This window comes from Gordonia zhenghanii (assembly GCF_021738965.1).
In the GTDB taxonomy this organism is placed as follows: Bacteria; Actinomycetota; Actinomycetes; order Mycobacteriales; family Mycobacteriaceae; genus Gordonia; species Gordonia zhenghanii.
The window spans coordinates 224727-281764 of the sequence record NZ_JAKKOQ010000006.1; the positions used below are offsets into that span (position 1 = coordinate 224727).

Here is a 57038-nt window from a genome sequence, read left to right on the forward strand (position 1 = left end):
ACGAATGCTCAGCTCGTCGCGGAGTTCGGTGTCGAGTGCTCGAACGTCTTCGGATTCTGGGACTGGGTCGGCGGCCGGTACTCGGTCGGGTCGGCCGTCGGACTCTCGGTGATGGCGGCGATCGGTCGTGAGCGCTTCGCAGAGTTCCTCGACGGATTCCGGACGATGGACGACCATTTCGCGACCGCGCCGATTCAGTCGAACGCGCCGGTGATCCTCGGTCTGTTGAGCGTCTGGTACGCGAGCGTGCTCGACGCCGATGCACGCGCCGTCCTGCCGTATGCGAACGACCTCGCGCGTCTACCTGCGTACCTGCAGCAGCTGGCGATGGAGTCGAACGGAAAGTCCGTGCGCGGTGACGGGAGTCCCGTGGGCGTGCCGACCGGCGAGATGATCTGGGGCGAGGCAGGCACCAACGGGCAGCATGCGTTCCACCAACTCCTTCATCAGGGGACGCGACTGGTCCCTGCCGACTTCATCGGTTTCGTGGAGTCGGCCGAAGACTTCGTCTCCGCGGACGGTTCCACGAGCATGCACGAGGTTCTGACGGCCAACATGTTCGCGCAGTCTCGGGTGCTGGCGTTCGGCAAGACCAAGGCCGAAGTCATCGCGGACGGCGTGGACTCGGCCATCGCGCCGCACAAGGTGATGCCCGGCGATCGCCCGTCGACGACGATCCTCGCGCCGCGACTCGATCCGTCGACGTTGGGGCAGTTGATCGCGCTGTACGAACATCAGGTGTTCGTACAGGGCGCGGTGTGGGGCATCGACTCGTTCGACCAGTGGGGCGTCGAACTGGGCAAGGCGTCGGCCGTCGAACTGGCGCCCGCGCTCGCATCGGGCGGCGGGCCGACCGACGCGATGGACAGTTCGACCCGGGGACTCGTCGAGGCGTTCTGGAGAGACCGGACGTAGAAGTGAAAGCGAGGCCCGCCCCGAGACGTTGATCGGAGCGGGCCTCATTCATCGAGGAGGGGTCAGTCGTTGGCCTCGCGTTCGGCGAGCCGAGCCTGAGCGAGTCCGAAGATGCCCGAGTTGCCGTCGGTCCACGTGGTCTCGAGCGTGCGGTAAGAGATTCGCCAGCCGGCGTCGGTCCGCGTGAGTCGGTCCCGGTACGTGCCCGCGATGACATACGTGTTGCCGCCGTTCGGATCGACGAGATAGTGCTGCGCGTGGAAGTAGCACACGGTGGATGCACTGCCGTCGTCGTTGTGACTGACAGTGATGTTGGTGATGAGGTGCTGGCTGGCGTCCAGACCCGACAGCGCCTGGTGGCAGGCCTGGCCGACGGCATCCGGTCCCTCGTGGACGCCCGCGAGTTCGCCGTAGTTCGCGACGCCGTCGGCGGTGAAGACGTCGTGCAGTGAACGCCAGTCGCGGGCGTCGATCGCCATCGCGTATCGGATCAGGACGTCACGGATCTCTTCGTTGTCGGCCATCAGCCGGACAGTGCGTTCGAGGGGCGATGCGTGGTCAGTCACGGGTTGTCCATTCTCTTGTGATCGGTGGTCGTCTCTGTGGCCGCGGGTCGAGTCGTCGCATTATCAGGCGCTCACGAATCCTCGGTAGCCGTCGGCAGCGACCTCGTCGCACGTCTGTCGGTACACGTCGAGGCCGCCGACGTACGACATGATGACCCGTGGCTTTCCGGGAATGTTGACGCCGGTGTACCACGATTCGCCTTCGGGGTAGAGCGTGTCCTTGGCGAGGTCCGCGGCGTCGTCGGTCCACGTGCGGGCTGCCTCGGCAGTCGGTTCGACGCACGACGTTCCGCGACGCTCGATGTCGGCGATGAAGTCGCCGGTCCATTCGACGTGCTGCTCGATCGCGCACACGACGTTGGTCAGCACGTTCGGGCTGCCAGGACCGGTGAGCATGAACATGTTCGGGAACTCGTCGACGGCGATGCCCAGGTAGGTCGTCGGGCCGTCAGCCCACTTGTCTTGTAGCGAGCGGCCGCCCCGGCCGCGGATGTCCATGTTCAGCAGCGGGCCGGTGATCGCATCGAAACCCGTGGCCAGGACCACTGCGTCGAGTTCGTGATCGACTCCGCCCGTGCGGATCCCGGTGGCGGTGAACGTCTCGAGAGGCTGTTCACGCAGGCTGACGAGGTCGACGTCGTCTCGGTTGTACGTCTGGTAGTAGTTCGTGTCGAGCGTGATGCGCTTGGCGCCGAGCGGATAGGTCCGGGGCGAGAGGCGCTCGGCGAGTTCCGGGTCGGTGATCGTCTCGCGGATCTTGCCGCGGAAGAACTCGGCGATCGTCTCGTTCGCGTCCCGGTTCGCGAACAGGTCCGGGTAGCACGCGATGAGATCGATCGCGCGGTGGCGGCCCCAACGCTCCTCGTAGATCGCCTGCCGCTGTTCGGGAGTGTGGTCGAGGGCACTCTCTTCGAGAGTGTCGGTGTACTGCCCGGTGCCGCTGGCGTACGAGCGCGCCTTGTGATCGTCGATGTTGTCCTTGAACGCACGCACCTCGTCGTCGGTGAGTTGGCGGTTCCCGCAGGCCAGGCTAAAGGCCGGGGTCCGCTGGAACACCGTCAGATGGGCAGCCTGCTCGGCGACAAGAGGGATCACCTGAACGCCGGAGGAGCCGGTGCCGATGACCCCGACGCGCTTGCCGGCGAAGTCGACGCCGCCCTCCGGCCAGTCTGCGGTGTGGTAGACCTCGCCCGCGTATTCGCTGAGTCCGGGGAAGTCGGGAGTCATCGATGTCGACAGGCATCCGACTGCGGTCACGAGGTACTTCGACCGCGTGACGGCTCCCGAGTCGGTCGTGGTGACCCACTGGTCGGTCGCGTCGTCGAACCAGGCGGACACGACCCGCGTCTTGAATCGAAAACTCGGCTTGACGTCGAGTCGGTCTGCGGCGAAGTTCAGGTAGCGCAGGATCTCTGGCTGCGACGGGTACCGCTCGGTCCAGTTCCACTCCTCGATGAGTTCGGGGGAGAACGTGTACGCGTACTCCATGCTGATGACGTCGCATCGAGCTCCGGGATAGCGGTTCCAGAACCAGGTCCCGCCCACGCCGTCGCCGGCTTCGAAACCTTGGACGGTGAGCCCGAGTGTGCGGAGGCGGTGGACCATGTAGATGCCGGAGAAGCCGGCGCCGATCACGATGGCGTCGACGGACTCGGTCGAACGGGTTTCAGTCATGGGTCTTCCTTTCGGAGGAGATCGGTCGTGAGTGACGTTCCCTGAGGACATTCACGGGGTGACGGTTATCACCCTAACCATTATCATAGTTACCGGGAAGCGGTTTGGTCGATCAGTGCAGTAATAATTGATATTCATGATCATGGTCGACTATCATTTGTGATGAGACGGCACTCATAGACGGGCGTCATCGTGTGACAGGTCACCACTATGTCGGCTTCTGCCGGCATGCTCGGAAAGGAATCACGTGGACTTCGGAATCCTGATGGGAGACCAGCCGGTCTCGACCCCTCCGGAAGAGCATCTGGATCTGATGCTCCGCAAGGTCGAGGCGGCGCAACGTGCAGGTTTCAAGTACCTGACGATCGGGCAGCACTTTCTCTACCAGGACTTCCGGTGGTTCCAGCCGATTCCGTTACTGGCTCGCCTGGCGGCAGAACTGAACGACGACGTCCGGATCGGCACCACGGTGCTCGTCGGTCCGCTGCATCATCCCGTTCAACTCGCCGAAGACCTCGCAACGCTCGACGTCATCACGCGGGGCAAGCTCGTGGTCGGGATCGGCACCGGCTACCTCGAGCACGAATACGAGGTCTTCGATCGCCTCTATAAGAAGCGGTACAGCCTGCTCGAAGAGCAGATCGCTCTGATGACCCAGTTGTGGACGCAGGACCGGGTCACCTTCCACGGAAAATTCTGGCAGATCGAGGACCGTCCGACGCACCTGCATCCGATCCAGAAGCCGCGTCCGCCGATCTGGCTCGGCGCGATGAAGGAACAGGGCGTCCGTCGTGCAGCTCGCCACGGCGATGTCTGGACCATCACGCCTCAGCAGACGCTCGACCAACTCGACGATCTCGTCGACCTCTATGTCGGCGAACGTCGTGCGCTCGGCCTGCCCCTGAACAAGCTTCCGCTGCGTCGTGAGCTGCAGATCGCCGATACCTTCGACCAGGCTCTTGATGACTTCGCGAGCGTGGCCCGCGTCAAGTACGTCTCGTATGCCGGTCAGGGCATGGGTCTCCTCGACAAGGAGCGGGTCGAGAACGAGTTCCTCGAGAACGTGAAGGACCACGTGCTTCTCGGCTCGGGTGAGCAGGTGCGGCAGCAGATCACTGACATCGCCGGACGTCTGCCGATCGGCCCGCTGCTGGTACGTCCGCACTGGCCGGGCATGGACGCCGACCAGACCGAGGCGTACCTGGAGCGCGTCGGACGCGAAGTGGTCGAGCCGTTGGCCGATCTCGAAAGCGTGGACTTCAAGCCTGCCACCGTCTGACGGTCGTCAGATACTAGAACGTCTCCGGAGAGGAGTTGCGTATGTCCGACAGAGTCGCCTTCGTCACCGGAGCCGCACGAGGTCAGGGGAGGAATCATGCGATGCGTCTGGCCGCAGAGGGCTGCGACGTCATCGCGCTCGACTTGTGCGCTCCGGTCGGCGGCGCGCCGTACGCCATGGCCGAACCCGAGGACCTCGACGAGACTGTGCGTCTCGTCGAGGCGCAGGGTCGTCGCATCTACGCACGGCAGGCCGACGTCCGCGATTCCGCCGCTGTCGCGACCATCCTCGCCGACGGGGTCTCGGAATTCGGCAGGCTCGATGTCGTCGTCGCCAACGCGGGAATCGCAGGCAGCTTCCCGGTGGACGATCTCACTGACGAGATCTGGAAGGACATGATCGACATCAACCTCACCGGAGTCTGGAACACGGTGAAGGCGTCCGTTCCGCACCTTCGGGCTACCGGTGACGGTGGCAGCATCGTGCTGACCAGCTCGGTCGCCGGCCTCAAAGGACTGCCGAACAATGCGCATTACGCGGCGGCGAAGCACGGAGTACTCGGAATCATGCGCAGCCTCGCCAACGAGCTCGGGCCGGACGGAATCCGGGTGAACGCGGTGCTGCCGACCAACGTCGACACCACGATGCTCCTCAACGACGCGATCTACCGACTCTTCCTGCCCGACGCGGAGAATCCCACGCTCGACCAGGTCGAGCCGATCATGCGCGGGATGCACGTCCTCGACGTCCCGTACATCGAGGTCGACGACGTCAGTAATGCCGTTGTGTTCCTCACCGGCCCGCAGTCGCGGTACGTCACCGGCGTCGCCATGCCGATCGACGCGGGCGTCCTCGTGAAGTAGGGGGTCTCCTGCTGATCGAGCGGACTTCCCCCCGTTGATCGAGCGGGCCCCCGTTGATCGAGCGGGCCCCCCGTTGATCGAGCGGAGTCGAGATCTGTTGTGCGGTACAGGGTCTCGACTCCGCTCGACCAGCGAAGCTGTCTCACAGACTCCGCTCGACCAGCAAGCTGTCTCACAGACTCCGCTCGACCAGCGAAGCTGTCTCGCAGACTCCGCTCGACCAGCGACGCTGTCTCGACTCCGCTCGACCAGCTATCCGTTGATCGAGCGGAGTCGAGATCTGTTGAACTACTCAGGCGTCGGTCGGCTTCTTCTGCATGAGGCCCGCGCGGTGGCAGATGTGGACGAGTTCGTCGCGTTGGTTGATGCCGCGGTGCTCGAAGTAGACGATGCCCGAATCGGTGCGGCTCTTGGACTCGCGCTTGTCGAGGATGGTGCTCTCGGCGCGGATCGTGTCGCCGTGGAACACCGGGTTCGGGAAGTCGAATTTGGTGTATCCGAGATTGCCGATCGTCGTACCCATCGTGAGGTCGTACACGATCATTCCGCCGACGAGGCCTGCCGTGTACAGGCTGTTCATCAAGCGCTGGCCGTGCGGCTGCGTCGCCATGTACTCGGCGTCGAGATGGATGGGGGCCGGGTTCATCGTGATCGACGTGAACAGGATGTTGTCGTATTCGGTGACCGTCCGCGACCAGGCGTGACGATACTCTTTGCCGATCTCGAACTCTTCGTACCAGAGGCCGGGCATGGGATTCTCCTTCGAGAAGTAGGGGACGGGCGAGGCCGTCAGGGCTGGCCGCCGTCGACGGTGAGCATCGACCCGGTCGTATACGAACTGGCGTCGCTCGCCAGGTAGAGGGCGGCTCCGGTGATCTCCGTGGGATCGCCGCCTCGGCCGAGCGCGAATGTCTGGGCTCGCTGAGCGAACGCATCGGCGTCCCACGACTTGCTCACGTCGGTGAGGAAGGTGCCCGCGATGATCGCGTTGACGCGGACGTCGGGACCCAACGCGTGCGCCAATGCGACTGTCATCGCGTTCAGGCCGGCCTTCGCCGCCGCGTAGGGGAGGGTGTGCGGACGAGGGCGCTCGGACGCTCGGCTGCTGATACTGATGATCGAACCACCGCCCTGGGTCGCCATCTGTTGTCCTGCTGCGATCGACAGCGCGAACGGGCCCTTCAGGTTGACGTCGAATACCTTGTCCCACAGCGCTTCGCTGATCGTCTCGACTCCGTCGTACAACGGCGACATGCCTGCGTTGTTGATCAGGATGTCCAGTCGCCCGAACTCCTTCACAATCGCATCGACAGTCGGCTCGGCGTCGTCCCAGTTGCCGACGTGGTACGCCAGCGGCAATGCACGGCGGCCCGTCGACGCGCGTACCTCCTGCGCTGCGACCTCGCACGCGTCGAGTTTGCGGCTCGCGATCACCACGTCGGCGCCTGCCTCGGCGAGCGCCTGGACCATCGCGCGACCGAGGCCGCGGCTGCCGCCGGTGACCAGGGCGACCTTGCCGGTCAAGTCGTAGCTGGTTGCGGACATGTAGGTCTCACACTCCTGTTGCTCAGGTGGGAAGGGGCTCTGGACGTGGGTGGGCTACTGGTCACGGCACCTACTGGTCGCGGGGCCGCGGAGGCGGCGGGAACTCGGGCGCCCGTCCTGCTAGGAACGCGCCCGCGCCCTCGACCATGTCGGGGCTGCCGATGGCCTGCAGGAGCATGCCCAGGCCGTTGCGCATCGAGTCCTGCGCGTTGTTCCAGTACAGATTGCTGCTCAGCTTCGTGATCTCCAGATACCGAGGACTGAGCGCCTTGATCTCGTCGATCCACTCGCCGACGCGCGCCGTCAACTGGTCGCCGGGCACGACCTCGTTGATCAGGCCGAGATCGAGTGCCTGTTGCGCGGTGTAGCGCCGGCACAGCATCGCCATCTCCTTGGCGCGCTTCTCGCCGATCTGAATCGGCAGGATGTTCGTCGCGCCGAGCACGGGTGACGAGCCGACGCGCGGCCCGGTCTGGCCGAAGGTCGCCTTCTCGGCCGCGATCGCGAAATCACACGCGATCACCAACTCGTTTCCACCGCCTGCCGCTGCACCGTTCACGGCAGCGATCACCGGACGTGGGCAGCTGCGGATCGCGTCGCACACCTGCAGTGATGCGGTGAAGAGCTCACGCAGCAGCGCCGGATCCGGATCGTCGAGTTGATTGAGGGCACCGCCGGCGCAGAAACCCCGGCCCGCGCCGGTCAAGACGACGGCGTAGGCGTCCGACGCCGATCCGAACGCGTCGATCATGGCCCGAGCCATATCGATGTCATACGCGTTCAACCGTTCGGGTCGATCGAGCTCGACCCAGACGACGTCGTCTTCTCGAGTCACGTTCACACCGCTCATGGGCGTGCCTCCTTCGTATAGCGATCACCGTGCGCGGATCGGATGATGTCAGGCATGGGCGGACACGAACTCTGCTGCCGACGTTCCGACCGCAGTCCGTGCGGCGATGACGTCGCGCGGACGGTCGACGCCGAGCCAGGCCGAGAGCGTGCCGTCCGGTGCAGTCCACCTGGCGGTGTCGAGGTCCCCGTCGTCGGAGGTCGTGATCGCCACCGTGTCGTCGGGGCCGTGCTTGCCGACGTACTGAATCTTGTGGCCGAACTGGTCAGACCAGAAGTACGGCACCGGGTCGAAGGCCAGGGCCTCGCCGATCAGTGCGAGCGCCGCGGTCGTCGCCGCACCGCCGGCATCATCCCAATGCTCCACGGCAGCATGCTGATTCGTTTTCGGAGACCACCGTTGGGCGACGTCGCCGAGCGCGACGACACCGGGTACGTCGGTTCGGCAGTACTCGTCGGTGAGGACGCCGCGGTCGATCGTCAGGCCTGAGCCGTCCAGCCAGCCGATCGCCGGCCGCACACCGATCCCGGTGACGACCACGTCCGCCGGAACCACGGTGCCGTCGGTGAGGACGACGCCCTCGCCGCTCACCTCCCGGACTGACGTGCCACATCGCAGGTCGACGCCGGACCACCACGGCAGAAGACGGTCAGCCACGTCTACACCGAGCGCGTTCGACAGTGGGGCCTCGGAGTATTCGAGGCACGTGACCTCGCACCCGTGGGACATGGCTGCCGTTGCGACCTCTGCTCCGATCCAGCTGGCGCCGATGATGACGACGCGGGCTCCGGGCGTCAGTCGGTCACGGAGGGCCAACGCGTCGTCGATCGTTCGAAGCGTGAGCTGCTCGCCGTCGCCCGGAAGTCGGATCGGGTCCGCTCCCGTCGCGATGACCAGGCCGTCGAACGGGAGGTCGCCGCGGTCGGTGTGCAGTACGCGCGCCTGAGTGTCGGCGCCGGTCGCGACTCGTCCGGTGTGGACGGTGACGTCGAGCTTGGTCGGGTCGAACGGCAGGGCCGTGCTGTCCTTGACGCCGAACAGCACGTCCTTCGACAGTGGCGGACGGTCGTACGGCAGATGCTCCTCGGCGGCGACGATGTCGATCGCTCCGGTGAACTTCTTGCGGCGCAGCGTCGACACGATGCGGGCCGTCGCAAGTCCGCCGCCGACGACCACGACGCGGCCGTCGAGCTGAACGGCGCCAGCGGTCTCGTTCACTGTGCTCATCAGGCCTTCGTGTAGTGCTCGGCGAACAGCGGGGTGTCGCCCAGACGTCGCTCGCCCGGGGTGAAGGTGACCGGGATCGAGTGGAAGCCCGCGTTGGTCCCCTGGTCCGGGTACGTGACGACGTTGTCCATGTCGACGACGTAGTCGCCCATTCGCTCGAAGACCTGGGTGAAGATCTCGCGGGCGAGTCCCTTCGCGATGTAGAGGCCTGCACACCGGTGTACGCCGACGCCGAACGCGATGTGGCGGTTGGGCCAGCGCGTGATGTCGACCTCGTCGGGGTCGGTGAACTGCTCGGCGTCGCGATTGGCCGAGGCCCACGACAGGAGTGCGCGGTCGCCCTTCTGGACGGGGCAGCCGTGGAACTCGGCATCGTCCATGATGGTCCGGCCTAGCGCCTGGGTCGGTGAGAACACGCGGAGGAACTCCTCCATCGCGACGTCGATCATCGACGGGTTCTCGATGAGCTGCGCGCGCTCGTCCGGGTGCTGGTACAGCCACACCAGGGATTGGGTCACCAATGACGCGGTGGTGCCGACTCCGCCGGAGATGACCAGCTCGAGGATCGAGTAGATCTCGTCGTCGGTCATCTTCTCGCCGTTGATCTCGGCGTCGATGAAGTAGCTCGTGGTGTCGTCCGCGGGATTCTCGCGGCGGTGGCGGATGTGCTCGCGGACAGTCGCCTCGACCCAGGGGACGGACACCTCGGCTGCGTGCTTGTACTCGGGCGAGCCCGGAGCCGCGGACACCAAGGTGTGCATCGCGTCGACGTACACCTGGTACTCGGCGGGGTCGAGGCCCAACCAGTCGATGACGACCATGGCCGGGACGCCGGCGACGATCGCCAGATCGGCTTCGCCGGTCTCGATCACCGAGTCGAGGATGCCCGTCACGTAGTGCTTGATCATGGGCTCGAGCTTCTCAGCGGCCTTCGGCGCAGTGACCTTATTGATCAGCTTGCGGTACGGAGCCGAGTTCGGCGGATCGATCTCGATCGGGATGTGGAACTCGGTCGGAGCCTTGGGAATCGTGACTGCGAGGCCGGGGCCGCCGTACTCGTCGTGGCGCGCGGAGGAGAACAGGTCGTCATCGCGCGAAGCCTCGTAGACCGATGCGTAATCTGACAACACCCAGTAGCCGCCGTGCGTCTCGGTCCACGCGACTGGGGTCTCTTCACGCAGGTTTCGGTAAATGGCCACATGGTTCTGTGTGTGCTCGCTTGAATGGTGATCGAACTGGGTAACCGGGCAGCGGCGCTCGTTGGTCACAGTGCTCTCCTTCATGTGTGCCGTCTCACTTATACTATGATAATAGTTATTACTAGTTGGACGTCAAGTCGCGGACACTGGCCGGCGCGAGAATCGTTACCGCCAGCGAGTCGCGCGGGACGATCCCGCTGCTGGTCACAGCTCGTGAGAGAAAGGTTGAGAAGATGAGGATTCAGGCAGATCAGTCGAAGTGTCAGGGTCACGGCCTGTGCCGGATGTCGGCTCCGGACGTGTACGACACCGACGACGAAGGGCAAGTGGTCGTACGGTTCACCGGCGACATCCCCGCAGAGTTGGAAGACGGCGCAGCGCTCGGCGTCGAGTCGTGCCCCGAAGTCGCTCTCACGGTCGTAGATGATTAGTGGGGTATACGGCTAGCGGGATCGACCACTAGCAGGACCGACGACCGCTCACTCGACGCGGCCGGGACGAATGCCACTCACAGCCCAGTGGTGTTCGTGCCGGCCGCGTCTCGTGTGCGTCCGGTACGTCTCGCACGCTGAACGGGTCCGCCAGTGGATACACGAGGAAGGGGCTCCGTCGGACCGATGTCCGGCGGAGCCCCTTCTGTGTTGTTCAGGCTTCGCGCGAGAGCGCAGAACCGATCAGTACATCATCAGTTTGGTCTCGAGGAACGCGCTGAGGCCTTCGACGTTGCCCTCACGGCCGATTCCGGACTGCTTGTAGCCGCCGAACGGCTGAGTGACGCACATGTCCCAGGTGTTGACGCCGATCTGGCCGGTTCGGACTCGGCGCGCGATCGCCTCGGCAGTGGCGTCGTCGGCCGCGTATACGGCGCCCGACAGGCCGTAGTCGGTGCTGTTGGCGATGTCGACGGCCTCGTCGACCGTGTCGTAGGGGATCACGGCGACGACTGGTCCGAAGATCTCTTCGTTGGCGATGCGCATGTCGCGCGTCACGTCGGCGAAGATGGTCGGCTCGACGTAGGCGCCTTCTTCGAGCCCGTCTGGGACGCCGCCGCCGATGGCGACGCGAGCGCCTTCGCTCTTGCCGACCTCGATGTACTCCAGGACGCGTTCCTGCTGGCGCTTTGCCGCCAGGGGTCCGAGAGCAACGCCCTCCTCACGGGGGTCGCCGACCTTGACCTCCTTGTAGGCGGCGACCATCGCGTCGACGAGTTCGTCCTGGCGGGAGCGGGGGACGAGGACTCGGGTCAGCGCGGCGCACACCTGCCCCGAGTTGCCGAGGCCACCGAAGACGAGGGTCGGCAGGACCTTCTCCAGCGGGACATCCTCGGTGAGGATGGCTGCCGACTTGCCGCCCAGTTCCAGGCTGATGTTGCCGATGCGCTCGGCGACCGACGCCATGATCTTGCGTCCGGCCGCTGTGCTGCCGGTGAAGGAGACCTTGTCGACGTCTTTGTGCTCGATGAGGTACTGCCCGGCTTCGCGGCCGGCCGGGACCACATTGACGACACCGGCAGGAAGGCCTGCGGCCTCGAATGCCTCGGCGAGCATCATGACGCTGACCGGACCCTCCGGCGCCGGTTTGAACACCGCGGTGCAGCCTGCGGCGAGCGCCGGGCCGAGCTTGAGTGAACCGGTGGCCACCGGACCGTTCCACGGGATGATCGTTGCGACGACGCCGACGGGTTCGCGTACGAGCTTTCCGCGGCCGCTCTCGTCCCAGGTGCGCTCCTCTTCGAACTCGAAGCGCTTGTACAGGGTCGATGCGTCGTCCCACATCTTGCGGGCGTTCTCGTGGAAGGCGGTCGCCACCGCGGCCGGTGCTCCGATCTCGTTTGTGAACGACTCGGCCATCGCCGGGCTGCGCTTGACGACCTCCTCGCCGACACGCTTGAGGTAACCGGCCCGCTCTTCCGGCGTCATCCGCGGCCACGGGCCGTTGTCGAACGCCTCGCGCGCCGCGGCGACAGCACGGTCCATATCCGCCTCGGTGGCTTCGGGGACCGTCGCAATGACCTGGTTGTTGATGGGGGAGACGACCTCGATCTTGCGGTCGGTCGCAGGCTCGACCCACTCGCCGCCGATGAACAGTTTGTCGTAGCTTGGGATTGCCATGGGATTTCCTCTTTCGGTTCGGTGGAAGTCAGTGCGGATCAGGAGTCAGGGCGGATCAGGAGAGAGTGAAGCCCTCGTAATTGTTGGCTGCGGATTTGTCGATCGCGTTGCCGTATTCGACGATTCCGGCTGCGTAGGGCATGAAGATCTGCACCTTGCCGTCGATGTTGGCTCCGCGATACCACGAGCCGGAGTCGCCGTTGGGCCACAGCGTCATTGCAGCGACGTCTTCGACGGTCTGCACCCACGCCTCCTGCGCGGGCTCCTGTGCCTCGATCGTCGTGTAGCCCTCTTCGCGCATCGTGTCGAGCAGTCGCGAGATCCACTCGACGTGCTGCTCGATGGCGGTCACCATGTTGGCGAGAACCGACGGGCTGCCGACGCTCGCGACGATGATCATGTTCGGGAACCCGGCGGTGCCGAGCCCCAGGTGTGTCTTGGCGCCGTCTCGATTCCACGTCTCGGCGAGGCTTCGGCCCTCGGTCCCGCGGATGTCCATCTTGGTGAACGGTCCGGTGAACGCGTCGAAGCCGGTGGCGAGCACCATGGTGTCCAGCTCATACTCGGTGCCGTCGGCGAGTCGGAAGCCCTTCTCGGTGAAGGTGTCGAGCGGGCGCTTCTTCACGTCGACGAGGTGGACGTTGTCGCGGTTGTACGTCTCGTAGTAATCGGTGGCGACGACGGGACGCTTCGCACCGAGCGGATAGCTCTTGGGCTTGAGCGATCCGGCGGTCTCGGGATCGTCGACGATCTCGTCGATCTTGGTGTGGACGAACTCGGCCACCGCGTCGTTGGCAGCTTGGTCGAACATCAGGTCCGCGAACGATCCGAGGAAGTTGATGCCACCGCCCTCCCAGCGTTCCTGGAACGTTGATCGACGCTCCTCGGCATCCACCTCGAACGCGTTCTTAGGGTTGTCGTTGCGGAAGACGCCTGCCGCGTGTGTCCGGTTGCGGACACGCCGGTCGGGGTAATCGGCCTTGATGCCCTCGAGCTCGCCGTCGTGCAGCGGGCGGTTGCGCGTCGGAATGACGAAGTTCGGCGTGCGCTGGACGACTGTGAGGTCGCCGACGGTCTCGGCGAGTGCCGGGATCACCTGTGCTCCGGTCGAACCGGTGCCGACCACGCCGACTCGCTGCCCGGTGAGATGTTCGCCCTCGGGCCAGTCGTAGGTGCGCAGGACGCGGCCTTCGAAGTTGTCGAAGCCGGGGAGGTCGATGTCTTTGGGGACGGACAGGCAACCGACCGCCATCAGGAGGTAGCGGGCGCGGTACACGCGGCCGTCCGCGGCGGTCGCCGTCCACAGACCTTGCGACTCGTCCCATTCTGCGCCGGTGAGTGTGGTGTCGAAGTCGATGTCCTTGCGCAGGTCGAAGCGGTCGGCGACGTGCTTGAGGTAGGCCAGGATGTCGCCCTGCGCTGGGTACTTCTCCGTCCAGTCCCACTCCTGCTGCAGATCGTTGTCCCAGCTGTACGAGTAGTCGACGCTCTCGACGTCGCACCGGGCGCCGGGGTAACGGTTCCAGTACCAGGTGCCGCCGACTTCGGGAGCCTGTTCGACGACGTGGACCCGGTGGCCCTCGGCGCGGAGGCGGTGCAGGAGGTAGAGGCCGGAGAAGCCTGCGCCGACGACGAGGACTTCGTAATCGGTGACGGACGTCGTTGCGGGGGTGTCAGGCATGGATCGCTGCTCCTAGTTCGGGCGACGACTGTGGCGTCTTGGTTGGGAGGTGTGGGTTACACAAGACCTGGCTTGTGACGTAAACTATACGCATAGTATGCACCGATTGGGGAGAGGCTAGGGAAATTCTCGGCTCCTTTGCGTGGATTCTCAATCGCGTGACGCATGGCGCATTCTATGAATATGATTGCAAGGAACACTCCGTTCATCGAAGGGAAGCAGATGCCGCTCGACCCCTCAGACCCCGCCGCGATCAGTTACGCGGCGACCAGCCTCTTGTACGAATACCAAGCGCTCGTAGACGCCAAGGACATCGATGGACTGGCTCAGATCGTCCACCCGGACGTCGAGCTGACCAGGCGTGACGGTACGAGCCATGGCAGCGAAGCGTTTCTCGACCTGTACCGACGCTTCGCGGCGTCCGACGTCCGCGATGCTCAGCACATGGCAACGAACGTGGTGGCCACGGCCAACGACGACGACACCGTCGATGTTCGCTCGACGTTCATCGCCATCACGACTCACGAAGCCGGCGGAGCTCGTCAGATCTGGGGTCGATACCACGACACGATGACCCGGCACGGCGGGCGATGGGTCCTGACCGCGAAGCGGATCGCAGTGGTCCGCACTGCGCTGTTCGACGAATCGATGCTCGCCCCGATCGACATCGACAGCTTCGGGGTGATCCCGCGATGACCGCCGACTTCGAATCCCGACTGCGTCGGGTGGAAGACCGCCAGGAGTTGGCCGAACTGGTCCTGCTGTACTTCCACGTCATGGACGAACGGGACCTCGGTCTGCTCCCGAAGATCTTCACGCAGGACGCCCACCTCGGGTCGGGCGACGGCGTGTTCGATGCGACCGGTCTCGACACGATCGCCACGACATACCAGGGGCGCTTCGACGCACTCGGCGCCACCTTCCACTATTCGCACGGCCTGATCGTCGAGTTCGACGACACCGACCCTGACACGGCCGCGGGCACCTTGACCGGGCATGCCGAAGTAGTTCGGAACGGAACCCCGATGATCGTCGGGCTCCGCTATGCGGACACCTATCGACGCACGTCCGACGGTTGGCGGATCGCGAACCGAGTGATGTCGTACTTCTACTACACGCCTGCCGACCGCTACGTCGAGACGATGAGCACTGACGATCGCAACCTCGCGTACGGGGACCCCCGCCCCGCGGACTGGCCATCGGTCCTCACCGGCGGCGACCTGTCCTGGCTGCGCTCCCTCGTCAACCGCTGAACACCGACCGCCCCACTCCCTCCCTCCCACAGTCCCTCCCGACCCGAAAGGTCTGAACCATGCCGAACCGTGAATCGATCGAGAACCTGATCGGCCGCTACTCGCTGGGCTACGACACCGCCGACTTCGACGCGATCGGCGCGTGCTTCTCCGACGACGCCGTCTTTCGGATGACGTTGCCCGGCAACGAGCCCGTCGTCTTCGACGGCAAGGAGGCCATCCTGTCGTTGATGAAGCAGTCTGCCGAGTCGCAGACCGACCAGCGCCGTCACGTCAACTCGAACCTCATCGTGCACGGCACCGAGGACGGCGTCACTCGGACGACCCACTACCTGACCCTTCTGGCGACCGAGAACGGTGAGATCCGGGTACTCAGCGCCGGGGTGTACCGACTCGAGATCGTCGGCAGCGACGACGACCTGCGCCTACGTACGCTCGATCTCGAACTCGACCGGCCGTACTGAGCGGAGTCCGACGATGAATCAGGGATTGATCCCGGCTAAGTGGGCTGCGCTCACGCCGGGCAACCAAGCGATTTACGACTCCACGAACGATCGCCGCGTCGACTGGCGCGAACTCGACGAGCTGGTCCGTCGGATGGCTAACGGCCTGTTGACGCTCGGACTCCAGAAGGGCGACGTCGTCGCCATGATCTCGCGCAACTGCGTCGAGTTCCAAGCGTTGTACTTCGCAGCAGGTCGGGCAGGGCTGGTCACCCAGCCGTTGAACTGGCGGCTCGCGACGTCTGCGTTGGGCGAGTTGCTCGGCGATGCCCGGCCTAAGGTGCTGATCGCCGAAGCCGAGTTCGCTGACGTGGTGTCCGAACTGCAGCGAACGGTCGACATTCCGCACTGGCTCTCGTTCGGCGAGGGCGGCGACGGCAGCTTCTACGAACTGATCGACGGCGGATCGACGGACGAACTCATCGTCCCGGTGGCCGAAGACGATCCGTTCTTCCTCCTGTACACCGGCGGAACCACCGGACCGTCGAAGGGCGCTCTGCACACGCACGCGAGTGCGGCTGCGGGCATGCTCAACCAGACGGTGGCCGAACGGGTCGTCCCGACCGACGTCTACATGCTGACCGGGCAGATGTTCCACATCCCGATCGTGCTCGCGATGAACTACATGAAGCACGGATGTCCGCTCGTTCTGATGAACTTCGAGCCCAAGCTGGCGTTGGACCTGATCGAGAACGAGAAGGTGTCGGCGTTCCTCGGCGTCACGACGATGTTGAACTGGATGATGGCGCAGGAGAACTTCGCCTCCTACGACCTGTCGAGCCTGCGGAATATCCAGTACGGCGGCGGCCCGATGCCGTCGAACATCGTGCGGCAGGCGCTGGACTCGTTCCCGTGCACGCTCATCCAGGGGTACGGGCAGACCGAGGGCACCACGATGACGTTCCTCTCGCAGGAGGACCACCTCGCTGCGGTTCGCGGCGTGCATCCCGAGCGACTCAAGTCGTGTGGTCGTGAAGGCTTCGTGACACAGGTGCGGGTCGTCGATCCGTTGACCGGCGAACTCGTTCCGACCGACGGCGCGACCCCGGGCGAGATCATCGTCAAGAGCCCGGCGAACATGATCGGCTACCTGAACAAGCCCGAGCAGACCGAACGCACTCTCCGCGACGGATGGATGTGGACCGGTGACATCGCGACCTGGGACGACGAGCGATACGTCTTCATCGTCGACCGCGCGAAGGACATGATCATCTCCGGCGGCGAGAACATCTACTCGGTGCAGGTCGAGGAAGCCATCGCGAGCCACGCAGCTGTCCTGGAATGCGCGGTGATCGGTGTTCCGGACGAGGAGTGGGGCGAGTCCGTCAAGGGGTTCGTCGTGCTCAAGCCGGGGCAGGACGCCACGGAGCAGGAGTTGATCGACCAGGCGCGGGCGAACCTCGCGAGCTACCAGAAGCCGAAGTCGATCGACTTCGTCTCCGAGTTGCCGAAGGCTCCGACGGGGAAGATCCTCAAGCGTGAACTCCGTAGACCGTTCTGGGAGGGGCACGACGGGAATGTCTGACGACGTCCAGAGGTACACGGCGCTGGTGGGACGGGAGTTCCCCGGCGGCGCGTACAGGATCGAACCGTGGCGGGCGTGGCTGGTCGCCGACGTCCTCGGCGACGATCCGTACGACGAGACACCGCACCCGATGATGGCGTGGATGGCGTCGGTCGGCGGAAAGGGAATGACCTGGGACGAGCTGTTCGCCTGGTTCGGTGCGACGGCCGACGACGGTCCGATGTTCGGTGAGCATCAGACCACGTTCCATGCCTCGCTCACCTGCGCTGACTATCGGGTGACGGGGCGGATCACGTCGTTCGACCGCAAGGTCGGCCGACGTACCGGGACGTTCGACATCGTGGGATACGAGTTCGACCTGTGGCGAGATGACCAGAAGGTCGCCACATGTTGGAACTCGCTGGTACTGCCGAGGAAGGACGCGTCGTGACCGTTGCTGTAGGCCAGGTCGTGACCGGTCGCGACATGATCGTCGACCCCGGGCGAATGAAGACGATGGCGGCGCTCCTCGCAGATCCGAACCCGATTCACTGGGACACACGCGCTGTGGCCGAGCTCGGACTCGGCGACGCACCGGTCAATCAGGGGCCCTTGAACATGGGGTACATCCAGACGATGCTCGCCGAGTGGGCGGGCGGCCGTGATCGGATACGCGAGTTCCGGTGCCGATTCCTCGGCAACGTGTTCGGCGGGCAGACCGTGCGCGCGGGAGCAGAAGTGACCGGTGTCGACGACGGTCCGGACGGCTGCCTGGTCCGATGTGCGGTCTGGCTGGACGTCGAAGGCTCCGACCGCGCGATGTCGGGCACCGCGACCGTGCTTATGGAGAAGTGAGAGAGACGATGTCAGAGACAGAGAATCAAACGCCGCAGGATCCGATCGCGAACGGAACCCTCGATTTCCAGCTCGCCTACGGCGACTGCGACATGGTCGGCATCGCCTACTTCGGCATCTATTACCGCTGGATGGAACGGTGCTATACGACGTGGATGTTCGCGAACGGACTGCGCAGCGGTGAACTGCTCGACCAGGTCGGAGTCGTGACCGTCGGTCTCAACTCGTCGGCCCAGTACAAGCAGACGGTGACGGTGTTCGACCGGATCCGCTGCCAAGCGGTCGCCGACCGGATCGGAACCACTTCGTACAGTGTGGGTTTCGAGTTCACGCGAGACGGCGAACTCGTCACCAAGGGGCAGATGACGTTCGCCGTCCGCGACGCAGACTTCGCGAAGGCCCCGATCCCGCAGCGGATGCTCGACGTCCTGGCGACGTTGCCTGCACCGAGTTTCGACGTGGCATGAGAGACCTGTCGGCGTGGGTGCGCGCCCGGACTGGGGTATCGGAGTCTGCAGTATCGGAGTCTGCAGTATCGGAACGCGGGGCGCCCGACGCCGCTGCCTCCCGCGAATCGCTCCGCGATCTCGCCGTCCTCTACGCGATGGCCGTCGACGCTCACGACCTCGACGCTCTGGCGGTCATGTTCCATCCGGACATGGTGCTCGAGCGCGACGGTGAGACGGCGTCCGGACGAGATGCGGTACTGGAGTTGTTGGCCGCGTCGATGCGCGGATTCCGGCGAATGCTGCACACGCCGGAGACCCATGTCGTCCACGTCGACGGGCAGAAGGGCGAGGGTATCGCGACAGCGCACGCCGAACTCGTCACCGGGCGGGGAGTCGTACTCGCCGCGCATGAGTACGAGGACGCCTACGTCGTCCACGACGGGCGGTGGGTGTTCGCCTCCCGTCGAATCCGGTTCGTCTACGCGGCGCGTTCGGACCGCTACGGCGAGATCCTTCCCGCCGACGACCGGGTCCAGCTTCCCGGCGACGAACCGCGTGCGATGCTCGGCAGCTGGTTCACGGGGTAACACCCACAGATGCACCTTCGTCCGAGACTTCGGACCACATAGTGGTCTGAAGTCTCGGACGAAGGCGTTTCAGCTCTGCCAGGCGGTCAGGCGTCAGGCGGTCAGTTGCGCACCGGATGTCCGGCAGCCGACCGTCCTCCGCGATAGCCGAACACGAGAGCCGGGCCGAGGGTGCCTCCGGCGCCGCCGTAGACCATGCCGGTGGGGGCGGCCATTGCGTTCCCGACAGCCCACAGGCCGGGGATGACATCGCCGTCGACGTCGAGTACTTCACAGTCGGTAGTGGTCCGCGGACCACCCTTGGTGCCGAGCGTGCTGCTGTGCAGCGGCGCCGCGTAGAAGGGGCCGCTGTCGATGCGTCCGAGCGTCGACAGCACGCCGGGATAGTGGGACCGATCGCCGCACCAGCCGTCGTACGCACTGTCTCCACGCAAGAAGTCGTCGTCGTGGCCCTTGTCGACGAGTTCGTTCCACCGATCCACAGTGGCGGTGAGCTCGCCGGGCGGAAGCCCGAGTTCGGCGGCGAGGTCGGCGACCGAGTCGGCGCGTGTGATCCACTGCGGCATCGATCCTCCGGCAGGCACGCCGTAGCCGCCGTACTCGTCGACGAAGCCCTGATCGAACAGAATCCAACAGGGCTGGTTGACGTGACGGAACTGCGTCGGATCGAACGCGTGGAACGCACCGCCCAAAGCGTTGTAGTTGGCGGCCTCATTGGTGAATCGCTGTCCGCGGACGTTGACCATGATGTTGCGCGGCAGCGAGCGTTCGCGTTGGACGAGCTGGACACCGTTGAGTGCGTACTGCTCGGTCGGATCCCCGGGTTCGGCGACGACGGGAACCCACCACGCCTCGCGCATCACACCGAGCTTTGCGCCGATCCGCATCGCCATCCGCAGACCGTCGCCGGTGTTGGTCGGTACGCCCGCGGGATGACTCATCGGCCCGCGCAGGAACGTCGTGGTCAACTCGGGGTCACGCTCGAAACCGCCGGTCGCAAGGATCACGCCGCGGCGGGTTCGGACCTCGATGCCGTCGGCGAATCTCGCGCCGACGACTGCTCCGTCTTCGGTGATCAGTTCGGTGGCGGCGCTGGAGAGGACCGGCTCGACTCCGTGGTCGAGCAGACCTTTGAGCAAGGCTCCGAGAAGTGCGCGACCGAGCCCCTCCAACTGGCCTGCGGTGCGTTCGCGGTCGTCGTCCTCAGTGAGGAATCCGGTTCCGCCGCCGACCGGTGACTCGCTCACGTACATCCGCCGCGGTGATCCGAAGACGCGATCGGCCCAATCGCCCAACGCGCCGAAGCCGAACAGTTCTGGTTCCACCGATCGGCCGCCGTGCGGCCGTCCGCCGGGGAACTCGGGGTGATAGTCCGGATAACCGGGAACCAGGCGCATGCGAAGCGGCGTCGACGTCTCGAACCAATCGAGCATCGGGCCGACCGTCCGAACGAACGCCTCGGCCATCTCCGGGAGGATCATGCCATTGGAGAGTGCCTCCAGATAGGCCAACCCGTCCTCGACGCTGTCGGTGACACCAGCGTCCGCCGCATGATGGTTCGCCGGGAGCCACGCCACCCCGCTCGACAGGGCAGTGGTCCCGCCCAACCGGTCTGCCTTCTCATGAACGGCGACCGATGCCCCCGCGTGCGCCGCGGCAAGGGCGGCCGACAGTCCGGACGCACCGCTCCCGAGAACGAGCACGTCGACAGTTCGTACCGTCGTCGCGTCATCGGGTTGACGGTCGTGGCTCGGTCGTGGTGCAGGCATCGTCGTGTCCCATCAGTTGTCGGTATCTGTCGGTCGAGCGGAGTCGCTTCCCGCTGGTCGAGCGGAGTCGAGACCTGGTTTCGCACAAGGGATCTCGACTCCGCTCGATCAACGGAGGGGGCTCGATCAGCGGAACGGGGCTCGATGAACGGCGGGCTCGACCACCGTCCGGTTCGTCTATGCAGGCAGGACGGGGTTGGGGTTGAAGCCGGCGAGGATCGTGTGCCCGGCGTCGACGACGATGTTCTGGCCCGTCATCGCGAATGCGCCGTCGGAGGCCAGCCATGCCGCAGCGTTGGCAATCGCGTCCGGGGTCAGCGCGCCCTGTCCGGCGATCGCTCCGAAATTCAGCGCGGCGCGGTCGTAGTCGGAGCGATCGGCGTTCGGGTGGCCGGCCATCTGGTCGTACATCGCCTGGAAGTTCGTCATCGGACTGTCGATGAGTCCGGGGGCGACGGAGTTGACCCGGATCCCATAGGCGCCGAGCGTCTGTGCCGCGCTTCGCATGAGCCCGACCACGCCGTGCTTGGCCGCCGCGTAATGGGCAGCGGCGGCGTTGCCCTCGACCGAGTTCACCGACGAGGTCAGAATCATCGAACCGGCCTTGCGGTCGATCAAGTGCGGGGTGACCGCTTTCATCGTTCGCCATACGCCCTTCAGGTTGACGTCCTGGACGTCGTCCCAGACCTTCTCCTCCATCTCCCAGAAGGGGACTTGGGTGAAGATCCCGGCGTTCGCGACCACGATGTCGATCTTTCCGAACGTCTCGATGCCCTCGGCGACGACGGAATCGAGAGCGTCGGACGACCGCACGTCGGCGATGCGCGAGAGCACCCGTCGCCCGGTGTCGGCGACCTGCCGTGCAGTCTCGGCTAGGTCGTCGGCCGAGGCGTGATCGTAGTGGACGTTCTCGATCGGTTCGTCGATGTCGATCGCGATGATGTCGGCGCCTTCTCGTGCCATCGTGACCGCGTGCGCGCGGCCCTGGCCGTGCCCGGCTCCGGTGATGAACGCGACCTTTCCTTCGAGGATGCCCATGGTGCTAGATGCCCTTCTTGACGAGTTGCTTGGCCAACGAGTCGAGGATGACCTCGGTCGAACCCTCGTAGATGCGTGTCGGCCGTGCCTCGCGGTACAGGCGTTCGATATCGGTGCCGCGGGTGATGCCGAAACGACCCATGATCTGCACAGACCGGTCGACGACGCGGCCGCACGTCTCCGTAGCGGCCACCTTCGCCATCGACGACAGATGCAGGTTCGCGAGCGGGTCACGGGCAGCGGCCGCGGCCGCACGATAGGTCAGCGAGCGTGCGGCCTCGATATCGGTCCAGCACGACGCCAGGTGCTCGGGAACCGATCCGAGGCGCGACAGCGGGCCGCCGAATTGTTCGCGGCTGTTCGCGTGGTTCAACGCCAGACGCAGGGCGGCCTCGGCCATGCCGATCGACGCACCCGCGACCGAGACGCGGAAGGTCGCCAGCGTCGCCAGCACGAGCGAGAAGCCCTTGCCCGGCTCACCGATCCGGTGGTCCAGCGGGACGCGTACGTCCGCGAGGATGACGTCCGACAGCACGTGCGGCGCGATGATCTGATGCGGCCGCTCGGTGCGCAGTCCCGGCGTATCGGCCGGGACCAGGATCAGCGAGTAGCCGTCGCCTTCACGTGCCAGGACGCTGTAGATCGCGGCGTCGCCGCCGTTGGTGATGAACGACTTGTGGCCGTTCACAACGATCTCGTCGCCGTCGACGACGGCCGTCGTCGTCAACGCCTTCAGGTCCGATCCGACGTTCGGTTCGGTGAGGCCGATGGCGGCAATGGCCTCGAGGGAGGCGACCTTCGGCAGCCACTTGTCCCTGACCGCGTCCGATCCGGCGACGGCCAGCCCGTAGCTGCCGATTCCCTGCATCGCGAACATCGAGTCGAGGTGCCCGCTCTCGGCGGCCAACTGCTCGCGCACCACCGTCATCGCGAGCGAGTCGACGGCGTCGAAACGACCGCCCCACCGCTTGGGGACGGCCAGTTCGGTCAGCTTCGACGCCGCGAGCCTGGCTCGCACGTCGGGGTCGGTCTCGCTCGACTCGTCGGCCCGCGCCGCGATGTCGCGTACCGACACTGCGAGCTCATGCGCCTGCGCTTGTAGTTCGAGGTACTTCGCGGGGAGTTCGAACAACCCCGTCCCGTCGTTGCTCACTTGTCGCCTCCGTGATTGATGACGCCCGCCGCAGCGAGACGGTCGAGTTCGGCGTCGTCGAGACCGAGTCGTTCGGTCAGGACGTCGCGGGTCTGTTCGCCGACGGTGGGGACGCCGTCGTAGACGGGCCCGTCGTAACCGGCCATGTGTAGAACCGGGCCGGGCATGAGTGTGTTGCGCAGGATCTCGTTGCCGGTGATCTCGACGAGGGTCCGCTCCTGGAAGTGCGGGTCCTTGACGACGTCAGACGCGTCGTTGACCGCGGCAGACACCACCTCGAACTCCTCCAAGGTCGCCAGGATCTCGTCGCGGGGTGCACGCTTGCACCACTCGATCACCATGGCCTGCACCTCGTCGTTGTGTGCGAGTCGGTCGGCGTTCGTGGCATACCGCGGGTCCTCGATGACCTCCGGTGTGCCCATCGCGGCGAATAGCCGCGCCGCAATCGCCTGGTTCGAGGCGGCGATCGACAGGAACTTGCCGTCGGCGGCCTCGTAGATGCCGCGCGGCGACGCCGCGCCGGTGCTGTTGCCGATGCGCTGCTGGACCTCGCCGAGTGCCGTGTACTTGAGGAACATGTCGCCGATGATGAACATGAGTGGCTCGTACAGAGCGACGTCGACGACCTCGCCGCGGCCGGTCCGGCTGCGGTTGAACAGTGCCATCGACACACCCATCGCCGCGGACAGCCCGGCGATCGAGTCGGCGAAACCGAACGGCGGCGACGTCGGCGGGCTCTCGGGCTGACCGTTGACGTTCGCGAACCCGCTGGCTGTCTCGGCGACCGTGCCGAATCCCGGGAGTAACCGTTTCGGGCCGGTCTGACCGAAACCGGACACGCGGGCGATCACCAGGCCGGGGTTGATCTCGTGGAGGACGTCGGGCCCGAGACCCCAGGCCTCCAGTCGGCCCGGGCGGAACGACTCGACGACGACGTCGGCATCGGCGATCAGCCGCTTCACCAACTCGCGGCCCTCGTCGGTGCGCAAGTCGATGCCGACCGAACGCTTGCCCGCGTTCAGGCGGGAGAAGCCGAGTGAGAGACCGTCCTTCTGCGGTATCCACTGGCGTGCGTAGTCGCCCGTGTTCGGGTCCTCGACTTTGACGACGTCCGCGCCGAAGTCGCGCAACATGCGTCCGGCGGTCGGGGCGGCGTACATGGTGCCGAGTTCGACGACCTTGAGGCCCGCGAGGGGGGCGCCGTCAGTTGACATCAGATCCTCCACTGGATGTGTTTGGGTTCGAGGTATTCGCGCATACCCCATTCGCCGAGCTCACGACCGACACCGGATCTGCCGTAGCCGCCGAACGGTGCGTCCGGGCGCATGGCTCCGCCGCCGTTGATCCACACGGTTCCCGCGCGGATCTGTTCGGCGACGCGGCGGGCCTCGATCGGGTCGTCGCACCACACGTTGGCAGCCAGACCGAACGGGGTGTCGTTGGCCAGCCGAATCGCATCGTCGGTGTCCTTGAACGGAAGGATGACGGCCACCGGGCCGAAGATCTCCTTCTGGACGGCGCGCGCATCGGGCGGAAGGTCGCCGAGCAGGACGGGGTTGATGAAGTAGCCCTTCTCCGGCAACGGCTTGGTCACCTCGAGAAGCCGGGTGCCGCCGTCTGCGACGGAGTCGTCGATGAAGCTCTGGACGCTGGCCCGGTGGTCCGGCCGGATCATCGGGCCGATGTTGGTGTTCCGGTCCCAGGGGTCGCCGACGATCATCTGGTCGAACGCGCTCGCGCCGGCTTCGAGGAACTCGGCGTACACGCTGTCGTGGACGAGGAGTCTCGCGAGGGCGGCACAGCCCTGTCCGCCGTTGCGGGACCAGCGCAGGTGCATCTCCACGGCGATCTTCTGCACGTCGACGCCGGGCAGAACGATGTTCGGCGACTTGCCGCCCAACTCGAGGGTCACGCCGGTCAGGTTGGCGGCGGCCTGGGCCATGATCTGCGCGCCGACACCGTCCGAACCGGTGAACGACACGCGGTCCACACCGGGATGCGACGACAACTGCTTGCCGACGTCGACGCCGCCGATCACGATGTTCATGACACCGTCGGGCAGGCCCGACTCCTTGATGAGCTCAGCGAGGAACAACGTGGTGAGAGGCGTGCGCGGCGACGGAAACAGCACCACGGTGCAGCCTGCGGCGAGCGCTGCGCCGAACTTGAACACCGCGAGATTGAGCGGGTAGTTGTAGCCGGTGATCGCGGCGACCACGCCGACCGGGTCGTGGACGACGTCGCTCATCGTCGGCACGGGCTTGTCGTACTCGCCCAGATGCAGCGTGCGATCGGTCTTCGCGGCCTCGGCCGCCCACCTCAGATGCTCGTCCACCGCCATCTTGACCTGCAGGTACTCGGCGAGCGCCACCGGAGTGCCGACCTCGTTGACGATCGACGGGAGCAACTTGTGCGCTGCTCGTTCGAGGGCGTCCGCGAACCGATGGATGTGGACGCTGCGCTCTTCACCGGACAGCGCTGCCCACTTCGGGAAGGCGGTGCGCGCCGCGGTGACGGCGGCGTCGACTTGCGGCGCCGAGGCGCCTCCGACCTCGGCGATGACCTTCTCGGTCGCCGGGTTGACGACCTCCCAGGTCTCGCCGTCGGGTTCGACGTCCGCCCCGCCGATCAGCAGCGTGCGGTTCGGCGGAACCCACGACTGGTCTACGGTCTGGTCAGCGTCAGGCATGACAGACTCCTTTCGAAGCTGCGGTGTGTTCAGTGGTTCGTGATGGTCGCGGCGCGCTCGAGCCAGCCGACGGCCTTGTCGTAGTGGGCCTTGTCGATGTGCAGACCGCGGTAGCGCAGGGCGCCGACCCCGTCGGACGCAGCCTTCTCGTAGGCGTCGACCATGCCCTGGTAGAACTCGATGTCCTTGTCCGATGGGCTGAAGACGTCGTTGATGGTCTCGACGTGCTTGGGGTGGATCGCGATCATGCCGCGGAAGCCGAGGCCCCGACCATGAGTCGCGAACGCACGAAGACCGTCGATGTTCTCCAAGTCCTCCCAGAGCGCGGTGAGCGCGTGGAGGCCGGACTCGCGGCACGCGAGCAGGATCCGACTGCGCAGATAGAGCGACTCCTCGCCTTCGGGGGTCCATTCGAAGCCGACTTCGCGGGCGATATCGGCGTGCTCCGCGGTCGGTCCGATCATCGCGCCGACGCGAGGCGATGCCGCAGCGATCTCGCGGCAGTTCCAGATCGCCTTCACGGTCTCGACCGGCACGATGTATTCGAGCCCCTCGACCCCGTTGCGCATCTCGAAGTGATCGAGGAGCGCGTCGTATCGGACGACGTCGATCTCGGTCTCGATCTTCGGGGCGAAGATCCCGTCGAGCCCGGGCACGACGACGGCCTCGAGGTCGCTGCCGGTCAGTCGGGTCGCGAGAGGGTTGACGCGGACGAACAGACCGATGTTCGGATGGTTGCGGCGCACCTCTGAGATGAGCGCGGCGACGGTGTCGCGCGCCGCGGCCTTCTCTGCGGCAGGCACCGAGTCCTCGAGGTCGAGGACGATGCAGTCGGCGCCCGCCGCGACGGCCTTCTCTGCCCATGCGGGGCGGTGCCCGGGAACGAAGAGGATGGAACGGTATGGGTGCATGGTGGCCTCTCGTGCGTGGTGTCGACGCCTGCGCGGGTCAGTAGTCGCGGGTCAGTAGTTGCGGGGCAGCCCGAGGACGTGCTCGGCGGTGTAGTTGAGCACCATCTCCTGGCTGATCGGCGCGATCCGCATGAGTCGAGCCTCGCGGAAGTAGCGCTCCACATGGAACTCCTTACCGAATCCGAAGCCGCCGTGGACCTGAAGCGCAGCATCCGCGGCGAAGAAGCCTGCCTCGGCGCACAAGTACTTAGCGGCGTTCGCCTCCCGACCGCACGGCAGTCCCTGGTCGACCATCCATGCCGCCTTGTCGAGGACCGCCTGCGCCGCGTCGAGCTTGATGCGCGACTCGGCGAGCTGGAATGCGATGCCCTGGTTCTTACCGATCGGACGACCGAACACCTCGCGCTCGTTCGCGTAGCGCACACCGCGGCGAAGGGCGGCCTCGCCGATGCCGAGGGCGGCGTTCGCGGAGATGACGCGCTCGGCGTTGAGGCCGCCGAGAATGGTGCGGAATCCGTGCCCCACCTCGCCGACGACGTCCTCGTCCGCGACGAAGAGTTCGTCGATGAACAGTTCGTTGGTGTCGACGGCGTTGCGGCCCATCTTCGGGATCTCGCGGATCTGAACGTGGTCGCGGTCCATGTCGGCGAACAGCAGCGTCATGCCCGCCGTGCGCTTGGCGCCTTCCTCGCGGGGGGAGGTGCGGCATAGAAGCAGCATCTTCTCCGCCTCCTGAGCCTTGGTGATCCACACCTTCTGGCCGCTGACCAGCCAACCGCCGTCGACCTTCTTGGCGAACGTCTTGATATTCGTGGTGTCGGTGCCCGCGTCGGGCTCGGTGACGGCGAACGACGTGTGTAGTTCACCGGTGACGACGCGCGGCAGATACTTACGCTTCATCTCCTCGCTGCCGTGGTGGATGATCGGCTCGAAGCCGAAGATGCCGATGTGCACGGCGCTGCAGCCGCCCATCCCGGCGCCGGACGCGGAGATCGCGCGTTCGACGACAGCCGCCTCGGTGACACCCAGTCCGCCGCCGCCGTACTCTTCGGGGACCGTCAGACCCAGCCAGCCGCCTTCGGCGATCGCGTTGTAGAACTCCCACGGGAACTCGTGCGAGTCGTCGTGCTCCATCCAATACTCATCGGGAAACCGCTGGCACAACTGCTCGACGGCTTTGCGGATGTCTTCGTGCGTGGAGTCCGGGGTGTAGTCCATGTCAGTGTCTCTCTGGGTTGAGCTCGAAAAGTCAGACGGTCGCGCGTTCGGCGTCGAAGGTGTCCGACGTGATGCCCTCCTCGCGGAGGACTGATTTACGGACCTTCTCCGACGGTGTCTTCGGCAGTGCGTCGACGGTGCGGATGTAACGGGGACGGGCGAACGCCGGGATACGGCCGTCGCAGAACGCGAGGAGCGCGGCCGGATCGACAGCCTCGGTGACGACGATCGCGGCGAGGACCTCGTCCTCGCCTGCGTCGACGTCGGCGGGCACGCCGATCACGGCGCACTCGTGAACGGACGGGTGAGCGAGGACGACCTGCTCGACCTCGTACGACGAGATGTTCTCGCCGCGGCGACGCAGCGCATCCTTGTAACGGTCGACGAAGTAGTACCAGCCGTCGTCGTCTCGGCGAAGCGCGTCACCGGTGTGGAACCACAGGTTGCGCCAGGCCTCGACGGTCTTCTCCGGCATCCCGTAGTACCCCATGCTGCAGATGTACGGGACTTTCGGGCGGACGACGAGCTCGCCGACCTCACCGATGGGCACCTCGCGGTCGTTGTCCGGGTCGACCAAGCGGATGTCGAACCAGTCCGAAGCCTGCAGACCTGCTGCGCCGGGCGGGATCTCGACGTTGTACGGCGAGAGGATCGGAGCGGATGTCTCGGTGAGACCGAACGCGTTGACGAAGGTCTCGATGCCGTAGCGCTTCTTGAAGTCCTCGGCGATCGTCGACGCGATCGGCGCCGCGTAGATGCATCGGAGCTTGTTGTCGAGGTCGTTCTCGCGCGTTGTCTGCTTCCACGCGAAGTCCATCATCACGCCGACGAAGTTTGTGACGGTGACCCCGGAGTCGCGGACGTGGTCGATCCAGCGGCTGGCACTGAACTTTCGTCGGATCACCGCGCTCGCTCCCGCGACGAGCGCGGGGAAGACCGCCATGAACTGTGCGTTCCCGTGGAAGAGCGGAGTAGCCGTCAAGTAGCGGTCGGCAGCGGTCAGCCTGGTCAGTGACACGACCTCCTGGGCGAAGAAGTACAGCTGAGCATGCGGCATCGCGACACCCTTGGACGGCCCGGTCGTGCCCGAAGTGAAGAAGATCGCGCCGAGGTCGGCGGGCGCGGGGGACGGGGCGTTCAACGGCTCACCGGACGGGAGCTCGTCCCACGGCGCGGCCTGGAATCCGGCGGCGGTCAAGGTGGTGATCGCGGAGTCGAGTGAGCCGGTGTCGATGACCCAGAACTTCTCGACCCGGTTGACGCCGTTCGCGGGGTCGTCGTCGACGACAGCCGCGAACCGTGTGGCGTAGTCGTCGTCGATGACGGCCCAGCGGGCGTCGGCCACGGTGAACTGGTGCTTGAGGAAGTCGCCTTCGTAGTTCGTGTTGATCGGCACCTGGACGGTGCCGCCGACCGCCGTCGCCCACCAGCTGAGGACGAGTCGCGAGGAGTTCTGCGCCATGATGGCGACGCGGTCGCCGCGCTGAGCGCCTGCGGCGTCGAACGAACCCGCGATCTGCTCGGCCTGGGCGAGTGCGTGTGAGTAGGTGAGGTCGAGGTCCTCTTCGGGCGCGAGCAGGCAGGGCGCGTTCGGGGTGCGTGCAGCGTGCGTGCGCAGCACTGTCGCCAGCGTCCAGTCGTCGGGATCAGCGAAGTTCGGGTTCAGATCTGTGTATACGTCCATCGATCGGTTCTCCTTCTCACTTGCGCTGGTCGAAGCCGCGACCGAGCATCTCGGAGACGATGCGGGTGCGCTGCATGGTTGGCGTGCCGCCTGCGAGCGCCCATCCGTGCGCGTCACGGTGCATCCGCTCGATGCCGAACTCCTCGGTGTACCCGTTGCCGCCGTGCAGTTGCATGGCGAGATCGGTGACCTTCTTAGCCATCTCGTTGGCAGTGCACTTGGCGAGCGAGACGTGGAGTGGATTCGGGAGGTCCGAACCGGTCACCACGCCTGCGGCTGCGCGTTCGAGGAGCAGGCGCGCCTGCTCCACGTGCAGCACCATGTCGGCGACGGTCATCTGGACGGCCTGGAACTCGATGAGCGGCTTGCCGAACTGTTCGCGCTCCTGCACGTACTTCAATGTCAGGTCCAGGGCGCGCTGACCGAGAGCCAGGCTCATCGTGGTGTTTCCCAGACGCTCGATGGAGAACGCGGTGAACAGCTTCCGGAAGCCGCCGGGCTCGACGACGATGTTCTCCTTCGGGACCTCGACGTCGTCGAAGTAGATGTCGGCAGACGGGATGCCGCGGAAGCCCATCAGCTTCTCGCGCGCGCCGTAACTGACGCCATCGCGGTCGGCCTCGACGAGCACCGCACCGATGCCCTTCGCTCCGGGGGCGTCCGACATCCGCGAATACACCAGGTAGACGTCGGCCTCGCTGCCGTTGGAGATCCACCGCTTGTTGCCGGTGACCCGGACGGTGTCGCCGGTGACGACGGCCTTGGTGGTCAAGTCGGTGGCCGCCGATCCGGCGTCCGGTTCGGAGATCGCGACCGCCATGGTGATGTCGCCCGCGATGATGCCGGGCAGAAAGCGTTGCTTCTGATCAGGCGTCCCCAGCCGCGCGATGACTTGAGCCGGGCCGGTATTGGACTCGAACACCTGGAACGCGGCGGGCCTGCAGTGGTAGGCGAGTTGCTCGATGACCGCGAGCGCATGGGACAGCGGGGCGCCCGAGCCGCCGTACTCTTCGGGCAGCGCGATGCCGAGGAATCCGAGAGAGCCGAGGAACTGACGATCCTCCAAGGGGACTGCAGTGCGGTCTGCGTCCCACTGCGCAGCCTTCGGCGCGAAGCGCTCTTGCGCTACCTGCGCGGCCAACTGTTTGATGGCCTGAAGGTCGTCGGTGTCCGTGTGGGGTGTGGTCGGCGGCATTGCGACCCCTCTCCTCGTGTCGTGTGAACGCTGTCGGGTGCCTGTGGCCGTGGTTCACGGCCTGTCGGGTGTGACCTCCGACAAAGCAACTGTAATAACTATAATCATTAATTGCTCGAAGATGCACTATCCGGCGAGAAAGTTTCGGCTCGGGCGGCTTTCGCGTGGTCGGTACCTGGTCTCAGGTGATTCCCCGGGCCGCCCAGCCGCCGTCGATCGGGACCGTGGCGCCGGTGATGTACGACGACAGCGGCGTTCCGAGGAAGTATGCGAGCTCGGCGACTTCGTCCGGTTCGCCGAATCGATTCATCGGAATCCGATCGAGGAAGTCCTGTTCGCGGATGACGCCTCGTCGGATGAAGTCCTGCGACAACTCCGTGACGATCGACCCCGGTGCGATGGCGTTGACCCGGATTCCGTACGGGGCCCATTCGGCTGCGAGGCCTCGCACGAGTCCGGCCACGCCGGCCTTTGCGGCTCCGTATGCGGTGCGCCGAGGAAAGCCGAGCAGTCCGTTGAGCGACGACATCATCACGATCGAACCGCCGTCGGGCATCCGGGCGCCCGACTCCTGCGCGCCGACCATCGCGCCGGTCAGGTGCACGCGGAGCATCGCGTTCCAGTCGTCGAGCGAATAGTCCGTCGAGTCGCCCGCCTTTGCGAATCCCGCGTTGGCGACGAACGTGGTCAGGTGTCCCTCGGCGAGGTCGCATGCCCGGCCGACGTCCTCTGGTGAGGCGGCGTCGCCCCGCACGGACCGATGGCCCGAGCCCTGCCACGTCGTGATGGTCCCGGCCATGCGATCGGAGTTCAGGTCGACGCCGATCACGCGATGTCCGGCTGCGGCGAATCGACGACCGATCGCCGCGCCGATGCCCTGCGCCGCTCCGGTCACGACTGCGGTGGGTCGAGTGGTCACGTGGGGACTCCTAGTGGGACGGACTGCTGGACGTCGATGCTCTTGACGGACAGGAGTAGTGAGCCGCTTCCGTCGGCGACGAGAGTGTCGTTGTACTCGCCGAAGATCAGCGCGAAGCCGTCGTCGGTGAGTGCGGCGGCCTGGAAGTAGGCGTGCACGTCGACCGCGGAGTCGTCGCCGGTGCACGAGATGTTGCTGACGAAGTGCTTGCTCCACGAGGTCGGACCCGCGAACACGGTGCGATAGAAGGCGAGGACCTCGTCGCGTCCGGTGCGGGCGCCGTCGGACCGATGCAGTACCGCATCTGGATGTAGGCAAGCCGCGAGTTCGGCCTCGTCTGCGCTGTCGACGGCCCTGGCGTACCGGTAAAGGGTCTCTCGTGCGGCCTCGGCTGTGGCCGGTGCGACGGGCATGGTCTCTCCTGTTCTGCGGGCTGCGCGAGTTCTGGGCAGGGCGTGGCCGCGGGGTTGCGATCCGGCTACTGCATCGGATCTAGTACAAGGATTATCATAGATATGAACTACGTCTCACCGAGTTCGCTCCGCGCGGGTGCAGTCTGTCGCAGATCGAACTCCCGGCCAGGCATATTTGTGGTAAAGATAATCATCAATAAGAAATTCGACGCACGATGCGACTCGAATGTGGAGGTTCTCTCATGCCAGACGCGGTGATCGTCGATGCGGTCCGTACTCCGATGGGGAAGGGGCGCGAAGGCGGAGCTCTTGCCGGCGTTCATCCCGTCGACCTCCTCGCCGGGGTGCTCGATTCGCTGGTGCGACGAACCGGCATCGACCCGGGCGAGGTCGAAGACATCCTGGTCGGCTGCGTAGGACAGAACCTCGAACAGTCGGCCACGCCGGGCCGGATGGCCGCGCTGGCAGCGGGATTCCCCGTCCACGTTCCGTCCGTGACTATTGAGCGAAAGTGCGGTTCCGGTCAGCAGGCGGTCGATTTCGCCGTCCAAGGCGTCATGGCGGGCGCATACGACATGGTGATCGCCGGCGGCGTCGAGTCGATGAGTCGCGTCCCGATGGGGAGCGCGCGCGGCGACGCCGACCCATTCGGTCCCGGCGTCGAGAGCAGGTTCGGGACGCTCGTCGGCCAAGGCGTCTCCGCCGAACTCGTCGCCGACAAATGGAGCATCTCGCGTACCGCATTGGACGAGTACTCGGCGCGTTCGCATGAGCGGGCTGCAGCTGCAGCGGCACGCGGGGCCTTCGACAACGAGATCGTCGGGGTGCAGACCGCGGCGGGCGTCGTCGACAAAGACGAGACGATCCGTGCTGGGACCACGGCGGAGAAGCTCGGCGGACTGCGTGCGGTGTTCGGCACCGAGGCCAACGCCGAGCGTTTCCCGAGCATCGACTGGAAGGTCACCGCGGGCAACGCCTCTCAGATCACCGACGGGGCGTCGGCCCTGCTGATCATGAGCCAGGAGAAGGCTGATGCGCTCAAGCTCCGGCCGATCGCGCGAATAGTCGCCTCCGCGGTGACCGGTGACGACCCGATGCTCATGCTCACCGCGCCGATCCCCGCGTCGCGTCGGGCGCTCGCCAAAGCCGGTCTCACTATCGACGACATCGCGTCGTTCGAGGTGAACGAAGCGTTCGCATCCGTGCCGCTGGCGTATCAGCGTGAGCTGGGAATAGCGGACGACAATCTCAATCCGGTAGGCGGAGCGGTCGCACTCGGGCACCCGCTCGGTGCATCGGGCGCTCGCATCATGACGACCCTGATCAACCACCTCGCCGCCACCGGTGGTCGGTACGGGTTGCAGACCATGTGCGAGGCGGGTGGCATGGCCAACGCGACGATCCTCGAGTCGCTGGCGTGACCGGCGCTCCAACTGACACTGATCCGTCCACGAGAAGGGAAGACTGACATGCAACTGACGAACTCGTCGGCCATCGTCACCGGAGGTGCGTCCGGGCTCGGTCTGGCCACCGTCAAACGACTCATCGAGCAAGGGGTCCACGTCGTGATCGTCGATCTGCCGACCTCGGCAGGTGCGGACGTCGCAGCCGACCTCGGCGACCTGGTCCAGTTCGGACCGGCAGACGTCGCCGACCCCACCGCCGTCGATGCGGCGCTCGACCTCGCCGAGACGCGTGCCCCGTTACGGACCGTGGTGCACTGCGCAGGCCGCGGTGGCACGGTCCGCGTCGTCGAACGCGACGGTGAACCCGGATCGCTCGATACCTACACCTCGCTGATCACCACTAATCTGATCGGCAGCTTCAACGTCCTCCGGCTGGCGGCCGCTCGTATGGTGAAGAACGAAGTGATCGACGGCGAGCGCGGCGTGGTCGTCATGACCGCATCGGTCGCCGCGTGGGAGGGGCAGATCGGTCAGATCCCATACGCCTCCGCGAAGGCAGGCGTCGTCGGGATGACACTCGTCGCAGCACGCGACTTGGCACGCAAGCTGGTCCGCGTGAACTCGATCGCGCCGGGTGTGTTCGACACCCCGATCCTCTCGCGCTTCTCGCAGGAGATCCGCGACGGACTCGCCGCACAGATCCCGAACCCCGCTCGGCTCGGCGATCCCGACGAATACGCGCGTCTGGCGATGGCGATCATCGACAACGGAATGCTCAACGGCGAGGTCATCCGCCTCGACGGTGCGATCAGGATGGCGCCGAAATGACAGTCCACACCGAAGTCCGGGGCGGCGTCCTGATCGTCACGATCGACCGTCCCGAAGTCAAGAACGCGATCGACACCGCCACCGCGCAGGCCATCGCCGACGCGATGGAGCGACTCGACGCGACGCCTGAACTCACTACAGGCGTCCTCACCGGCGCAGGCGGAACATTCTGCACCGGAATGGATCTCAAGGCGTTCCTCGCAGGCGAACGTCCCTCCATCGAGGGCCGCGGCTTCGCGGGCATCGCGCAGACGCCGCCAGCAAAGCCGGTGATCGCGGCAGTCGAAGGGCACGCCATCGCGGGCGGCTTCGAGATCGTCCTCGCGTGCGACCTCGTCGTGGCTTCGGAGACCGCAGTGTTCGGCCTTCCGGAGGTGAAGCGCGGTCTGCTCGCAGGCGGCGGCGGACTGCTCCGACTGCCCGAGCGAGTCCCCTACGCGCTCGGCCTCGAATGGGCGCTGACGGGCGACTTCGTTAGCGCGGAACAGGCCCGCGACGCGGGACTGATCAGCCGACTCACGCCGAAAGGTGACGCGCTCACCACGGCGATCGAACTCGCCGAGCGCATCGCGAAGAACGGACCCCTCGCCGTACGCGGCACCAAGGAGATCTGGACCGCGTCGCGCGACTGGAGCAACGATGAGCGCTTCGACAAGATGTGGGAGATCTACGAGCCGATCAGGTCGTCGGACGACGCGAAAGAAGGTGCGACCGCGTTCCGCGAGAAGCGCGCGCCGGTGTGGAAGGGGCGCTGACCCGTGACGTTCGTGATCACGCGTCCGTGCTGCAACGACGCGAGCTGCGTCAGCGTGTGTCCGGTGAACTGCATACATCCGACGCCCGAGGAGCCGGAGTTCCGCACGGCGGAGATGCTCTACATCGACCCGGAGACCTGCATCGACTGTGGAGCGTGCGTCGACGCGTGTCCGGTCGGGGCGATCTTCCCCGATGACGAGCTCGCCGAGGAGGACGAACCGTACCTCCGATTGAACGCCGACTACTACCTCGACCACGAGGTCGACGCGGGTGAGCCGAAGCCGGTCCGCACGCCGAAGCTTCCCGAGGGGGAGGTGCACGTCGCTGTCGTCGGCGCCGGGCCCGCGGCGTTCTATGCGACCGAGGAACTGGTCCGCCATCCCAGCGTGCACGTCGACATGTTCGACCGGCTGCCGACCCCGTACGGGCTGGTCCGTGCGGGTGTCGCCCCGGATCACTCAGCGACCAAGTCGGTCGAACGGACCTTCTCGTCGACGGCACGCAAGAAGAACTTCCAGTACTGCCTGGGAGTCACGGTCGGTGAGGACATCACGCACGACGAGTTGACCGAGCGGTACCACGCCGTCGTGTACGCGAGCGGCGCGTCGACGGACAAACGGCTCGGCGTCGACGGCGAGTCGTTGCCCGGTTCGGTGGCCGCCACGGACTTCGTCGCCTGGTACAACGGTCATCCCGACCACGCTGACGACGCCTTCGATTTCTCGTCGGCGCGCGCGGTGATCGTCGGCAACGGGAACGTGGCGCTCGACGTCGCGCGGATCCTGCTGACCGACCCGGACGATCTCGCCTCGACCGACATCGCCGAACACGCGCTCGACGCGTTGCGGTCGTCGGCAGTCCGGGAGGTCGTGATCCTGGGGCGTCGCAGCATCGCCGACGGGGCGTACACCAACTCCGAGTTCCTCTCGATGCGACTCGTCGACGGCGTGGACGTCGTCATCGACGCCGACGATCTGGAACTGGGTGACGAGTTGGCTCGGCAGGTGTCCGAGGGCAGCGTCGACAGCACAATCGGATCGAAGGTCAGGCTCGCCCGCGAATACGCGGATCACGGGGCACAGGGGGCGGACAAGCGGTTCGTGTTCCGTTACCTGACGGCCCCGACCCGGATCCTCGGTGAGGATCGGGTGACCGGGGTTCGGGTGGTGCGCAACACGTTCGACGCGGACGCCGGCCGCATCGTCCCGACCGAGGAGACCTCGGACATCGCTACTGGACTGGTGATCCGGTCCATCGGCTACCGCGGAGTCGCCGTCGACGGACTGCCGTTCGACGACGCAGCGGGGGTGGTGCCCAACGACGCGGGGCGCGTCGTCGGCGACGACGGAGTTCACGTTCCGGGCCACTACGTCGCAGGCTGGCTCAAGCGTGGCGCATCCGGCGGCATCGGGACCAACCGGTTCTGCGGCCAGGAGACTGCATCGTCGTTGATCGCGGACATCATCGCCGGGTCACTGCCGGCTCCGACCGGATCGCGCGACGACGTCGCCGGACTGCTGGCCTCGCGTGGCGTCGAGCCGATCGACAGCACCGGGTGGGCGGCGATCGACAAGGCCGAGCGCGACGCCGGGCGGGCGTCGGGTCGGCCACGGCGCAAGATTGTCACCGTCGACGGACTGCGCGCGGCGGCCGGAGGTTAGGACGATTGGATTCCGCGGACCCGCCGGGCTGAAAAAGCCGCAACGGGTCCGCGGAGAACAGGGCCTACTCAGTGGAAGGCTAGGACGCGTGATCGATCACGCCGCGGACGTTGAGCCCGTTACGCAGATCCTCGTATCCCTGGTTGACGTCTTCGAGCGAGTAGCGCTTGGTGATGAGCTCGTCGAGTTTGAGCTGACCGGCGTCGTACAGGCGGAGAAGTCGGACGATGTCGTACTGCGGGTTCATCGACCCGAACAGCGTGCCCATGATCGTCTTCTGATTGAGCGTCAGGTCGGTTCCCGAGACCTGGACGGTCAGCTTCGTCGGATCGGCCAAGCCGGTGATGACGACCCGGCCGCCCTTGCCGATCACTGCGGTCGCCGCCTGCACGACGGGTACGTCCACCGTGCCCACGAGAATCAGTGCCGCGTCGGCGCCCTGGCCCCAGGTGATCTCAGTGACCTTCTCCTGCGCCTCCTCCGCGGTGGCGAAGGCATGCGTCGCACCGAATTTGAGCGCTTGTTCGCGCTTCATCTGCACCGGGTCCACGACGACGACGTACTTGCAGCCGGCCGAGACAGCGCCCTGCACAGCGTTGATGCCGAGGCCGCCGATGCCGTAGATCACCGCGGTGTCGCCCGCTCGCAGATTGCCCGCGTTCACCGCGGTGCCCCACCCGGACGGAACTCCGCAGCCGACGAGGACCGCCGTCTCCAACGGGAGCCAGTCGTCCACCTTGACGACCGAGTGCTGGGAGATGGTGGCGTACTCGGAGAACGTGCCGAGCATGCACATGCCGCCGAAGTCCTTGCCGTCGCCGTGGAAGCGGAACGTGCCGTCGGGCAGATATCCCTCGAGGATCGTCGCGCCCATGTCGCACAGATTCTGGCGACCGGTGGAGCAGTACCGGCAGGTTCCGCAGTTGGGGATGAAACTGCACACCACGTGGTCGCCCGCCTTCACCTTCGTGACGCCAGGGCCGACCTCTTGGATGACTCCCGAGCCCTCGTGTCCGCCGACGATCGGGTAGCGGGGCGGCAGGTCGCCGTCGGTCAGGTGCAGATCCGAGTGGCAGAGGCCTGCCGCGGTGAACTTGATGAGGACTTCGCCTGCCTTAGGGCCGTCGAGGTCGAGCTCCATGATCTCGAAGGGCTTGCCCGCTTCGAGGAGCACAGCTGCTTTGGTCTTCATGATTCTTCTCGTTTCTGTGGGTGGACGGGTCAGAGTGCGACGTTGACGGACTTGGTCTGGGTGTAGAGATCGATGGCGGAGTCGCCGAGCTCGCGACCCCACCCGGACTGCTTGAATCCACCGAACGGGAGGGCGGTGTCGAAGCCGTTGTACTGGTTGACCCACACCGAACCGGCCTGGACGGCGGCCGCGGTACGGTGCGCTTTCGAGATGTCCTTGGTCCAGATGCCCGCGGCGAGTCCGTAGATCGAGTTGTTCGCGGCCTGCGCCACGTCTTCCTCACCGTCGAACGGGAGCGCGACGACCACCGGGCCGAAGATCTCCTCCTCGACGATGGAGAACTCGGGCTTCACGTCGACGAACACGGTCGGCTCGACGAAGTATCCTTCGGTGCCCCATCGCTTGCCGCCGGTGAGTGCGCGGGCCCCGTCGGCGAGCCCCTGCTGGATGTAGCTGCTTACCCGGTCGAACTGCTCCTGCGACACCAACGGCCCCAGCTCCGTCGCCGGGTCGAGGCCGGGACCGATCTTGGCTTGGGACGCCGCGTCGGCGACCGCCTGCGTGAAGTCGTCGAAGATCTCCCGCTGGACGAACATGCGGGTGCCTGCCACACAGCACTGGCCGTGGTTGAACATCCAGGCGGCGACGGACCCGGCGACGGCGGCGTCGAAATCGGCGTCCGCGTAGACGATGTTCGGGCTCTTGCCACCCAGCTCGAGTGACACTTTCTTCAGATTGCCGGTCGACGCTTGGACGATCTTCTTGCCGACCTCGGTGGATCCGGTGAACGCGACCTTGTCGACGTCCATGTGCGCCGACAGCGCAGCGCCCGCGTCGCCGTAGCCGGGGACGATGTTGACAACGCCGGGCGGGAACCCGGCCTCCTCGAAGAGTTCACCGAGCATCAGCGCGCTCAGCGGAGTCTGTTCGGCGGGTTTGAGGACCACCGTGTTGCCTGCGGCCAGCGCGGGTGCGAGCTTCCACGTGGTCATCAGGATGGGGAAGTTCCACGGGACGATCTGTCCACACACGCCGAGGGACTCACGACGGGTATAGGCGTGGAACTGCTGCTCCGGGGGTGCGAACGGCATGGACGGGGTGACCGACGACCCGGAGATCTTGGTGACCAGACCGGCGTTGTAGCGCCAGACGTCGGCCGACCAGGGAACGTCGACCGCGGACGCGATCGAGACCGACTTGCCGTTGTCGAGGGCTTCGAGTTGGCCGAAGACGTCTGCGCGTTCGCTGAGCAGGTCGCCGATCCGCCAGATCAGACGTTCGCGCTCGTTCGGCCGCATCCGCGACCACGGGCCCTCGTACGCTGCGCGGGCGGCGGCGACTGCGCGGTCGATGTCGGCGGCTTCGCCGTGGGCGACATTCGTGATGACCTGTCCGGTCGCCGGGTCGTGCGTGGCGAACGTCCGGCCCGATGCGGCGTCGACCCACTGTCCGCCGATCAGCATTGTGCGGTCCGCCGCGACGAAGTCGGCGACGGCGGGGAGCAGGGCCGGGTCCAGAGTCGTGGTCATCGGTACCTCCTAGCGAGAGATGTGAAGTGCGCCACTGTGGCGTACGTCATTTCTCCCACGTTCGGCGAGGCGGCACGTGTCCGGAAACTGAACAGTCCGCGTGCACACGTGGCCACCGTTCAGATCCCGAGTGCCCGAATCCTGGCATAGAGGGTCGTGCGGCTGATGCCGAGCGCCTTCGATGCGTGACTCTTGTTCCCGCGAGCAGTGTCGAGCGCGTCGAGGATGGCCTGCCTCTCGGCCTGCTCCAGACCCATCAGCTTCGACGCGCGAGTGGAGCCGCGGTACTCCTCGGGCAGGTCGACGGCGCCTATCGCACGTGAACCGCGTGCCGCTGCCGCGGCTGCGGCCTGGCCGAGGACGATGCTCAATTCGGTGAGGTTTCCCGGCCACTCCTGGCAGACGAGGGCGTCCGCGGCGTCTGAGTGTAGTTCCAGGCGCGAGTCGATGCCCCGCAGCATGGCCTGACCGAGCGACGCGAGTTCCGTCGTGCGCTGACGCAACGGCCGCGGGGTGATCCGATGCCTGCAGCACGCAGTGAGTGCGGCAGCCGGGCTCGACAGCGATTCGACGGGGCCGGTGATGATCACGATCGGCGGGTCCGGCGATCCGCGGCCCGAGACCGCCGCATGTAGCAGGCGGAGCGATCGTTCGTCGAGGAGATCGGCTCCGTCGACGATGACGCCGCGGCCCGACAGCCGCGACGCGCGCAGGACGGCCGCGACGTCGATCGGAGTCCCGTCCAGGATCGACGCCGCCACGTCGACGAGAGTCGCCTCGTCGGCGGGGACCCGAGTGAAGGCGTGCGTCGTGCGGCCGGTCCCCGTCTCGCCGCAGATCGCAGTGGTCGCGGCGACGGTCGCAGGCGAGCCCAGTCCGGTCGCGGGCGCGAGGTCGTCAAGCCGTGGGCGGAGGCGGAAGACCGCCGCATACTGCACACCAGGCACCCGGTCGACCACGATGTCGGCGACGACGCCGCACACGAGGGTGATGGTCGGTGGCGCATTCCTCTCACCGACCAGGAGTCGCAACGTGCCGAAGTCGCCTGGGGCGAGGAGTTGGGAGGCGAGCGAGTTCGCGAGTTGGAGGTCGTCGCCGACGGCGGCGACCGCTCGGTCACGTCGCGCCGACGCGTACTCGAAGGCGGACACCACTGCGCGGTGGTCGGCGTGGGAGCGGCTCAACAGTCGGTCGGCGATGTCGTCGACGAGTCCGCGGATCAACGGCGCTGACAGCGGATTCACGCGGTCGGCGACCTCGGCCATGCAGATGATTCCGGCGAGCCGTCGTGTCGCCGGATGAATGATCGGCCTGCCGAAGCAGCTCAGCGATCGGAACTGTTCGAGATAGTGCTCGCTGCCGTTGATGACGACGTCGCCCCGTACCTCCGCGGTGGTGCCCAGTGCGGTCGTGCCCATCTCTCGCTCGCCGAACGCCGCGCCGTGGACGGCCCCGGCACTCTCGAATCGGCGTTCCAGAGTCGCATCGGCCGACACTCGAGCGACCATCCGGCTCTCACTGTCGACCAGGAGGAGCGCGGTCTCGGTCCCCCCGAGCGTCTGGGCCGCACGTGCGAGAACCGGGCGTGCCGCGTCGAGGAGCGGGTCCGCGGACGCGACGTCGGAGAGCATCGGCTCCGGGCGGGCGTCACGTTGTAGCCCGGAGGACGCGACACGTCGCCACGACGCCGCGATCACATCGCGATGGGGGAGGCTGGTGGTCACGGCTCTACTGTGGCATGGATTACATTTTGCCGGTACCCGTTGCAGCGCGTTGCGTCCGATCAGGTGCCGAGGCTGTGCCTCGGCCGGTCGGTGCCGACTGCCGCGGTCCGGTTACGGTTGAGTCATGCGTGTCGCGACGTGGAACGTCAATTCGGTGAAGCAGCGTGTGCCCCGACTGCTGCCTTGGCTCGACGAGCGAGCGCCTGACGTCGTGTGTCTGCAGGAGACCAAGGTGTCCGACGACGTGTTCGCGGCCGAGTTGGGCGACGAACTCGCTTCTCGCGGTTACGAGTTCGCCCATGCCGGGCAGGGGCAGTGGAACGGTGTCGCACTCCTGAGCAAGGTGGGCCTCGACGAGGTCCGAGTCGCGTTCGACGGCGCACCGGGGTTCCCCGACGCCGACGCCGCGCCGGAAGGGCGGGCGATCTCCGCGGTCTGCGACGGTGTCCGCGTCCACTCGCTCTACGTGCCCAACGGCCGTGAGGTGGACTCCGCCCACTACCGGTACAAGCTGGCCTGGCTCGAGACGCTACGGGCATCGATCATCGACGAGGCCGACTCGACGATGCTCTGCGGAGACTTCAACATTATTCCGACCGACCGGGACTGCTTCGACCCGTCGGCGTTCGTCGGACACACGCACGTGACCTCGCGAGAACGGGACGCACTGACTGAGTTCGTGGACCTCGGATTGCGGGACACGATGCGGGCGCACTGGCCGGACGAACAGATCTATACGTACTGGGACTATCGCGCAGGCATGTTCCACAAGGACCTCGGGATGCGCATCGACCTCCTCCTCGCCGGCGGGTCGGTCGCCGACCGCGTGCAGGCGGCATGGGTGGATCGCAAGGCCCGCAAGGGAACCAAGCCGAGCGATCACGCGCCGGTGTTCGTGGATCTCGACAGCGCACCCGACGGCGACGTCGGGCCAGTGGTGCCGCCGCCGTCGCGTCCGGCGAAGGTGTCGCCGGGATCGGTGAGCCTGCCCCACACCGTGGCGGATTGACGCGCCGCTGCCTCGTCTAGCGTTCGGCGACCATGTCTTCCAGATAGCGCGGCTTGCAGATGACCCACGCGCCGCACAGCATCACCACGACCATGCCGACGAGGAGCAGAAGGGGAACGCCCCAGCCGCCGGTCACGTCGTGCAGCACGCCGAACAGCATCGGCCCGGCACACGCGAGCAGGTAGCCGACGCCCTGCGCGAAACCGGACAGCGACGCCGACGCCGCACTCGTTCGGGTCCGGACGTTGATGAGCGTCAAGGCCAGTGGGAAGGTCGTCGGACCGAGACCGCAGAGCAGTGCCCACAGCAGGGGTGCAGACAGCGGAGCCCACATCAGTCCGGCGAAGCCGGCGAACCAGCAGGCTGCGAACAGCACGGTGAAGCCGAACGGGTTCGCGAACCGGGTCGCCAACGACGGAGCGACGAACGTCGCGGCCAACCCGACGCCGGAGAACACGGCGACCGCGTTTCCGCCGAGCGACTCGCTGCCGCCGGCGTCGGTGAAGATCTTCGGCAGCCAGGTGAACATCGCGTAGGTGCCCGCCGAGGTCATGCCGAACATGAACGTCATGCCCCACGCCATCGGGTTGCGCCACATCGAGATCCCGACGTCCGGGACCGGCGCGGGGGTGGACGGGTCGTCGAGTGCGGTCGCGGCCTCCTGTCGGAGCCTCGCGCGGCGTTCGCGGACCACCCACAGCCACGGGCCGAGCGCAGCCAATGGCACGACGGCCCACACGCCGAGCGAGAAGCGCCAGTTCGTCGAGTCGGCCAACGGGATCGCGACCGCGGCGGGAATCACGGTTCCCGCTTGGACGAACACGATGTACGCAGTGCTGATCGGAGCGATCCGGTCGGTGAAGTAGCGCTTCACCAGTGGCGGGATCAGGATGTTGCCGATCCCCATGCCGAACAGGGCGATGCACGACAGGGCGACGAGCACGACGACGTTCTGGCTGAACGATCGCGCGGCGATGCCGACGCCGGTGATCACGACGGCCGCGAGCGTCACCTGTTCGATGCCGAATCGGCGGCCCAGTCGAGGCGACACGATCCCCGCGACGCCGAAGGCCAGGGTCGGCAGCATGCCGAGTAGGCCGCTGATCGTGTTGCCGAAGCCGATGTCCTCGGACACCCGCTCGAGCAGCGGCGTCAACGACGTGACCGCGGTGCGCAGCGAGAACGCGAACACGATGATGGCGAGAAGAACGACGACCCGGCCCCGCAGACCGCCCGATCCGTATCGTCCGAACGATGGAGTCTGCGTCGTAGTCGTCACCGGGTCAATGGTGGCAGTCGGACTGCGGGCGAAGCCACTCGATTTCAGGTGCGAACGGTCACACAGGCCACTGTGCGTGACGCCGGATCGGCGCGTTGCTTTCCGCGCTGTTCGGACCGTGTTCAACCTCGCATGTCAACAATTTTGACCGGGGTAAATCCGGGCGGTAAAGTATTGCGTCGGCACCTGCCCACGGTAGATGCTGCCCGCATCAGACGTCGGACCACGTCCGGCGGAGGCGGGAATCGCGGTTCGACGAAGGTGTGGATGACACACCCGACCTCGGGGTGGCGATATCACAGTTGACCGGCGCAGACGTGCCGGTGGGGCGAGTTGCGGACATCGTTCGGAGCGAGTGTGGACTTCTGTCTGCGCTCGGCCTGGAAGACGTGCCCGGAGCACTAACCGTGACGAAGAGAAGGACCGACGGGAGTCGGCCCACAAGGAGAAAAGAACTCAGTGCCAACTATTAACCAGCTGGTCCGTAAGGGCCGCAAGGACAAGGCGACGATCAAAAAGACCGCCGCCCTGAAGGGGAGCCCGCAGCGGCGCGGCGTGTGCACTCGCGTGTACACCACCACCCCTAAGAAGCCGAACTCTGCTCTTCGTAAGGTCGCCCGTGTGCGCCTCACGAGTGGCATCGAGGTCACCGCCTACATTCCGGGTGAGGGCCACAACCTGCAGGAGCACTCGATGGTGCTCGTCCGCGGTGGTCGAGTGAAGGACCTCCCCGGTGTTCGCTACCGCATCATCCGCGGCTCGCTCGACACCCAGGGTGTCAAGGACCGCAAGCAGGCTCGCAGCCGTTACGGCGCCAAGAAGGGAAGCTGATCTAGATGCCACGTAAAGGACCCGCTCCCAAGCGCCCGCTGATCAACGACCCGGTCTACGGTTCGCCCCTGGTCACGCAGCTCGTCAACAAGATCCTGCTGGACGGCAAGAAGTCGACCGCCGAGCGGATCGTCTACCAGGCCCTCGAGCAGGCTCGCGACAAGACCGGCACCGACCCGGTCGTCACGCTCAAGCGCGCACTCGACAACGTCAAGCCGACCCTCGAGGTCAAGAGCCGACGCGTCGGCGGTGCAACCTACCAGGTGCCGATCGAGGTCAAGCCCGGTCGCGCCAACACGCTGGCTCTGCGTTGGCTGGTCACGTTCAGCCGTCAGCGTCGTGAGAAGACCATGGTCGAGCGTCTCGCCAACGAGCTGCTCGACGCATCGAACGGTCTCGGCGCTTCGGTGAAGCGTCGCGAGGACACCCACAAGATGGCTGAAGCCAACCGGGCGTTCGCGCACTACCGCTGGTGACAACCGCCGGACGCGGATCGGGTCAACCCCGATCCGCGTTCATCGGCCCTTTGCCCTCGGGCGGATGGTCGTCGAAGAACCAATTCCAACCTCTAGCGAAAATGCGAGGCGAATAAGTGGCACAGGAAGTGCTGAACGACCTGACCAAGGTCCGCAATATCGGCATCATGGCTCACATCGATGCCGGCAAGACCACCACCACCGAGCGCATCCTCTACTACACCGGTGTGAACTACAAGATCGGTGAGACCCACGACGGTGCATCGACCACCGACTGGATGGAGCAGGAGAAGGAGCGTGGTATCACCATCACCTCCGCCGCCGTGACGTGCTTCTGGGGCAACAACCAGATCAACGTCATCGACACCCCGGGTCACGTCGACTTCACGGTCGAGGTCGAGCGCGCGCTCCGCGTGCTCGACGGCGCCGTCGCCGTCTTCGACGGCAAGGAGGGCGTCGAGCCCCAGTCCGAGCAGGTCTGGCGCCAGGCGACCAAGTACGACGTTCCCCGCATCTGCTTCGTCAACAAGATGGACAAGATGGGCGCGGACTTCTACTACACCGTGCAGACGATCATCGATCGTCTCGGTGCGAAGCCGCTCGTCATGCAGCTCCCGATCGGTGCTGAGGATGCCTTCGACGGCGTCGTCGACCTGATCGAGATGAAGGCGATCACCTGGCGTGGAACCGTCGCGATCGGCGCCGAGCCCACCTTCGAAGAGATTCCCGCGGATCTGGCCGACAAGGCCGCCGAGTACCGCGAGAAGCTGCTCGAGACGGTCGCGGAGTCGGACGAGGCCCTCATGGAGAAGTACTTCTCCGGTGAAGAGCTCTCGATCGACGAGATCAAGGGCGCCATCCGCAAGCTGACCATCAACTCCGAGATCTACCCGGTGCTGTGTGGTTCGGCGTTCAAGAACAAGGGCGTTCAGCCCATGCTCGACGCGGTCATCGACTACCTGCCGAACCCGCTCGACGTCGGCGAGATCGAGGGACACGACCCGAAGAACGAGGAAGAAATCCTCACTCGTCGCCCGTCCAAGGACGAGCCGTTCTCGGCGCTCGCGTTCAAGATCGCTGCTCACCCGTTCTTCGGCAAGCTGACCTTCGTGCGTGTCTACTCCGGTCGCGTCGATCCGGGCACTCAGGTACTCAACGCGACGAAGGGCAAGAAGGAGCGCATCGGCAAGCTCTTCCAGATGCATGCCAACAAGGAGAACCCGGTCGAAGACGCGGTGGCCGGCCACATCTACGCGATGATCGGCCTCAAGGACACCACCACCGGTGACACCCTGTGTGACGCGAACGCTCCGATCGTCCTCGAGTCGATGAGCTTCCCGGCACCGGTCATCAACGTCTCGATCGAGCCGAAGACCAAGTCCGACCAGGAGAAGCTGGGCACCGCGATCCAGAAGCTCGCCGAAGAGGATCCGACGTTCTCGGTGAACCTCGACGAGGAGACCGGTCAGACCGTCATCGGCGGCATGGGCGAGCTCCACCTCGACATCCTCGTCGACCGCATGAAGCGCGAGTTCAAGGTCGAGGCCAACGTCGGCAAGCCGCAGGTCGCCTACCGTGAGACGATCCGCAAGACCGTCGAGAAGCACGACTTCACCCACAAGAAGCAGACGGGTGGCTCGGGCCAGTTCGCGAAGGTCATCGTCAAGCTCGAGCCGTTGGTCGACCCCGAAGAAGAGGGCGCGACCTACGAGTTCAAGAACGCCGTCACCGGCGGTCGTGTCCCGCGCGAGTACATCCCTTCGGTGGATGCAGGCGCGCAGGACGCGATGCAGTACGGCGTGCTGGCCGGCTACCCGCTGGTCAACCTGAAGTTCACTCTGCTCGACGGTCAGTACCACGACGTCGACTCGTCGGAGATGGCCTTCAAGATCGCCGGTTCGCAGGCTCTCAAGGAGTCCGCGAAGATGGCTCAGCCCGTCATCCTGGAGCCGATCATGGCCGTTGAGGTCACGACTCCGGAGGACTACATGGGCGACGTCATCGGCGACCTGAACTCCCGCCGTGGTCAGATCCAGGCCATGGAGGAGCGCAGCGGTGCTCGAGTCGTCAAGGCTCAGGTCCCGCTGTCGGAGATGTTCGGCTACATCGGAGACCTTCGGTCGAAGACTCAGGGCCGAGCTAACTACTCCATGGTCTTCGACTCGTACGCTGAAGTTCCGGCGGCCGTGTCGAAGGAGATCATCGCGAAGGCGACGGGCGAGTAGTGTCTCGTCCGCCTTCTTGGCGGAAACCATTGGCGGACCACACCAGCGTGGACAAACCAATACCCCGGTCGGCGGCTCCCGCCGCCGGTCGGGGACCATGTAATAAGCCTCCCAGTAACGTTGCTGGCTAGTAGCGAGACAGGGAACCCATATCGTCGACCGGGAACCACCCGGTGGCGCAGAGAAGTCCAGGAGGACATCAAGTGGCGAAGGCGAAGTTCGAGCGGACCAAGCCGCACGTGAACATCGGCACCATCGGTCACGTCGACCACGGCAAGACCACCACGACGGCGGCTATCACCAAGGTGTTGGCCGACCAGTACCCGGAACTGAACGAGAGCTTCGCTTTCGATCAGATCGACAAGGCGCCTGAGGAGAAGGCTCGTGGTATCACGATCAACATCTCCCACGTCGAGTACCAGACGGAAAAGCGTCACTACGCTCACGTCGACGCTCCGGGTCACGCCGACTACATCAAGAACATGATCACCGGTGCTGCCCAGATGGACGGCGCGATCCTGGTCGTGGCCGCCACTGACGGCCCGATGCCGCAGACCCGCGAGCACGTCCTCCTGGCCCGCCAGGTCGGCGTTCCCTACATCCTCGTCGCACTGAACAAGGCCGACATGGTCGACGACGATGAGATCATGGAGCTCGTCGAGATGGAGGTCCGCGAACTGCTGGCCGGCCAGGACTTCGACGAGGACGCACCGGTCGTTCCGATCTCGGCGCTGAAGGCGCTCGAGGGTGACGAGAAGTGGGTCAAGTCGGTTCAGGACCTGATGGCTGCTGTCGACGAGTCGATCCCGGACCCCGTCCGTGAGACCGAGAAGCCGTTCCTGATGCCCGTTGAGGACGTCTTCACGATCACCGGTCGTGGCACCGTCGTCACCGGTCGTGTCGAGCGCGGTGAGATCAACGTCAACGCTGAGGTCGAGATCGTCGGCATCCGCGAGAAGAGCACCAAGACCACCGTCACCGGTATCGAGATGTTCCACAAGCTCCTCGACTCGGCTCAGGCCGGCGACAACGCCGGTCTGCTGCTCCGCGGCCTCAAGCGTGAGGACGTCGAGCGTGGCCAGGTCATCGTGCAGCCGGGCACCACGACTCCGCACACGGAGTTCGAGGGCCAGGCGTACATCCTGTCGAAGGATGAGGGTGGCCGTCACACCCCGTTCTTCAACAACTACCGCCCGCAGTTCTACTTCCGCACCACGGACGTGACCGGCGTCGTGACCCTCCCCGAGGGCACCGAGATGGTCATGCCGGGCGACAACACCGAGATGAGCGTCAAGCTCATCCAGCCGGTCGCCATGGACGAGGGCCTGCGTTACGCGATCCGCGAGGGTGGCCGCACCGTCGGTGCCGGCCGCGTCACGAAGATCGTCAAGTGATCTTGTGATCAGTTGATCTCGTAACGAGATCAGAAGAAGTCCCGCTCCGATTCGTCGGAGCGGGACTTTTTTTGTCCGTCCCGTTGGTCGAGCCCCTTCCCGTTGGTCGAGCCCCTTCCCGTTGGTCGAGCGGAGTCTGTTGAGACAGCTTCGCTGGTCGAGCGGAGTCGAGACCCCTGTTCCAATCCATGCGTATGATTGGTATTATCTGGATCACGACCAGAGTGGCGCGTGACCGCGTCGACATGCGCGATACGACAGTGGAGGACATCATGGGACGGTTCGACGGCAAGAAGGCGCTCATCACCGGCGGTGCGCGCGGCCAAGGGCGTTCTCATGCCCTGCGTCTGGCTCGCGAAGGCGCCGACGTCGCGATCCTCGACATCGCTGCGCAGGTCGACTCGGTCGTCTACCCGACGTCGACGCCCGAAGACCTGGCGGCAACGGAGCGCGAACTCAAAGAGCTCGGCGTCCAGGTGCTGGCGATCCAGTGCGACGTCCGTGACCAGGCGGCCGTCGAAGCAGCTGTGGCCCGCGTCGAAGAGGAGTTCGGCGGGATCGACATCGTCCTCGCGAATGCCGGAGTCATGGCGAGCTACGGCGAGAAGAAGCACGACATGGCGGCCTGGGACGACTCGGTCGCGATCATGCTCAACGGCGTCTACTACACGCTTCGCGCGGTGACTCCCGGCCTGATCGAGCGGGACCGCGGTGGCGCGATCGTCATCACCGGTTCGACGTCGAGCTACATCGGTGTCGCCTATAAGGAAGAGATGCTCAATCCGGGGCAGATGGGCTACGGAGCGGCGAAGAGCGGTGTCCTGTCGTTGATGCGGAACTTCGCGATGGTGCTGGGGCAGCACGGTGTCCGCGTCAACACTGTCATTCCCGCAGGCGTGACCACGAAGATGATCAAGAACGAGTTCTTCGAGAAGGATCTGTCCGATGACGCGCCGGGCGGTTGGATGGCGAATGTGATGGGGCACGGACCGGTGGAGCCGGAGGAGATCACCAATGCCGTGACCTGGCTCTGTTCAGACGAGTCGCGCTTCGTCACCGGACAGTCGCTCGCCGTCGACATGGGCACGATGTTGCTCTGACGAGCTCGTCGCGACTGGGACTCTGCGCGGCACCCGAACAGGTGACAACCGCGCAATGGGGTGCCGCTAGCCTGGACGTCATGCGCTCTCCACGTCGAACATCCCCGCACGGCGGTCTGTCGTCGTCGATTCAGGTGTCCGGATCGCTCGACTGCTCTGAGGTTCCGGTGGTCCTTGTGCACGGGATGGGCGGTGACCGGACGACGTGGCGTCCGCTGGCGAGCAGGCTTCGCCGCGAGGGTCGCACGGTGGTTAGCTTCGACATGCGGGGACATGGCCGGACCGGTCCCGCGGACTCGTATCGGCTGGACGACTTCCGCGACGACCTCGCGAGGGTCGTCGATGAAGTCGGCGTGGAACGAGTCGATCTGGTCGGGCACTCGTTGGGTGCCCACACCGCACTGCGGTTCGCGATCTCCGCGCCGGAACGGGCGCGGCGGATCGTGCTCGAAGAGGTGCCCCCGATGCCGCGCGATGAGTCCGATCTCGCCGATGAGGTGACGCCCACGACGACTCTGGGGGAGCGGATTCGGGGTCTCGGCGCCGTCGTCGCCAACCCGGCGCCGTTCCTCCGATTCGATCGTGCGTTGGGCGAACCGGTGCTGTCGGCGTTCACCGTCGCCGAGCCCGCATGGTGGTGCAGTCTGCAGAAGGTCACGGCCCCGACCCTGGTCGTGTCCGGCGGACGGCGCAGTTTTCTGCCGCCGGAGCATCTGCGGGATCTGGCCTACGCGCTGCCGTCCGGTGACTTCATGACGATCGATGCCGGACACAGCGTCCACCGTGATCGCTGCGACGAGTTCGCAGGCGCCGTGCTCGCACATCTGGCGTGACTGGTCCACCGCCACGTTCCGTGTGAGGATCGGGATATGAATTCGTTGATCGTCGTCGCTTCGAAGTCGCACGGGAACACCCTCCGGATTGCGGAGGCGATGGCGGAGACGCTCGACGCGACCGTCGTCGCACCCGGTGACGTGTCCGACTCCGAGATCGATGCCGCGGATCTCGTCGGGTGGGGTTCGGGTGTCTATTGGATGTCGTTCGCTCCAGAACTGACAGCACGGATCGAACGTCTCGCCGTGCGTGACCGCGGCCGCGCTTTCGTCTTCTCGACGAGCGGACTGCCCGAGACTCCGCTGCGTCGATACTCCCGCGCGCTGTCGCGATCGCTCACCGGCCGCGGGTTCGAGGTTCTCGACCCGGTGTTCAGTTGCCGCGGACTCGACACGATGGGGCCGCTCGGGTTGGTCGGGGGAGTGAACAAGGGGACTCCGACGACGAACGATGTCGCGGCCGCACAGGCTTACGCGCGGCGAATCAGCCAGTCCTGAATCGGCGTTCTCGGATGAGCGGTGGAGCGGTTGCGGTGCGTTCCGGCGTGCATGCAAGAGTGACGGTATGACGAACTCTGACTATGACGCCGTCGACCGTGCACTCGCCGGGCGGTACAGCTGCCGCGGGTTCCGTAGCGATCAGGTGCCCGCCGAGACTCTGCGTGCACTGTTCGCGAGCGCGCAGCGCACCGCGTCCTGGTGCAACTCGCAGGCGTGGCAGGTCACGCTCGTCAGCGGCGACGACGCCGCCGACTTCGGAGACGAGCTCACGGCGTGGGTGACCGCGGGCAACCCGCAGGTGATGGACATCGATCCGCCTGCCCGATACGAGGGCGTCTACCAGGAACGTCGACGGGGTGCGGGTTTCGCCCTCTACACCGCGGTGGGCATCGAGCGCGGCGACATGGAGGGCCGGACGCGCCAGATGATCGAGAATTTCCGGTTCTTCGGCGCGCCGCACGTCGCGGTGATCTCGGCGCCGAAAGCACTGGGGGCCTACGGCGCCGTCGACTGCGGCGCGTACGTGTCCTCCCTGTTGACGATCGCTCAGAGCCTCGGCCTCGCGACGATCGCCCAAGCGGCGATCGCCATGCACTCGGACTTCGTCCACGACTACCTCGACATCCCCGACGACCGGAACATCGTCTGCGTCGTCTCCATCGGCTACGCGGACGAGGCACACGCGGCGAACGGCTTCCGCACCGACCGTGCCGACCTCGCCGACGTCGTGGTCGGCCTGCCCTGACGTTCGCATCTAGGCGGAGCGCGCACTCTGCCCGTTGGCTGGATCGGGCGTGTTGTAAAGCGGGCGCGGGTCGACGCCGGTCCGCTCCCATGCCTCGTGGGCCCACGGGACGTAGAGCGCCTTCAGCGGCAGTCTGTTGACCAACGGGTTGATCGTCCGCATGAACGCGGCGAATCGATCGAAGTTCCGTTGGTCGCGGTCGCTCCAACCCAGCTCGCAGACGTCACGCATCTGCTGCGGCAGCGTTCCGACGACGACTGTCCGGAGGGAGCCGTTCAAGGGCGCAGATATTATGCGCCACACGGGATTCGGCATCCATTTCGGTCCGGGTACGCCTTTACGGAGATAGCCGGTCGCATAGACGATGGTCCGAGTCGGGACGAACCGGTCGAGCATCGACTCCCAGTACGCGCAGAACTCGTCGTACGTCTGCGGCTGGCTGCGCGCGGAGACTCCGTACAGCTGGTACCAGACCTTGCTCTCTTCGAAGATCTGAACCTTCTCCTCGTAGGACAGCCTGCGGATGAACGTGTCGGTGATGTACAGGACCTGGTCGACGAACGTGGCGTGTGCCCAGTAGAACAACTCGGGATTGAGCGCGTGATAGCGCGAACCGTCGCTGATGGTGCCTTTGATCCCGCGGTGGAAGTCGCGGACGCGATGGCCCCACTGGTGCGGCTGGTCGGAGTACACCGTGCGCATGATCGGCGGTCCGGACCTCTTGGCGCGGCCCAGAAAGTCGCTGAAGATGACCGAATGGTCTTCGACGCCTTGGGCGAGCTGTTCGATGCAGTTCTCGGTGCCTGCCAGTCGTTGGAATCCGAGGAGTCCACGGGAGTCGCCGTAGAACTTCCAGACCAGGGAGTCGGCTCCGAGCCGGAGATCGAGCGAGTCGACGTCGATGTCGTCGACGACGGCCGGCTCCGCCTCGCGGACGTGCTCGTCGAAGTCTGCGATAGAGGTCATGGCGACAGCGTAACCCGAGTTTGGAACAAAATGAATAGTTTGTGCCAACGTGGGGCTGGTCCATCGCGAGTAACTGGGTCGTATAGACGGATGACTCTGCTGTCTTCGACGATCGTCGTAGGCTTCGCGGACCTACGCTGCCGCTATGTCCGACAACGTGGTGCCGCCTCCTCCCTCGACCCAGCCCGAGTCGCCGCCGCCCCGGCCCGTTCCGGCGAGTGACCGGACGCCGTCATCGGCTCTGACGCGGGCGCAGCCGGCACAGACCGGTCAGCGGCCGGCCCGTCCGGCTTTGCAGGCGCACGTCCCACCGCACGTGCCTGGACGCCCCGGTGTTCAAGCGGGATACGCCGCGCAGCAGGGATTCGCCGAGCAGCAGGGATTTGCACCGTCCTACGCGCCTCGGCAGGGATTCGTCCCGCAGCCGTCTCGGACGCCGCGGTCTGCAGTCGTGGGGGTGATCACCGGTTTCGTGATCCTCGGTGTCTACGGCCTGATCAGATTGGGGTGGGTGATCGGACTGGAGACGTTTGCTCAGGCTGACAACTGGACGGAAGATTTCTTAATCGGTGTATCGGTCGCCTCGTGGATCGTCCCATTTCTGTGGATCGTCGTCGGGCTCATCGCCGCCGCCGATCCTGCGATCCGGTCGCGAGGTGCGGCGGCGGGAGCTGCGTGCTTGGCACTGTTCATGTATGCGCTGCTGCTGGCGTGGTGCGTGGTCGTGCTGCTCGGGGCCTCGAATGTCGGAGACGTGGTCCCGGGAGGCCTGGTCTGGAGGGCCGGGGTAGGTGTCGTGGTGATGCTGATCGTCGCGGCGTGGCTGCTCGGGCATCGCCGGAGCACCGTGACGTTGTTGCTGACTCCGGTCGCCGGACTCCTGGCGGCAGTCATCGGCTTCGGTCAGTACCAGGGATGGAACGGTGAATACGTGGGCGGCTCTTTCGATGGTTACTCGGTGCTCACCATCGCCATCATCGTGGCGTGCTGCTGGCTCGCCGTGCTGCTCGACATGCTGGTGTCCCCGAAGCCGCAGGCCCCCTGGCCCGTCTACGGGCCACGCTGACGGGGATCCCACTACGCTGGCCGCATGGTGTTCTCGCAGCCGTCAGGTAAGCACAAGCAGTCGCCGTTCGGCACATCCGACGATCGGCGCAATCCGAAGACGACATTCCGGCTCACTCCGAAGGACGCGCCGCCGCCGTCGATGCCGACCGCGGACGATCTGATAGCCGCCTCGCGAGTGGTGTCGCTGCCGATGCGCACCGCATTCCGCGGCATCACGGTGCGGGAGGCGATGATCTTCTCCGGTCCGGCGGGGTGGGGTGAGTTCGCTCCGTTCACCGAGTACGACGACGCGGAGTCGCGCGTGTGGCTCGCCGCGGGGATCGAAGCCGCCTACCTCGGTGCGCCGGAGCCGCTGCGGGACACCGTCGAGGTGAACGCCACCGTGCCCGCGGTGCCCGCGAGCGAGGTCGCCGCGATCATCGGGCGATACCCCGGCGCGCGGACGGTGAAGGTCAAAGTCGCCCAGGAAGGGCAGACGCTGGCCGACGACGTCGACCGCGTCGCGGCGGCACGCGAACTCGTTCCGACCGTCCGGGTGGATGCGAACGGCGCGTGGAGCGTCGCCGAAGCGATCGAGGCCATCGCTGCGCTCGGTGACGTCGAATACGTCGAGCAGCCCTGCCGGACCGTCGAGGAACTCGCCGAGGTACGCCGGGCGGTGTCGGTCCCGATCGCGGCAGACGAGTCGATCCGTCGTTCCACCGATCCGATGCGAGTGGCGAAAGCCGATGCCGCCGACATCGCCGTCCTCAAAGTCGCGCCGCTCGGTGGCATGCGGTCGCTCCTGAAAGTCGCTGCCGGCCTGCCGATGGACGTCGTCGTCTCCAGCGCCCTGGACACCGCGGTCGGCATGTCCGCAGGCGTCGCCGCCGCGGCCGCGTTGCCGAGCCTGCATCGTGCGTGCGGATTGGGGACCGGTGCGCTGTTCACCCGCGACGTCGCAGCACCGTTCGTCGTCGAGGACGGCCGGACCGAGCTCCGCAGCGTGGCGCCGACGGCGGATCTGCCTCTCGTGTCCGCGGAGCGCACCCAGTGGTGGCACGACCGGTTGCGCAGGTCCCATGCGCTGCTCGTCGGTGGGTGAGCACCTCGCAGGGCGAAGGTGAGGCCGGGGACTAGAAACAAATACTAGAATCTGTTCCAATGGTGGTGGGTGGCGTCACCATGGCCGCCGCATGACGGTTGGGAGAGAAGCGATGACGGAAATCCTCGCGACGTCGGAGGCCGGCAGCGAACTGCGGCCGGTGCCGATGAGTGATCGCAACGGTGTTCTCGAAGTGATGCGCATGCGGCGCGATCCCTTCACCTTCGCTGACGAGAAGCAGCTTCGGTACGGAAAAGTGGTGGGACTCAACGCTCTCGGAGTCCGCATCGTGAACGCTTCAGGCCCCGACGCGGCCAACGAAATCCTGATGAACAAGCAGAAGGCGTTCGCGAACGCGCCGGCGTGGAGCTACTTCATCGGCCCGTTCTTCAACCGCGGCGTCATGCTCCTCGACTTCGACGAGCACCGCCACCATCGGCACATCCTGCAGGCCGCCTTCACGCCCAAGGCGCTCAAAGGATATCTGGACGAGATGCAGCCGATGATCGCCGAACGCATGACGCGGTTCCCGACCGGCGACGTCCGCATGTTCACCGAACTCAAACAGATCACCCTGGACGTCGCACTCGAAGTGTTCCTCGGACTCGAACTGCCCGAAGCCGAAGCGAACCGCATCAACCAGGCGTTCATCGACACCGTGCGCGCAGGCGTCGCCTACGTTCGCAAGCCGGTGCCCGGTGGCCGCTGGTGGAAGGGTTTGCGCGGCCGGAAGATCCTCGAGGAATTCTTCTACCGGCACATCCCGGCCAAGCGGGCCACCCAGACTCCCGACCTGTTCTCGGTCCTCTGCCACGCCGAGAGCGACGACGGGCACACGTTCACCGACGAGGACGTCGTCAACCACATGATCTTCGTCCTCATGGCCGCACACGACACGTCGACCATCACCATGACCCAGATGGCGTACCACCTGGCCAAGCATCCCGAGTGGCAGCAGCGCGCCAGGGAACAGTCGCTCGAGCTCGACGACAGCCTCGCCTACGACGACCTCGCTGGCATGGATGTCCTCGACGTCGTGATGCGCGAGTCCCTCCGACTGTGCCCACCGGTTCCCGCGCAGCCACGCATGGCGATCGACGACACTCAGGTCCAAGGTTTCTTCATCCCGAAGGGCACGATGGTCGTCGTGCCCCAGATGGCGAACCATCGTGACCCCGCGATCTACGCGCACCCGCACATGTTCGACCCCGAACGCTTCTCGCCCGAACGTGCCGAAGACAAGGCGCACCGGATGGCGTGGATGCCGTTCGGCGGCGGAGTCCACAAGTGCATCGGCCTGTACTTCGGGCAGATGGAGATCAAGACGGTGATGCACCACCTGCTTCGCGACTATGAGTGGACGGTGCCCGCGGATTACGAGATGCCGATGGACTACAGCGCGCTGCCGGTCCCGAAGGACAAACTGCCCGTCCAGGTCAGGCGTCGCTGATGGTCGCCGAAACGGGCCGGAAGACGCGGGTCACAACGTCGGCCTCTGCGCAGGAGACCGCGATTCTGGCGGCGGCGTCCGACGAGTTCTCCTCCGTCGGTGCGCGTCGCGCCAACATCGACGAGGTAGCGAAAGCGGCGGGCGTCAGTCGCTCGACGCTGTATCGACGTTTCCCGAACAAGGACAGCCTGTTGTTGGCAGTGGCCAACGACGCGTTCGAGAAAGGGCTGTCCCGACTGGAGGAGGCCGTGGAAGGCCTCGGACCGTCGGAAGCCGTCGTCGCGGCGTTCACCGCGGGCGCGGAGATGGTCCACACCGACCCGCTGCTGCGCCGCATGGTGCTCGAAGACGTCGAACTGCGCACTATCACCGCCGCCACCATGAGCGGCCTCTTCATCGAGATGGTGACGGCGCGAGTGGCCTCGACACTGCGGCGCGCAGGCGCGCAGATGCCCGACGACGAACTGTCCGAAGCCGTTGACCTGCATGTGCGGCTGGTGATCTCGTTTCTTGAAGTCCCGAGCGCCGAGCCCGGGCGACAGACCGTCGAATACGCGCAGCACCTCGCTGCGACCTACCTCGCGCCGATGATCCGCTGATCGCAGGCGCTGCACCCCGTTTCGTCATGACCAACTCGTACTGCTCGTTAAGGAGCCCCATGTCTGTCCTCGATCGAATCGCGACCAGCCGTGCCGACCGTCGGCTCGCACAGATCCGTACCGGTGTCTCCGGCAAAGTCGTCGCCGTCACCGGTGGGGCGCGCGGCATCGGATTCGAGATCGCCGAACAAGTGATCGCTGCGGGCGGACGCGTCGCCCTCGGCGACATCGACAGCGACGCCGTCGGCAAGGCCGCCGCCGACCTCGGCGTGGAAGGTATCGAACTCGACGTCACCGACGCCGCATCGATCGAACGCTTCCTCGACACCGTC

55 protein-coding genes (2 of these 55 cut by a window edge) are annotated in these 57038 nt (G+C 65.8%); 30 read left to right on the top strand and 25 right to left on the bottom strand.

Going from position 1 to position 57038, the window contains the following annotated elements:
* Positions 1–915, top strand: the 3' portion of a protein-coding gene (gene pgi / locus L5G32_RS07865) for a glucose-6-phosphate isomerase (RefSeq protein WP_237010473.1). Its footprint begins 717 nt before the window's first position; 915 of the gene's 1632 nt are visible here — the last part of the coding sequence; its start codon lies beyond the left edge, outside the window; it ends in the stop codon at positions 913–915.
* A gap of 62 nt (positions 916–977) precedes the next feature.
* Here pgi and L5G32_RS07870 read toward each other — a convergent pair whose 3' ends face one another.
* The gene (locus L5G32_RS07870) at positions 978–1481 is read right to left on the bottom strand and encodes a nuclear transport factor 2 family protein (protein WP_237010474.1); all 504 of its coding nucleotides are present in this window, start codon (positions 1479–1481) and stop codon (positions 978–980) included.
* 63 nt (positions 1482–1544) lie between these two features.
* Positions 1545–3155, bottom strand: coding sequence for a flavin-containing monooxygenase (locus L5G32_RS07875; RefSeq protein ID WP_237010475.1), 1611 nt, complete (start codon positions 3153–3155; stop codon positions 1545–1547).
* A gap of 247 nt (positions 3156–3402) precedes the next feature.
* Here L5G32_RS07875 and L5G32_RS07880 point away from each other — a divergent pair, with 247 nt between their 5' ends.
* Both L5G32_RS07880 and L5G32_RS07885 read left to right on the top strand, forming a co-directional pair.
* Positions 3403–4434, top strand: coding sequence for an LLM class flavin-dependent oxidoreductase (locus tag L5G32_RS07880; RefSeq protein ID WP_237010476.1), 1032 nt, complete (start codon positions 3403–3405; stop codon positions 4432–4434).
* A gap of 41 nt (positions 4435–4475) precedes the next feature.
* Positions 4476–5297 (top strand): mycofactocin-coupled SDR family oxidoreductase, encoded by an 822-nt coding sequence (locus L5G32_RS07885; protein ID WP_237010477.1) that lies wholly within the window; start codon positions 4476–4478, stop codon positions 5295–5297.
* 292 nt (positions 5298–5589) lie between these two features.
* On the opposite strand, the gene L5G32_RS07890 is transcribed toward L5G32_RS07885, so the two are convergent.
* From L5G32_RS07890 to L5G32_RS07910, 5 genes are all read right to left on the bottom strand, one after another.
* The gene (locus tag L5G32_RS07890; protein ID WP_237010478.1) at positions 5590–6048 is read right to left on the bottom strand and encodes a MaoC family dehydratase; all 459 of its coding nucleotides are present in this window, start codon (positions 6046–6048) and stop codon (positions 5590–5592) included.
* A 38-nt stretch (positions 6049–6086) separates the two neighbouring features.
* The gene (locus L5G32_RS07895) at positions 6087–6842 is read right to left on the bottom strand and encodes an SDR family NAD(P)-dependent oxidoreductase (protein WP_237010479.1); all 756 of its coding nucleotides are present in this window, start codon (positions 6840–6842) and stop codon (positions 6087–6089) included.
* 70 nt (positions 6843–6912) lie between these two features.
* Positions 6913–7692: an enoyl-CoA hydratase/isomerase family protein gene (locus L5G32_RS07900; RefSeq protein ID WP_237010480.1), complete on the bottom strand. Its 780-nt coding sequence runs from the start codon at positions 7690–7692 to the stop codon at positions 6913–6915.
* A gap of 48 nt (positions 7693–7740) precedes the next feature.
* Positions 7741–8919, bottom strand: a complete 1179-nt coding sequence (locus tag L5G32_RS07905; protein WP_237010481.1) for an NAD(P)/FAD-dependent oxidoreductase — start codon at positions 8917–8919, stop codon at positions 7741–7743.
* Positions 8919–10187 (bottom strand): cytochrome P450, encoded by a 1269-nt coding sequence (locus tag L5G32_RS07910; protein ID WP_237010482.1) that lies wholly within the window; start codon positions 10185–10187, stop codon positions 8919–8921. Before L5G32_RS07910 ends, L5G32_RS07905 begins: the two co-directional genes overlap by 1 nt.
* Positions 10188–10351: 164 nt before the next feature.
* On the opposite strand from L5G32_RS07910, the gene L5G32_RS07915 reads away from it, so the two are divergent.
* Positions 10352–10549 (top strand): ferredoxin, encoded by a 198-nt coding sequence (locus tag L5G32_RS07915; RefSeq protein ID WP_237010483.1) that lies wholly within the window; start codon positions 10352–10354, stop codon positions 10547–10549.
* Between the two features lie 243 nt (positions 10550–10792).
* Here L5G32_RS07915 and L5G32_RS07920 read toward each other — a convergent pair whose 3' ends face one another.
* Together L5G32_RS07920 and L5G32_RS07925 are read right to left on the bottom strand one after the other, a co-directional pair.
* Positions 10793–12229, bottom strand: a complete 1437-nt coding sequence (locus tag L5G32_RS07920; RefSeq protein WP_237010484.1) for an aldehyde dehydrogenase — start codon at positions 12227–12229, stop codon at positions 10793–10795.
* A gap of 55 nt (positions 12230–12284) precedes the next feature.
* A complete protein-coding gene (locus tag L5G32_RS07925) occupies positions 12285–13910 on the bottom strand; it encodes a flavin-containing monooxygenase (protein WP_237010485.1) in 1626 nt (541 codons plus the stop codon).
* Positions 13911–14093: 183 nt separating this feature from the next.
* Between L5G32_RS07925 and L5G32_RS07930 the strand changes: the two genes are divergently transcribed.
* Genes L5G32_RS07930 through L5G32_RS07965 form a run of 8 tightly spaced genes read left to right on the top strand, consistent with a single transcriptional unit; the run spans position 14094 to position 19061 of the window.
* Entirely contained in the window at positions 14094–14606 is a 513-nt protein-coding gene (locus L5G32_RS07930) for a nuclear transport factor 2 family protein (protein WP_237010486.1), read from the top strand.
* Positions 14603–15163 (top strand): nuclear transport factor 2 family protein, encoded by a 561-nt coding sequence (locus L5G32_RS07935; RefSeq protein ID WP_237010487.1) that lies wholly within the window; start codon positions 14603–14605, stop codon positions 15161–15163. Before L5G32_RS07930 ends, L5G32_RS07935 begins: the two co-directional genes overlap by 4 nt.
* A gap of 59 nt (positions 15164–15222) precedes the next feature.
* Positions 15223–15627, top strand: coding sequence for a nuclear transport factor 2 family protein (locus L5G32_RS07940; RefSeq protein WP_237010488.1), 405 nt, complete (start codon positions 15223–15225; stop codon positions 15625–15627).
* 13 nt (positions 15628–15640) lie between these two features.
* Entirely contained in the window at positions 15641–17191 is a 1551-nt protein-coding gene (locus L5G32_RS07945; RefSeq protein WP_237010489.1) for an AMP-binding protein, read from the top strand.
* Positions 17184–17621, top strand: a complete 438-nt coding sequence (locus tag L5G32_RS07950; protein WP_237010490.1) for a hypothetical protein — start codon at positions 17184–17186, stop codon at positions 17619–17621. The genes L5G32_RS07945 and L5G32_RS07950 overlap by 8 nt, the downstream gene beginning before the upstream one ends.
* Complete coding sequence (locus L5G32_RS07955; protein ID WP_237010491.1) at positions 17618–18025, top strand: MaoC family dehydratase; 408 nt, start codon at positions 17618–17620, stop codon at positions 18023–18025. The genes L5G32_RS07950 and L5G32_RS07955 overlap by 4 nt, the downstream gene beginning before the upstream one ends.
* 8 nt (positions 18026–18033) lie before the next feature.
* A complete protein-coding gene (locus L5G32_RS07960) occupies positions 18034–18492 on the top strand; it encodes an acyl-CoA thioesterase (RefSeq protein WP_237010492.1) in 459 nt (152 codons plus the stop codon).
* Complete coding sequence (locus L5G32_RS07965) at positions 18489–19061, top strand: nuclear transport factor 2 family protein (protein WP_237010493.1); 573 nt, start codon at positions 18489–18491, stop codon at positions 19059–19061. Before L5G32_RS07960 ends, L5G32_RS07965 begins: the two co-directional genes overlap by 4 nt.
* Positions 19062–19162: 101 nt before the next feature.
* On the opposite strand, the gene L5G32_RS07970 is transcribed toward L5G32_RS07965, so the two are convergent.
* The 11 genes from L5G32_RS07970 to L5G32_RS08020 form a co-directional block, all read right to left on the bottom strand.
* A complete protein-coding gene (locus L5G32_RS07970) occupies positions 19163–20830 on the bottom strand; it encodes an FAD-dependent oxidoreductase (protein ID WP_237010494.1) in 1668 nt (555 codons plus the stop codon).
* A gap of 177 nt (positions 20831–21007) precedes the next feature.
* The gene (locus tag L5G32_RS07975; RefSeq protein ID WP_237010495.1) at positions 21008–21868 is read right to left on the bottom strand and encodes a mycofactocin-coupled SDR family oxidoreductase; all 861 of its coding nucleotides are present in this window, start codon (positions 21866–21868) and stop codon (positions 21008–21010) included.
* A 4-nt stretch (positions 21869–21872) separates the two neighbouring features.
* Positions 21873–23021 carry an acyl-CoA dehydrogenase family protein gene (locus tag L5G32_RS07980; protein WP_237010496.1) on the bottom strand — a complete coding sequence of 383 codons (1149 nt, stop codon included), beginning with the start codon at positions 23019–23021 and terminating at the stop codon, positions 21873–21875.
* Positions 23018–24235 carry a CaiB/BaiF CoA transferase family protein gene (locus L5G32_RS07985; protein WP_237010497.1) on the bottom strand — a complete coding sequence of 406 codons (1218 nt, stop codon included), beginning with the start codon at positions 24233–24235 and terminating at the stop codon, positions 23018–23020. Before L5G32_RS07985 ends, L5G32_RS07980 begins: the two co-directional genes overlap by 4 nt.
* Complete coding sequence (locus L5G32_RS07990) at positions 24235–25710, bottom strand: aldehyde dehydrogenase family protein (RefSeq protein ID WP_237010498.1); 1476 nt, start codon at positions 25708–25710, stop codon at positions 24235–24237. The genes L5G32_RS07985 and L5G32_RS07990 overlap by 1 nt, the downstream gene beginning before the upstream one ends.
* 29 nt (positions 25711–25739) lie before the next feature.
* Entirely contained in the window at positions 25740–26621 is an 882-nt protein-coding gene (locus tag L5G32_RS07995; protein ID WP_237010499.1) for an HpcH/HpaI aldolase/citrate lyase family protein, read from the bottom strand.
* Positions 26622–26672: 51 nt separating this feature from the next.
* A complete protein-coding gene (locus tag L5G32_RS08000; protein ID WP_237010500.1) occupies positions 26673–27839 on the bottom strand; it encodes an acyl-CoA dehydrogenase family protein in 1167 nt (388 codons plus the stop codon).
* Between the two features lie 31 nt (positions 27840–27870).
* On the bottom strand, positions 27871–29523 hold the full coding sequence (locus L5G32_RS08005; RefSeq protein ID WP_237010501.1) for an AMP-binding protein: 1653 nt from the start codon (positions 29521–29523) through the stop codon (positions 27871–27873).
* A 16-nt stretch (positions 29524–29539) separates the two neighbouring features.
* Positions 29540–30718 carry an acyl-CoA dehydrogenase family protein gene (locus L5G32_RS08010; RefSeq protein WP_237010502.1) on the bottom strand — a complete coding sequence of 393 codons (1179 nt, stop codon included), beginning with the start codon at positions 30716–30718 and terminating at the stop codon, positions 29540–29542.
* Between the two features lie 181 nt (positions 30719–30899).
* Positions 30900–31637 (bottom strand): SDR family NAD(P)-dependent oxidoreductase, encoded by a 738-nt coding sequence (locus L5G32_RS08015; protein ID WP_237010503.1) that lies wholly within the window; start codon positions 31635–31637, stop codon positions 30900–30902.
* The gene (locus tag L5G32_RS08020; RefSeq protein WP_237010504.1) at positions 31634–32050 is read right to left on the bottom strand and encodes a nuclear transport factor 2 family protein; all 417 of its coding nucleotides are present in this window, start codon (positions 32048–32050) and stop codon (positions 31634–31636) included. The genes L5G32_RS08015 and L5G32_RS08020 overlap by 4 nt, the downstream gene beginning before the upstream one ends.
* Positions 32051–32292: 242 nt before the next feature.
* On the opposite strand from L5G32_RS08020, the gene L5G32_RS08025 reads away from it, so the two are divergent.
* The 4 genes from L5G32_RS08025 to L5G32_RS08040 are packed head-to-tail and all read left to right on the top strand — an operon-like array spanning position 32293 to position 36701.
* A complete protein-coding gene (locus tag L5G32_RS08025; RefSeq protein WP_237010505.1) occupies positions 32293–33471 on the top strand; it encodes a thiolase family protein in 1179 nt (392 codons plus the stop codon).
* 48 nt (positions 33472–33519) lie between these two features.
* Positions 33520–34284, top strand: a complete 765-nt coding sequence (locus L5G32_RS08030) for an SDR family NAD(P)-dependent oxidoreductase (RefSeq protein WP_237010506.1) — start codon at positions 33520–33522, stop codon at positions 34282–34284.
* The gene (locus tag L5G32_RS08035) at positions 34281–35039 is read left to right on the top strand and encodes a crotonase/enoyl-CoA hydratase family protein (RefSeq protein WP_237010507.1); all 759 of its coding nucleotides are present in this window, start codon (positions 34281–34283) and stop codon (positions 35037–35039) included. Before L5G32_RS08030 ends, L5G32_RS08035 begins: the two co-directional genes overlap by 4 nt.
* A gap of 3 nt (positions 35040–35042) precedes the next feature.
* Positions 35043–36701, top strand: a complete 1659-nt coding sequence (locus tag L5G32_RS08040; protein ID WP_237010508.1) for an FAD-dependent oxidoreductase — start codon at positions 35043–35045, stop codon at positions 36699–36701.
* A gap of 79 nt (positions 36702–36780) precedes the next feature.
* On the opposite strand, the gene L5G32_RS08045 is transcribed toward L5G32_RS08040, so the two are convergent.
* From L5G32_RS08045 to L5G32_RS08055, 3 genes are all read right to left on the bottom strand, one after another.
* Positions 36781–37893 carry an NDMA-dependent alcohol dehydrogenase gene (locus L5G32_RS08045; protein ID WP_237010509.1) on the bottom strand — a complete coding sequence of 371 codons (1113 nt, stop codon included), beginning with the start codon at positions 37891–37893 and terminating at the stop codon, positions 36781–36783.
* 29 nt (positions 37894–37922) lie between these two features.
* Positions 37923–39422 carry an aldehyde dehydrogenase family protein gene (locus tag L5G32_RS08050; RefSeq protein ID WP_237010510.1) on the bottom strand — a complete coding sequence of 500 codons (1500 nt, stop codon included), beginning with the start codon at positions 39420–39422 and terminating at the stop codon, positions 37923–37925.
* Positions 39423–39541: 119 nt separating this feature from the next.
* Positions 39542–41146: a helix-turn-helix domain-containing protein gene (locus L5G32_RS08055; protein ID WP_237010511.1), complete on the bottom strand. Its 1605-nt coding sequence runs from the start codon at positions 41144–41146 to the stop codon at positions 39542–39544.
* A 124-nt stretch (positions 41147–41270) separates the two neighbouring features.
* Between L5G32_RS08055 and L5G32_RS08060 the strand changes: the two genes are divergently transcribed.
* Positions 41271–42155 (top strand): exodeoxyribonuclease III, encoded by an 885-nt coding sequence (locus L5G32_RS08060; RefSeq protein WP_237010512.1) that lies wholly within the window; start codon positions 41271–41273, stop codon positions 42153–42155.
* A gap of 16 nt (positions 42156–42171) precedes the next feature.
* On the opposite strand, the gene L5G32_RS08065 is transcribed toward L5G32_RS08060, so the two are convergent.
* Entirely contained in the window at positions 42172–43434 is a 1263-nt protein-coding gene (locus L5G32_RS08065; RefSeq protein WP_237010513.1) for a CynX/NimT family MFS transporter, read from the bottom strand.
* 459 nt (positions 43435–43893) lie between these two features.
* On the opposite strand from L5G32_RS08065, the gene rpsL reads away from it, so the two are divergent.
* From rpsL to L5G32_RS08105, 8 genes are all read left to right on the top strand, one after another.
* On the top strand, positions 43894–44265 hold the full coding sequence (gene rpsL, locus L5G32_RS08070; protein ID WP_237010514.1) for a 30S ribosomal protein S12: 372 nt from the start codon (positions 43894–43896) through the stop codon (positions 44263–44265).
* A gap of 5 nt (positions 44266–44270) precedes the next feature.
* Entirely contained in the window at positions 44271–44741 is a 471-nt protein-coding gene (rpsG, locus tag L5G32_RS08075) for a 30S ribosomal protein S7 (RefSeq protein ID WP_124710516.1), read from the top strand.
* Positions 44742–44857: 116 nt separating this feature from the next.
* A complete protein-coding gene (fusA, locus tag L5G32_RS08080; protein WP_237010515.1) occupies positions 44858–46966 on the top strand; it encodes an elongation factor G in 2109 nt (702 codons plus the stop codon).
* A gap of 203 nt (positions 46967–47169) precedes the next feature.
* Positions 47170–48360: an elongation factor Tu gene (gene tuf / locus L5G32_RS08085; protein WP_237010516.1), complete on the top strand. Its 1191-nt coding sequence runs from the start codon at positions 47170–47172 to the stop codon at positions 48358–48360.
* Between the two features lie 194 nt (positions 48361–48554).
* The gene (locus L5G32_RS08090) at positions 48555–49460 is read left to right on the top strand and encodes an SDR family oxidoreductase (protein WP_237010517.1); all 906 of its coding nucleotides are present in this window, start codon (positions 48555–48557) and stop codon (positions 49458–49460) included.
* A gap of 80 nt (positions 49461–49540) precedes the next feature.
* Positions 49541–50293 carry an alpha/beta fold hydrolase gene (locus tag L5G32_RS08095; RefSeq protein ID WP_237010518.1) on the top strand — a complete coding sequence of 251 codons (753 nt, stop codon included), beginning with the start codon at positions 49541–49543 and terminating at the stop codon, positions 50291–50293.
* Positions 50294–50329: 36 nt separating this feature from the next.
* On the top strand, positions 50330–50791 hold the full coding sequence (locus L5G32_RS08100) for a flavodoxin domain-containing protein (RefSeq protein ID WP_237010519.1): 462 nt from the start codon (positions 50330–50332) through the stop codon (positions 50789–50791).
* Positions 50792–50858: 67 nt separating this feature from the next.
* Positions 50859–51539: a nitroreductase gene (locus L5G32_RS08105; RefSeq protein ID WP_237010520.1), complete on the top strand. Its 681-nt coding sequence runs from the start codon at positions 50859–50861 to the stop codon at positions 51537–51539.
* A 9-nt stretch (positions 51540–51548) separates the two neighbouring features.
* Here the strand turns inward: L5G32_RS08105 and L5G32_RS08110 are convergent, their stop codons facing one another.
* Positions 51549–52505: an oxygenase MpaB family protein gene (locus tag L5G32_RS08110; RefSeq protein ID WP_237010521.1), complete on the bottom strand. Its 957-nt coding sequence runs from the start codon at positions 52503–52505 to the stop codon at positions 51549–51551.
* A 457-nt stretch (positions 52506–52962) separates the two neighbouring features.
* Between L5G32_RS08110 and L5G32_RS08115 the strand changes: the two genes are divergently transcribed.
* From L5G32_RS08115 to L5G32_RS08135, 5 genes are all read left to right on the top strand, one after another.
* The gene (locus L5G32_RS08115; RefSeq protein ID WP_237010522.1) at positions 52963–53571 is read left to right on the top strand and encodes a hypothetical protein; all 609 of its coding nucleotides are present in this window, start codon (positions 52963–52965) and stop codon (positions 53569–53571) included.
* 24 nt (positions 53572–53595) lie between these two features.
* Entirely contained in the window at positions 53596–54657 is a 1062-nt protein-coding gene (locus tag L5G32_RS08120; protein WP_237010523.1) for an o-succinylbenzoate synthase, read from the top strand.
* Between the two features lie 112 nt (positions 54658–54769).
* Complete coding sequence (locus tag L5G32_RS08125; RefSeq protein WP_237010524.1) at positions 54770–56107, top strand: cytochrome P450; 1338 nt, start codon at positions 54770–54772, stop codon at positions 56105–56107.
* Positions 56107–56706, top strand: a complete 600-nt coding sequence (locus L5G32_RS08130) for a TetR/AcrR family transcriptional regulator (RefSeq protein WP_237010525.1) — start codon at positions 56107–56109, stop codon at positions 56704–56706. The genes L5G32_RS08125 and L5G32_RS08130 overlap by 1 nt, the downstream gene beginning before the upstream one ends.
* Positions 56707–56765: 59 nt before the next feature.
* Positions 56766–57038 carry the start of an SDR family NAD(P)-dependent oxidoreductase gene (locus L5G32_RS08135; RefSeq protein WP_237010526.1) on the top strand. It continues 612 nt past the right edge of the window, so the window shows 273 of its 885 coding nt (coding positions 1–273); its start codon is at positions 56766–56768; its stop codon lies off the right edge, out of view.

Excerpts from the sequence above, each read along its gene's own strand:
- L5G32_RS07885 (WP_237010477.1), top strand. The coding sequence starts at position 4,476 with ATGTCCGACAGAGTCGCCTTCGTCACCGGAGCCGCACGAGGTCAGGGG.
- L5G32_RS07895 (WP_237010479.1), bottom strand. The coding sequence starts at position 6,842 with ATGTCCGCAACCAGCTACGACTTGACCGGCAAGGTCGCCCTGGTCACC.
- L5G32_RS07970 (WP_237010494.1), bottom strand. The coding sequence starts at position 20,830 with ATGCCTGCACCACGACCGAGCCACGACCGTCAACCCGATGACGCGACG.
- L5G32_RS08025 (WP_237010505.1), top strand. The coding sequence starts at position 32,293 with ATGCCAGACGCGGTGATCGTCGATGCGGTCCGTACTCCGATGGGGAAG.
- L5G32_RS08120 (WP_237010523.1), top strand. The coding sequence starts at position 53,596 with ATGGTGTTCTCGCAGCCGTCAGGTAAGCACAAGCAGTCGCCGTTCGGC.
- L5G32_RS07875 (WP_237010475.1), bottom strand. The coding sequence starts at position 3,155 with ATGACTGAAACCCGTTCGACCGAGTCCGTCGACGCCATCGTGATCGGC.
- L5G32_RS07965 (WP_237010493.1), top strand. The coding sequence starts at position 18,489 with ATGAGAGACCTGTCGGCGTGGGTGCGCGCCCGGACTGGGGTATCGGAG.
- L5G32_RS07915 (WP_237010483.1), top strand. The coding sequence starts at position 10,352 with ATGAGGATTCAGGCAGATCAGTCGAAGTGTCAGGGTCACGGCCTGTGC.
- L5G32_RS08035 (WP_237010507.1), top strand. The coding sequence starts at position 34,281 with ATGACAGTCCACACCGAAGTCCGGGGCGGCGTCCTGATCGTCACGATC.
- L5G32_RS08110 (WP_237010521.1), bottom strand. The coding sequence starts at position 52,505 with ATGACCTCTATCGCAGACTTCGACGAGCACGTCCGCGAGGCGGAGCCG.
- L5G32_RS07935 (WP_237010487.1), top strand. The coding sequence starts at position 14,603 with ATGACCGCCGACTTCGAATCCCGACTGCGTCGGGTGGAAGACCGCCAG.
- L5G32_RS08010 (WP_237010502.1), bottom strand. The coding sequence starts at position 30,718 with ATGCCGCCGACCACACCCCACACGGACACCGACGACCTTCAGGCCATC.
- L5G32_RS08050 (WP_237010510.1), bottom strand. The coding sequence starts at position 39,422 with ATGACCACGACTCTGGACCCGGCCCTGCTCCCCGCCGTCGCCGACTTC.
- L5G32_RS07890 (WP_237010478.1), bottom strand. The coding sequence starts at position 6,048 with ATGCCCGGCCTCTGGTACGAAGAGTTCGAGATCGGCAAAGAGTATCGT.
- L5G32_RS07985 (WP_237010497.1), bottom strand. The coding sequence starts at position 24,235 with ATGTCAACTGACGGCGCCCCCCTCGCGGGCCTCAAGGTCGTCGAACTC.
- L5G32_RS07900 (WP_237010480.1), bottom strand. The coding sequence starts at position 7,692 with ATGAGCGGTGTGAACGTGACTCGAGAAGACGACGTCGTCTGGGTCGAG.
- L5G32_RS08020 (WP_237010504.1), bottom strand. The coding sequence starts at position 32,050 with ATGCCCGTCGCACCGGCCACAGCCGAGGCCGCACGAGAGACCCTTTAC.
- L5G32_RS08060 (WP_237010512.1), top strand. The coding sequence starts at position 41,271 with ATGCGTGTCGCGACGTGGAACGTCAATTCGGTGAAGCAGCGTGTGCCC.
- L5G32_RS07940 (WP_237010488.1), top strand. The coding sequence starts at position 15,223 with ATGCCGAACCGTGAATCGATCGAGAACCTGATCGGCCGCTACTCGCTG.
- L5G32_RS08095 (WP_237010518.1), top strand. The coding sequence starts at position 49,541 with ATGCGCTCTCCACGTCGAACATCCCCGCACGGCGGTCTGTCGTCGTCG.
- L5G32_RS07945 (WP_237010489.1), top strand. The coding sequence starts at position 15,641 with ATGAATCAGGGATTGATCCCGGCTAAGTGGGCTGCGCTCACGCCGGGC.
- L5G32_RS08045 (WP_237010509.1), bottom strand. The coding sequence starts at position 37,893 with ATGAAGACCAAAGCAGCTGTGCTCCTCGAAGCGGGCAAGCCCTTCGAG.
- L5G32_RS07990 (WP_237010498.1), bottom strand. The coding sequence starts at position 25,710 with ATGCCTGACGCTGACCAGACCGTAGACCAGTCGTGGGTTCCGCCGAAC.
- L5G32_RS07905 (WP_237010481.1), bottom strand. The coding sequence starts at position 8,919 with ATGAGCACAGTGAACGAGACCGCTGGCGCCGTTCAGCTCGACGGCCGC.
- L5G32_RS07930 (WP_237010486.1), top strand. The coding sequence starts at position 14,094 with ATGATTGCAAGGAACACTCCGTTCATCGAAGGGAAGCAGATGCCGCTC.
- L5G32_RS08105 (WP_237010520.1), top strand. The coding sequence starts at position 50,859 with ATGACGAACTCTGACTATGACGCCGTCGACCGTGCACTCGCCGGGCGG.
- L5G32_RS07920 (WP_237010484.1), bottom strand. The coding sequence starts at position 12,229 with ATGGCAATCCCAAGCTACGACAAACTGTTCATCGGCGGCGAGTGGGTC.
- L5G32_RS07975 (WP_237010495.1), bottom strand. The coding sequence starts at position 21,868 with ATGGGCATCCTCGAAGGAAAGGTCGCGTTCATCACCGGAGCCGGGCAC.
- L5G32_RS08125 (WP_237010524.1), top strand. The coding sequence starts at position 54,770 with ATGACGGAAATCCTCGCGACGTCGGAGGCCGGCAGCGAACTGCGGCCG.
- L5G32_RS08130 (WP_237010525.1), top strand. The coding sequence starts at position 56,107 with ATGGTCGCCGAAACGGGCCGGAAGACGCGGGTCACAACGTCGGCCTCT.
- L5G32_RS08100 (WP_237010519.1), top strand. The coding sequence starts at position 50,330 with ATGAATTCGTTGATCGTCGTCGCTTCGAAGTCGCACGGGAACACCCTC.
- L5G32_RS08090 (WP_237010517.1), top strand. The coding sequence starts at position 48,555 with ATGATTGGTATTATCTGGATCACGACCAGAGTGGCGCGTGACCGCGTC.
- rpsG (WP_124710516.1), top strand. The coding sequence starts at position 44,271 with ATGCCACGTAAAGGACCCGCTCCCAAGCGCCCGCTGATCAACGACCCG.
- L5G32_RS07995 (WP_237010499.1), bottom strand. The coding sequence starts at position 26,621 with ATGCACCCATACCGTTCCATCCTCTTCGTTCCCGGGCACCGCCCCGCA.
- L5G32_RS08030 (WP_237010506.1), top strand. The coding sequence starts at position 33,520 with ATGCAACTGACGAACTCGTCGGCCATCGTCACCGGAGGTGCGTCCGGG.
- L5G32_RS07960 (WP_237010492.1), top strand. The coding sequence starts at position 18,034 with ATGTCAGAGACAGAGAATCAAACGCCGCAGGATCCGATCGCGAACGGA.
- L5G32_RS07925 (WP_237010485.1), bottom strand. The coding sequence starts at position 13,910 with ATGCCTGACACCCCCGCAACGACGTCCGTCACCGATTACGAAGTCCTC.
- L5G32_RS08005 (WP_237010501.1), bottom strand. The coding sequence starts at position 29,523 with ATGGACGTATACACAGATCTGAACCCGAACTTCGCTGATCCCGACGAC.
- L5G32_RS07950 (WP_237010490.1), top strand. The coding sequence starts at position 17,184 with ATGTCTGACGACGTCCAGAGGTACACGGCGCTGGTGGGACGGGAGTTC.
- L5G32_RS08000 (WP_237010500.1), bottom strand. The coding sequence starts at position 27,839 with ATGGACTACACCCCGGACTCCACGCACGAAGACATCCGCAAAGCCGTC.